The 57,415-nt window shown below is 52.2% G+C and carries 58 protein-coding genes and 2 pseudogenes (2 of these 60 only partly in view); 16 read left to right on the top strand and 44 right to left on the bottom strand.

All coding sequences use genetic code 11. The annotated features are described in order from the left end of the window. The 3 genes in view from BZG72_RS06490 to BZG72_RS06480 are tightly spaced (at most 46 nt apart) and all read right to left on the bottom strand, a layout consistent with a single transcriptional unit that may run on beyond the window. Positions 1-891 carry the beginning of an extracellular solute-binding protein gene (locus tag BZG72_RS06490; RefSeq protein WP_077666399.1) on the bottom strand. It extends 936 nt beyond the left edge of the window, so 891 of the gene's 1,827 nt are visible here — the first part of the coding sequence; its start codon is at positions 889-891; its stop codon lies off the left edge, out of view. Positions 892-937: 46 nt separating this feature from the next. Beyond that, entirely contained in the window at positions 938-1,981 is a 1,044-nt protein-coding gene (locus BZG72_RS06485) for an ABC transporter permease (protein WP_046074668.1), read from the bottom strand. A gap of 1 nt (position 1,982) precedes the next feature. Beyond that, entirely contained in the window at positions 1,983-3,008 is a 1,026-nt protein-coding gene (locus tag BZG72_RS06480) for an ABC transporter permease subunit (protein ID WP_046074667.1), read from the bottom strand. Between the two features lie 678 nt (positions 3,009-3,686). Here BZG72_RS06480 and BZG72_RS06475 point away from each other — a divergent pair. Further along, a complete protein-coding gene (locus tag BZG72_RS06475; protein ID WP_077666398.1) occupies positions 3,687-4,997 on the top strand; it encodes an MATE family efflux transporter in 1,311 nt (436 codons plus the stop codon). 211 nt (positions 4,998-5,208) lie between these two features. Here BZG72_RS06475 and BZG72_RS06470 read toward each other — a convergent pair whose 3' ends face one another. Both BZG72_RS06470 and BZG72_RS06465 read right to left on the bottom strand, forming a co-directional pair. Beyond that, positions 5,209-6,312 (bottom strand): glycerophosphodiester phosphodiesterase, encoded by a 1,104-nt coding sequence (locus BZG72_RS06470; RefSeq protein ID WP_241832529.1) that lies wholly within the window; start codon positions 6,310-6,312, stop codon positions 5,209-5,211. Positions 6,313-6,443: 131 nt separating this feature from the next. Continuing rightward, positions 6,444-7,361 carry a phytanoyl-CoA dioxygenase family protein gene (locus tag BZG72_RS06465; RefSeq protein WP_077666397.1) on the bottom strand — a complete coding sequence of 306 codons (918 nt, stop codon included), beginning with the start codon at positions 7,359-7,361 and terminating at the stop codon, positions 6,444-6,446. A gap of 379 nt (positions 7,362-7,740) precedes the next feature. On the opposite strand from BZG72_RS06465, the gene gmk reads away from it, so the two are divergent. From gmk to recG, 5 genes are all read left to right on the top strand, one after another. Next, a complete protein-coding gene (gmk, locus tag BZG72_RS06460) occupies positions 7,741-8,364 on the top strand; it encodes a guanylate kinase (protein ID WP_077666396.1) in 624 nt (207 codons plus the stop codon). A 114-nt stretch (positions 8,365-8,478) separates the two neighbouring features. Further along, positions 8,479-8,751 carry a DNA-directed RNA polymerase subunit omega gene (gene rpoZ, locus BZG72_RS06455; protein ID WP_046074663.1) on the top strand — a complete coding sequence of 91 codons (273 nt, stop codon included), beginning with the start codon at positions 8,479-8,481 and terminating at the stop codon, positions 8,749-8,751. 27 nt (positions 8,752-8,778) lie between these two features. Next, on the top strand, positions 8,779-10,878 hold the full coding sequence (gene spoT, locus BZG72_RS06450) for a bifunctional GTP diphosphokinase/guanosine-3',5'-bis pyrophosphate 3'-pyrophosphohydrolase (RefSeq protein ID WP_046074662.1): 2,100 nt from the start codon (positions 8,779-8,781) through the stop codon (positions 10,876-10,878). An 82-nt stretch (positions 10,879-10,960) separates the two neighbouring features. Further along, positions 10,961-11,662, top strand: a complete 702-nt coding sequence (gene trmH / locus BZG72_RS06445; protein WP_077666395.1) for a tRNA (guanosine(18)-2'-O)-methyltransferase TrmH — start codon at positions 10,961-10,963, stop codon at positions 11,660-11,662. A gap of 39 nt (positions 11,663-11,701) precedes the next feature. After that, positions 11,702-13,780: an ATP-dependent DNA helicase RecG gene (gene recG / locus BZG72_RS06440; protein WP_077666394.1), complete on the top strand. Its 2,079-nt coding sequence runs from the start codon at positions 11,702-11,704 to the stop codon at positions 13,778-13,780. Here recG and BZG72_RS06435 read toward each other — a convergent pair. The 3 genes from BZG72_RS06435 to ompR form a co-directional block, all read right to left on the bottom strand. Continuing rightward, the gene (locus BZG72_RS06435) at positions 13,765-14,160 is read right to left on the bottom strand and encodes a GntR family transcriptional regulator (protein WP_046074659.1); all 396 of its coding nucleotides are present in this window, start codon (positions 14,158-14,160) and stop codon (positions 13,765-13,767) included. The genes recG and BZG72_RS06435 overlap by 16 nt on opposite strands. 99 nt (positions 14,161-14,259) lie before the next feature. After that, on the bottom strand, positions 14,260-15,585 hold the full coding sequence (envZ, locus tag BZG72_RS06430) for a two-component system sensor histidine kinase EnvZ (RefSeq protein ID WP_077578188.1): 1,326 nt from the start codon (positions 15,583-15,585) through the stop codon (positions 14,260-14,262). 2 nt (positions 15,586-15,587) lie between these two features. Then, positions 15,588-16,304 carry an osmolarity response regulator transcription factor OmpR gene (ompR, locus tag BZG72_RS06425; protein ID WP_046074657.1) on the bottom strand — a complete coding sequence of 239 codons (717 nt, stop codon included), beginning with the start codon at positions 16,302-16,304 and terminating at the stop codon, positions 15,588-15,590. Between the two features lie 221 nt (positions 16,305-16,525). Between ompR and greB the strand changes: the two genes are divergently transcribed. Further along, positions 16,526-17,020 (top strand): transcription elongation factor GreB, encoded by a 495-nt coding sequence (greB, locus tag BZG72_RS06420; RefSeq protein WP_046074656.1) that lies wholly within the window; start codon positions 16,526-16,528, stop codon positions 17,018-17,020. A 90-nt stretch (positions 17,021-17,110) separates the two neighbouring features. Then, positions 17,111-19,408, top strand: coding sequence for a Tex family protein (locus tag BZG72_RS06415; protein WP_077666393.1), 2,298 nt, complete (start codon positions 17,111-17,113; stop codon positions 19,406-19,408). Between the two features lie 63 nt (positions 19,409-19,471). On the opposite strand, the gene BZG72_RS06410 is transcribed toward BZG72_RS06415, so the two are convergent. The 3 genes from BZG72_RS06410 to bioH all read right to left on the bottom strand — a co-directional run bounded on the left by BZG72_RS06410 (position 19,472) and on the right by bioH (position 21,247). Next, positions 19,472-19,945 (bottom strand): hypothetical protein, encoded by a 474-nt coding sequence (locus BZG72_RS06410; RefSeq protein WP_046074654.1) that lies wholly within the window; start codon positions 19,943-19,945, stop codon positions 19,472-19,474. 64 nt (positions 19,946-20,009) lie between these two features. Beyond that, complete coding sequence (locus BZG72_RS06405) at positions 20,010-20,369, bottom strand: hypothetical protein (protein ID WP_046074653.1); 360 nt, start codon at positions 20,367-20,369, stop codon at positions 20,010-20,012. Positions 20,370-20,467: 98 nt separating this feature from the next. Then, positions 20,468-21,247 carry a pimeloyl-ACP methyl ester esterase BioH gene (gene bioH, locus BZG72_RS06400; RefSeq protein ID WP_077666392.1) on the bottom strand — a complete coding sequence of 260 codons (780 nt, stop codon included), beginning with the start codon at positions 21,245-21,247 and terminating at the stop codon, positions 20,468-20,470. Positions 21,248-21,286: 39 nt separating this feature from the next. On the opposite strand from bioH, the gene BZG72_RS06395 reads away from it, so the two are divergent. Both BZG72_RS06395 and nfuA read left to right on the top strand, forming a co-directional pair. Then, positions 21,287-22,018: a ComF family protein gene (locus BZG72_RS06395; RefSeq protein ID WP_077666391.1), complete on the top strand. Its 732-nt coding sequence runs from the start codon at positions 21,287-21,289 to the stop codon at positions 22,016-22,018. Positions 22,019-22,054: 36 nt separating this feature from the next. Then, complete coding sequence (gene nfuA / locus BZG72_RS06390) at positions 22,055-22,714, top strand: Fe-S biogenesis protein NfuA (protein ID WP_152795962.1); 660 nt, start codon at positions 22,055-22,057, stop codon at positions 22,712-22,714. Between the two features lie 59 nt (positions 22,715-22,773). On the opposite strand, the gene dinF is transcribed toward nfuA, so the two are convergent. Beyond that, positions 22,774-24,114 (bottom strand): MATE family efflux transporter DinF, encoded by a 1,341-nt coding sequence (dinF, locus tag BZG72_RS06385; RefSeq protein ID WP_077666390.1) that lies wholly within the window; start codon positions 24,112-24,114, stop codon positions 22,774-22,776. A gap of 248 nt (positions 24,115-24,362) precedes the next feature. On the opposite strand from dinF, the gene BZG72_RS06380 reads away from it, so the two are divergent. Beyond that, a complete protein-coding gene (locus tag BZG72_RS06380; protein ID WP_046074648.1) occupies positions 24,363-24,611 on the top strand; it encodes a lipoprotein in 249 nt (82 codons plus the stop codon). Between the two features lie 4 nt (positions 24,612-24,615). Here BZG72_RS06380 and cyoE read toward each other — a convergent pair whose 3' ends face one another. Genes cyoE through BZG72_RS06360 form a run of 4 tightly spaced genes read right to left on the bottom strand, consistent with a single transcriptional unit; the run spans position 24,616 to position 27,743 of the window. Beyond that, complete coding sequence (cyoE, locus tag BZG72_RS06375) at positions 24,616-25,518, bottom strand: heme o synthase (protein ID WP_077666389.1); 903 nt, start codon at positions 25,516-25,518, stop codon at positions 24,616-24,618. Beyond that, the gene (locus BZG72_RS06370) at positions 25,493-26,515 is read right to left on the bottom strand and encodes a COX15/CtaA family protein (RefSeq protein ID WP_077666388.1); all 1,023 of its coding nucleotides are present in this window, start codon (positions 26,513-26,515) and stop codon (positions 25,493-25,495) included. Before BZG72_RS06370 ends, cyoE begins: the two co-directional genes overlap by 26 nt. Positions 26,516-26,517: 2 nt before the next feature. Next, positions 26,518-27,039 (bottom strand): hypothetical protein, encoded by a 522-nt coding sequence (locus tag BZG72_RS06365; protein WP_046074645.1) that lies wholly within the window; start codon positions 27,037-27,039, stop codon positions 26,518-26,520. Beyond that, the gene (locus BZG72_RS06360) at positions 27,036-27,743 is read right to left on the bottom strand and encodes an SURF1 family protein (RefSeq protein ID WP_158075258.1); all 708 of its coding nucleotides are present in this window, start codon (positions 27,741-27,743) and stop codon (positions 27,036-27,038) included. The genes BZG72_RS06365 and BZG72_RS06360 overlap by 4 nt, the downstream gene beginning before the upstream one ends. 45 nt (positions 27,744-27,788) lie before the next feature. Between BZG72_RS06360 and BZG72_RS06355 the strand changes: the two genes are divergently transcribed. Then, entirely contained in the window at positions 27,789-27,995 is a 207-nt protein-coding gene (locus BZG72_RS06355) for a DUF2909 family protein (protein ID WP_074213800.1), read from the top strand. Position 27,996: 1 nt separating this feature from the next. Here the strand turns inward: BZG72_RS06355 and BZG72_RS06350 are convergent, their stop codons facing one another. The 6 genes from BZG72_RS06350 to lexA all read right to left on the bottom strand — a co-directional run bounded on the left by BZG72_RS06350 (position 27,997) and on the right by lexA (position 33,963). Continuing rightward, positions 27,997-28,863, bottom strand: coding sequence for a cytochrome c oxidase subunit 3 (locus BZG72_RS06350; protein WP_046074643.1), 867 nt, complete (start codon positions 28,861-28,863; stop codon positions 27,997-27,999). Positions 28,864-28,873: 10 nt separating this feature from the next. Beyond that, positions 28,874-29,401, bottom strand: coding sequence for a cytochrome c oxidase assembly protein (locus BZG72_RS06345; protein WP_077666386.1), 528 nt, complete (start codon positions 29,399-29,401; stop codon positions 28,874-28,876). Beyond that, positions 29,391-30,992 (bottom strand): cytochrome c oxidase subunit I, encoded by a 1,602-nt coding sequence (gene ctaD, locus BZG72_RS06340; protein WP_077578180.1) that lies wholly within the window; start codon positions 30,990-30,992, stop codon positions 29,391-29,393. The genes BZG72_RS06345 and ctaD overlap by 11 nt, the downstream gene beginning before the upstream one ends. Positions 30,993-31,001: 9 nt before the next feature. Further along, a complete protein-coding gene (gene coxB / locus BZG72_RS06335) occupies positions 31,002-32,111 on the bottom strand; it encodes a cytochrome c oxidase subunit II (RefSeq protein WP_077666385.1) in 1,110 nt (369 codons plus the stop codon). 310 nt (positions 32,112-32,421) lie between these two features. Next, positions 32,422-33,216, bottom strand: a complete 795-nt coding sequence (locus tag BZG72_RS06330) for a class I SAM-dependent methyltransferase (protein WP_327294138.1) — start codon at positions 33,214-33,216, stop codon at positions 32,422-32,424. A 120-nt stretch (positions 33,217-33,336) separates the two neighbouring features. Further along, positions 33,337-33,963 (bottom strand): transcriptional repressor LexA, encoded by a 627-nt coding sequence (lexA, locus tag BZG72_RS06325; RefSeq protein WP_077456800.1) that lies wholly within the window; start codon positions 33,961-33,963, stop codon positions 33,337-33,339. Positions 33,964-34,176: 213 nt separating this feature from the next. Between lexA and plsB the strand changes: the two genes are divergently transcribed. After that, on the top strand, positions 34,177-36,612 hold the full coding sequence (gene plsB, locus BZG72_RS06320; protein WP_077666384.1) for a glycerol-3-phosphate 1-O-acyltransferase PlsB: 2,436 nt from the start codon (positions 34,177-34,179) through the stop codon (positions 36,610-36,612). Positions 36,613-36,625: 13 nt separating this feature from the next. Here plsB and BZG72_RS16225 read toward each other — a convergent pair whose 3' ends face one another. From BZG72_RS16225 to BZG72_RS06260, 12 genes and pseudogenes are all read right to left on the bottom strand, one after another. Then, complete coding sequence (locus tag BZG72_RS16225) at positions 36,626-36,766, bottom strand: hypothetical protein (RefSeq protein ID WP_158075451.1); 141 nt, start codon at positions 36,764-36,766, stop codon at positions 36,626-36,628. Positions 36,767-38,046: 1,280 nt separating this feature from the next. After that, positions 38,047-38,271 (bottom strand): annotated as a pseudogene (locus BZG72_RS06305) (PAAR domain-containing protein); the annotation flags it as partial. A gap of 163 nt (positions 38,272-38,434) precedes the next feature. Then, positions 38,435-39,604 carry a TMEM43 family protein gene (locus BZG72_RS06300; RefSeq protein WP_158075450.1) on the bottom strand — a complete coding sequence of 390 codons (1,170 nt, stop codon included), beginning with the start codon at positions 39,602-39,604 and terminating at the stop codon, positions 38,435-38,437. Between the two features lie 60 nt (positions 39,605-39,664). Next, on the bottom strand, positions 39,665-39,964 hold the full coding sequence (locus tag BZG72_RS06295) for a PAAR domain-containing protein (protein WP_077666380.1): 300 nt from the start codon (positions 39,962-39,964) through the stop codon (positions 39,665-39,667). A gap of 9 nt (positions 39,965-39,973) precedes the next feature. Further along, a complete protein-coding gene (locus tag BZG72_RS16590) occupies positions 39,974-40,441 on the bottom strand; it encodes a hypothetical protein (RefSeq protein ID WP_443508078.1) in 468 nt (155 codons plus the stop codon). A 307-nt stretch (positions 40,442-40,748) separates the two neighbouring features. Further along, a pseudogene (locus BZG72_RS16585) lies at positions 40,749-40,839 on the bottom strand (glycosyl hydrolase family 26); the annotation flags it as partial. Positions 40,840-41,042: 203 nt separating this feature from the next. Then, complete coding sequence (locus tag BZG72_RS06285) at positions 41,043-42,668, bottom strand: hypothetical protein (RefSeq protein WP_077666379.1); 1,626 nt, start codon at positions 42,666-42,668, stop codon at positions 41,043-41,045. Further along, positions 42,658-43,455: a DUF4123 domain-containing protein gene (locus tag BZG72_RS06280; protein WP_077666378.1), complete on the bottom strand. Its 798-nt coding sequence runs from the start codon at positions 43,453-43,455 to the stop codon at positions 42,658-42,660. The genes BZG72_RS06285 and BZG72_RS06280 overlap by 11 nt, the downstream gene beginning before the upstream one ends. Before the next feature lie 3 nt (positions 43,456-43,458). Continuing rightward, positions 43,459-45,438: a type VI secretion system Vgr family protein gene (locus BZG72_RS06275; protein ID WP_077666377.1), complete on the bottom strand. Its 1,980-nt coding sequence runs from the start codon at positions 45,436-45,438 to the stop codon at positions 43,459-43,461. 110 nt (positions 45,439-45,548) lie between these two features. Next, complete coding sequence (locus BZG72_RS06270) at positions 45,549-46,067, bottom strand: Hcp family type VI secretion system effector (RefSeq protein WP_077455008.1); 519 nt, start codon at positions 46,065-46,067, stop codon at positions 45,549-45,551. A gap of 227 nt (positions 46,068-46,294) precedes the next feature. Continuing rightward, a complete protein-coding gene (gene ubiA, locus BZG72_RS06265; RefSeq protein ID WP_077666376.1) occupies positions 46,295-47,149 on the bottom strand; it encodes a 4-hydroxybenzoate octaprenyltransferase in 855 nt (284 codons plus the stop codon). Further along, on the bottom strand, positions 47,146-47,688 hold the full coding sequence (locus BZG72_RS06260) for a chorismate lyase (protein ID WP_046074636.1): 543 nt from the start codon (positions 47,686-47,688) through the stop codon (positions 47,146-47,148). Before BZG72_RS06260 ends, ubiA begins: the two co-directional genes overlap by 4 nt. Positions 47,689-47,845: 157 nt before the next feature. Here BZG72_RS06260 and BZG72_RS06255 point away from each other — a divergent pair, with 157 nt between their 5' ends. After that, on the top strand, positions 47,846-48,262 hold the full coding sequence (locus tag BZG72_RS06255) for a flagellar basal body-associated protein FliL (RefSeq protein WP_046074635.1): 417 nt from the start codon (positions 47,846-47,848) through the stop codon (positions 48,260-48,262). On the opposite strand, the gene BZG72_RS06250 is transcribed toward BZG72_RS06255, so the two are convergent. From BZG72_RS06250 to ftsY, 8 genes are all read right to left on the bottom strand, one after another. After that, complete coding sequence (locus BZG72_RS06250; protein ID WP_046074811.1) at positions 48,263-49,057, bottom strand: DeoR/GlpR family transcriptional regulator; 795 nt, start codon at positions 49,055-49,057, stop codon at positions 48,263-48,265. Positions 49,058-49,144: 87 nt separating this feature from the next. After that, a complete protein-coding gene (glpT, locus tag BZG72_RS06245) occupies positions 49,145-50,506 on the bottom strand; it encodes a glycerol-3-phosphate transporter (protein WP_046074634.1) in 1,362 nt (453 codons plus the stop codon). A gap of 252 nt (positions 50,507-50,758) precedes the next feature. Then, positions 50,759-51,589, bottom strand: a complete 831-nt coding sequence (gene glpG / locus BZG72_RS06240) for a rhomboid family intramembrane serine protease GlpG (RefSeq protein ID WP_046074633.1) — start codon at positions 51,587-51,589, stop codon at positions 50,759-50,761. 20 nt (positions 51,590-51,609) lie between these two features. Then, entirely contained in the window at positions 51,610-51,948 is a 339-nt protein-coding gene (gene glpE, locus BZG72_RS06235) for a thiosulfate sulfurtransferase GlpE (RefSeq protein WP_046074632.1), read from the bottom strand. A 319-nt stretch (positions 51,949-52,267) separates the two neighbouring features. After that, the gene (gene rpoH / locus BZG72_RS06230; RefSeq protein WP_369795704.1) at positions 52,268-53,119 is read right to left on the bottom strand and encodes an RNA polymerase sigma factor RpoH; all 852 of its coding nucleotides are present in this window, start codon (positions 53,117-53,119) and stop codon (positions 52,268-52,270) included. 133 nt (positions 53,120-53,252) lie between these two features. Further along, positions 53,253-54,191, bottom strand: a complete 939-nt coding sequence (gene ftsX / locus BZG72_RS06225) for a permease-like cell division protein FtsX (protein WP_077456812.1) — start codon at positions 54,189-54,191, stop codon at positions 53,253-53,255. Further along, the gene (gene ftsE, locus BZG72_RS06220) at positions 54,184-54,852 is read right to left on the bottom strand and encodes a cell division ATP-binding protein FtsE (protein WP_077666375.1); all 669 of its coding nucleotides are present in this window, start codon (positions 54,850-54,852) and stop codon (positions 54,184-54,186) included. Before ftsE ends, ftsX begins: the two co-directional genes overlap by 8 nt. Before the next feature lie 2 nt (positions 54,853-54,854). Further along, complete coding sequence (gene ftsY, locus BZG72_RS06215) at positions 54,855-56,030, bottom strand: signal recognition particle-docking protein FtsY (protein ID WP_077666374.1); 1,176 nt, start codon at positions 56,028-56,030, stop codon at positions 54,855-54,857. Positions 56,031-56,117: 87 nt separating this feature from the next. On the opposite strand from ftsY, the gene rsmD reads away from it, so the two are divergent. After that, positions 56,118-56,729, top strand: coding sequence for a 16S rRNA (guanine(966)-N(2))-methyltransferase RsmD (gene rsmD / locus BZG72_RS06210; RefSeq protein WP_077606772.1), 612 nt, complete (start codon positions 56,118-56,120; stop codon positions 56,727-56,729). A 10-nt stretch (positions 56,730-56,739) separates the two neighbouring features. Beyond that, positions 56,740-57,006: a DUF1145 domain-containing protein gene (locus BZG72_RS06205; RefSeq protein WP_077666373.1), complete on the top strand. Its 267-nt coding sequence runs from the start codon at positions 56,740-56,742 to the stop codon at positions 57,004-57,006. 3 nt (positions 57,007-57,009) lie between these two features. On the opposite strand, the gene BZG72_RS06200 is transcribed toward BZG72_RS06205, so the two are convergent. Together BZG72_RS06200 and BZG72_RS06195 are read right to left on the bottom strand one after the other, a co-directional pair. Continuing rightward, positions 57,010-57,309, bottom strand: coding sequence for a putative signal transducing protein (locus BZG72_RS06200; RefSeq protein WP_077606773.1), 300 nt, complete (start codon positions 57,307-57,309; stop codon positions 57,010-57,012). Between the two features lies 1 nt (position 57,310). Beyond that, positions 57,311-57,415, bottom strand: the final stretch of a protein-coding gene (locus BZG72_RS06195) for a lysoplasmalogenase (protein ID WP_077666372.1). Its footprint extends 531 nt past the window's final position; only the last 105 of its 636 coding nucleotides appear in the window; its start codon lies beyond the right edge, outside the window; it ends in the stop codon at positions 57,311-57,313.

Below are 57,415 nucleotides of genomic sequence, written 5' to 3'. Positions count from 1 at the left end.
AGATTGGGTTTTGTCGTGCCACACATCCGGTAAGAGCAAGTCGAACACATCCAAGTTGCCTTTCTCAAAGTGCTTCATGGCGATGTCGTTATCCCGGATCACACGCAGGCGAATTTTGTCGACGTTATAGCGGTGCTGATAATAGGGGTTGGTGTAGCCCCACCAGTCATCGACATGCTCAAAGGTGACGCTGCGGCCTTTTTGCACCCGCGCTAATTCGTACGGACCCAGGGTGGGCGTCGCTTTGAAGTTATAACGGCGCACAAAGTCGTCGGCAATGCCGTCTTGGTTTTCATCTTTACGCGGATTGGCGTAAAAATGCGCGGGACGTGGGACCAAACTACCCAAGGTATACATCAGATCTTCGTCACTTTTCTCTATCGCGGTCGAGATCGCAATGGTGTGTTGGTCAATTTTCTCTACCCCACCAATGGTGTTGGTGTAGTAGTCGTTGTACCAAGGGGCAACAATGTCTTTCGAGCGGTAGAACTGCATCATAAAGACAAAATCATCAGCGGTGACGGGCTCGCCATCCGACCAGGTCGCCTCTGGGTTCAGTTTAAAGTAGATGGTTTTATGGTCGTCGCCATAGGCCCACTCGTTGGCCAAATCCGGGATCCATTCCAGCGTGTCAGGGTGGCGCTTTACCAATGAGGGCATTTCATCGAGAAAATAGCTGCGCAGGCCTGAGTTGGAGTCTGGGCCAACCGTGCGCAGCGTCTGGGGAAAGGAGCTTAAGTGTGAGCGCAGAACGCCGCCGCGCTTGGCGTCGGGAGAGCCGATTTTAGGCGCATCCCAGTTGGTTTGCCAATTGAGGTTTTCAGGCAAATCCGCCGCCCAGCCAGTCAGGCTAAACATTGAGATTGAGGTCGCAAGGATCAGTTTTTTCATCGTGATTTCCTTATCGTGATTCAAACATTGCACATTGTGTTTAACGTTAGTCGTAACGGGTGAATTTTTTCGGGTCGAACGCGGCGCGCACCGCTTCACCAATGAAGGTCACCATCACCAATACCACCACCAGTGAGGTCACCACGGACGCAACAATCCATGGCGCGTCCAAATTTGATTTGCCTTGCTGCAACAGCTCGCCCCAACTTGGCGTCGGCGGCATCAGTCCTAGGCCGAGATAATCCAGCGCCGTTAGCGCGGTAATATTGAGTGCGATGGTAAAGGGCGCCAAGGTCACAATCATCACCATGGTATTGGGCAAAATGTGACGGAATAAGATCCGGCTGGTCGAGGCACCGAGTGCACGCGCGGCCATCACATAATCACGCGCTGACTCTTTATAGGTCATGGTGCGCATATACCAGGTAATCGCCATCCAGCCAAACAACACGTTAATCCCCACAAACAGAGCAAACGTGGGCTGGAGAATCGAGACCAAAATCATGATCACGTACAAAAACGGCACCATCGACCAGATTTCGATAAAGCGTTGGAAGAAGAGGTCAAACTTGCCGCCCCAAAAGCCCATCGCACAGCCGACAGCCGTGCCAATCGCATAGGAAGCGGCCATGGTGAGCAACGCAAAGCCCATGGCGATACGAAAGCCGTACACCAAGCGGGCGAGGATGTCGCGACCAATCTCATCAGTGCCAAGGTAATGCTGATGCTCAGCGCTGGGCGCTGTCGGCGGGAAGTCACCGCTAAAGTCTTGCTCAAGCGGGTTCCACGGCACTAGGGGCATCACCACATAATTGTCACCGCCTTGCGCGGCAAAGGCTTTCGCGAGCTGACGATAGTTGGCCTCACTGGTTCCTACCTGCCCAAAATCGCTCGCCAAGTACACATCACTCAGTACCGGGAAATAATACTCGCCGTCGTATTTGACCATTAACGCTTTACTGTTGATAAAAAGCTCGGCAAACAGCGACAACACCAGCATGGTGGTCAAGATGATAAACGACCAGTAACCGCGTTTAATTTGCTTAAAACTGCGGATTTTCTTTTGAGTTAAAGGGCTAAACGTCAACATATCAAGATCCAAACTTCACGCGAGGGTCAACCAAGGCAACACAGATATCGGAGATAATGTTGCCGGCCAGCAGTAAAAGCGCATTGATGGCGACAATGCCCATTACCACCGGATAATCGCGCTCCATAATTGACTCATAGCCAAGTAAGCCAATGCCGTTGATGTTGAAAATCACTTCAATCAAAAACGCACCAGTCATAAAGAACAACAAGGAGTTGCCAAAATGGCTGGCTATCGGAATTAAGCTGTTGCGCAGCGCGTGTTTGCGTACTGCCGAGCGGAACGGTAACCCTTTGGCGATAGCAGTACGGATATAGTCCGCCGACAAGTTTTCCATCAGGTTGTTTTTCATCGTCATGGTCAGAGTGGCAAAGTCACCAATCAGATAACAAATCAGCGGCAGCACCGCATGCCACATCACATCTTTGGCGCGTTCCCAAAAACTGGTGGCATCGTAGTAAGCGTCCCCCACAAAGCCCCCCATCGGAAACCATTCGAGGTGATAGCTAAATAAGGTGATCAGCAATACCCCCACCACATAGCCGGGTAAGGCAAAACCAATAAATATCAGCACAGAGGAAGACGAATCAAACACCGAGCCGTGTTTGAGGGCTTTGTAATAACCAAGCGGAAGAGAAATGAAATAACTGATGAAGAAGGTCATCCCGCCATAAAACAAAGAGACGGGCAGACGCTCGGCAATCATGTCGGTGACCGGCTCGTAGTAGCGGGTCGACTCGCCCAAGTCCAAATTGGCCAGTTTGCCGAGCCAATCCACGTAGGCCTCGAGCACGGGTTTATCGAGGCCGTAAAATGCCTTGAGTTCGGCAATCTGATCGTCTGATAACGCTGAGCTATCGCCAGCACGCTGCAAGCTCGAGCCACCATCGGCTTGAGCCTGCATTTGCGTCATCATCCGTTCGACCGGTCCACCTGGTACTAGGCGGGTAATACCGAAAATCAAAATGGTAATGCCGAGAAACGTCGGGATCACCAACAGTAACCGGCGTAAAAAGTACGACAGCATAGTCCACTACTCCCTGTCCACTGTCTGATATTTTTGCAGAGCACTGCGCCTGCCGTTGCGTTCTCTTGGCCATCCTAAGCACTGAAAGCAACAATACGTATTACACACTTATATAAAGTGGTCTATATTTATCTTGAATTTTGGTCACGATCAACGATAACACGCTGTCAAAAGTCATTTTTTGCGACAAAACAATGACGTTATTCCGGCACTAATTACTGTGTTGTGCTAGCTTGCTTATCGCTAAAAGCAATAAATATTTCAATCAATAGTTAAAAAGGTTTGGTTTAAAATGCAATAAAAATGACATTTCATCGAAACCTTGTATCTTCTCGTGATTGCACGCACCGAAAACCCACCACTGTGCCTGCCTTGATAAACAGACAACCATCCTCCCGCTCCATCCTCAATCTCATATTCATTCATCAGGATCAGTGCAACAGTGATAGTGACTTGTTTCACTATAAACCAGAGCTACCAGCATGAATCACTAACCCCAATGATTGTGTGCAGTCGTCCCCTGAACGTCCATCGCATCGCTAGGGTCAGACTCTCTGACACTGAATAACCGTATTTATTAGGGGTTGGTAATTTTTAGCAATCCTCTACAATTGGTTGAGTGATGCCGAGCCTCTTCCTGCTCGGCTTTTTTTCATCCAATTAAGCAAAGAGTGCCTGATGGAGTCTGCTTCTCGCGCAAAGCGCTTGTTCTCGACCACCCTACCCATGCTGTTTGGCGTACTGTCACTGATGAGTTTTCAGCTCGTTGACAGTGCTTTCATTGGTCAGCTGGGCGTGTTGCCCCTCGCCGCGCAAGGCTTCACCTTGCCGATTCAGATGATCATTATCGGCATTCAAGTCGGACTCGGGATTGCGACCACGGCGGTGATCTCGCGCGCGCTCGGTGCCGATCAGTGCCGTTACGCCAAACAACTCGGCGGTTTAATTTTATTTATCGGCACCACAGGGGTCGCCTTATTCGCCGGTTTACTCTATGCATTACGCCACCCCATCTTGCAGCTGCTGGATGCACCGGATAATGTGTTTCCGGTAATTGATAGCTATTGGCAAATTTGGTTAGTCAGTGCCTGGACAGGCGCGGTACTCTACTTCTTTTATAGCCTAGCACGCGCCAATGGAAACACCATGTTGCCCGGCTCCATGATGGTGGTGACCAGCTTATTAAACCTCGCGCTCGATCCGGTGTTTATCTTTTGGCTCGATTGGGGCATTAATGGCGCGGCCGTCGCCACCTTAATTGCGTTTGGCTCAGGCATCGCCATTGTCGCGCCCCGCGTGTTTGGTAAAGGTTGGGTTTCGTTTGACTGGCAAGACTTAGACATCAAACACAGTGTGGGTTCGATTGGGCATATTATGGGGCCGGCAATGATAAGCCAACTGCTGCCGCCGGTGTCATCTATGCTGGCCACCAAGCTGCTCGCCAGCTTTGGCTCAGCGGCAGTGGCCGCTTGGGCGCTGGGTTCACGCTTTGAGTTTTTCGCCATTGTCTCGGTGCTGGCGCTGACCATGTCGATGCCCCCTATGGTGGGTCGTTTGCTGGGTAAAGGCGATCTGACCGAAGTGCGGCATCTGGTCAAGTTAGCCTGTCAGTTTATTCTCGGCTTTCAATTGCTGATAGCACTGGTCACCTGGCTTGCCGCCGCTCCCTTGGCAGACTTGATGACCAGCGATCAACAAGTCACCGATATCTTGTACACCCACCTCACGCTAGTGCCATTTAGTCTTGGCGCTCTGGGGGTGTGTATGTTGATGGTGTCGATTACCAATGCATTAGGTCGCTCATACACCGCCCTAACCATTTCTGCGCTCCGCCTATTTGCGTTTTTCCTGCCCTGCCTCTGGCTAGGCGCACAAATTGGCGAGCTGTTTGGCCTGTTTGCCGGTGCCTTAATCGGTAACCTACTCGCAGGCGCCGTGGCTTATGCCATGTACCAACGTACGCTGGCTAAACTGATGACGAGCGAATAGAGAGCCAAAACGTCAACCTTGGGGCATCGGCTCAGTTCGCACACAGACACGCCGTCAACCCTTCCCTGGAGGCTCCGCCGCGCCATCCATGGCGCGGAGGGTCTGCTTAGCGAACTAAGCCGATCATCAAACCCTCCAGCGTTCGCCCCCAACTAAAAAGCCCACCAAATATAAGGCGGGCTCAAAGGATAAAAGCGGTTAACGCGCGGGGTTAATAACCCAGTTGCGTTAAGGTCGCTTCAATGTCTTTACCGTCACTGTCGGTTAAGGCTTTAACCGCCACGTTAGGACGGTTGGTAAAGAAGCCATCCACGCCACGCTCACGGTAACGAATCAAATCTTCGCGATCGTCCAAGGTGTACATGTGCATCAATAAGCCTTTTTCATGGATCATGTCCACCATCCAGGTCTTCGCCAGGTCCATATAGCTAAATTGGCTTGACCAGGCATCATCGAAGTTGGCTTGCGTGCCCGACGGGCCTACACCGATGGCACCGTGCTCCTTGGCATAATCCAACCACTCTGCGTAGCCGGCTTTCGAGGCCACTTCTTGGCGCGCATAGTACTGAGCGTAGGACTCATCATCCGCTTTCGGCGCGCTGTCTTTGGTCGGAATGTAGCCATCGCCTGCCCATAGCAGCAAGATTTTTGGCACGTTTGGCATCACATCTTGCAATGCTTCAAGGCTCGATTTATTAAAAGTCTGCAGGATCACTTTGCCTTTGGCGTCGTCATCTAACCAACCATGCTCGGTCAAGTCTTGCTTCAAATCCTGCTCAATCCCTGGGAAGAACGCCGGCACCTTGGTTTCAATATAAAGCCCAGGCTGATGGGCACAGTCTTCAGCGATTTCACGTACCTGATCCAGCGTCACTAGCTTCAAGCCGCGGAAGCTCTCACGCGCACGCTCTGGGTATGACTGATTAAACCAGCTGCCCGCATCCAGCTTTTCCAGCTCTGCCCAAGTAAAGGTATTGACCGGGTCGTCGGCACGCTCAGGATAAACTGTCTCAATATTAGTGTTGCGCTTAAGGTTGTCGTCATGCACCGCAATCAGTTTGCCGTCTTGAGTGCGTTGCAGATCAAGCTCGAGATAATCGGCCCCCACTTCACACGCAAGTTGGTAGGCCGGCAAGGTTGATTCTGGTGCATTGTAAGAATCACCACGGTGGGCAATCACGGCGTGATCAGCAATGCCAAGTTGTTCGCTAAGCGCACTGTCACTGGCTTGGGCAAAAGAAGGATAAGATAAGGCACTGGCCACACTCAGGGCAGTAGCCGTCACGCTCAAGGTCGCTTTTAATGATGTGTTCAACGGAAACTCCTTAATGTCGTTGAAATTGGCGAGATAATTAAACGCTTGTTCAATTATCGAGACAGCATAGCAAAACCCTGATTTAAAGAGAAAAAATAAAAACGCCCACAACAACGTGGGCGTTAGTCGGGCTAAGAAGCTAGCGGCCAGAGTGACTCAACCGCCTGCAGGGGGCGTTGGTCGGGATTGGATAAATAGTGGGGGCGCGGTGACAACCCACTAAAGGGCGTCACCGGTTTATTCTCCAAACTGTTATAGACAAACATTAAAATTGAGCGTGGGTCGTTGGCGATATTATCGGGTGAACCATGCATCAAGTTACAATCATGGAACACCAAGGTACCGGCTTGTCCCGTTACCGAGGCAATGCCATTGTCTTCTAACAATGCCTCCATGGTCTCTGGCTTGGGCACACCCAGCATTTGTTTTTTCAGCGATTGCTGATAGTTTTTTTCGCCGGTGTTGCCTTCACAAGACGCATAGTGATGGTGTGAGCCGGGGATCACATACAAAGGCCCATTGTGCTCGGTGTTGTCGGTTAGCATCAGCCATACGGTCACGGCTCGCATCCGTGGCATTCCATCCTCAACGTGCCAAGTCTCGAAGTCAGAATGCCAAGGAAACGACTTGCCTTTAAACGCAGGCTTAATATTGACGCGCGATTGCATCAAATATGCGTCCGAGCCCAAAATTTGCCGCACTTTATTGAGAATGCGCGGATCGCGTGAGAAGCGATCAATCAAATCACTGTAGGCAAAAGGTTTGAAAATGGTGCGCAGCTCGTCACTATCCGGCTCGGTGTATAGCTCTTCATAGCCGGCCATATCATCGCGTAAACGGGTTATTTCACGTTTAAGCGGTGCCACCATTTCCGGCATGTAATTATCCATCACCAGAAAGCCTTGGCGCTCGAACGTATCCATCTCGTGCGAGCTTAAGCTATGCGGTACCTCTGGCTGCACACTGCCGTACACAACAGGGTCTAGACGTGGGGAAAGCGTTTCTTGTCCATTGACGCGTGAGGGATACAAATCGGGAGTACCTTCCATTATTGACACCTCCTTCATGTCGTTCGTTTTTTGGTGATATCTTCTCGCTGTTTAAGGCCCTAAAGGGCGTGAATTGAACACAACACAGGTGTGGGCGGCCAATCTAAAATCAACCCCCACACGCGTGCGATGCATCTTCTCGGATAACTGCGAGCTACCCTATCAGCTCAGCATCGAACAGTGAACCTTTGTCACCACAACGTCATTATGCCTCGTGAGCGATCCAGCGGATCGCTTTCACACCGATCCCGTTCAAATCCTCATTGGTTCGTGCTACCCTGCGCGCCTCCCACGGGGAACAACTATCTATTCGTCGATCGACGCCTGTACGTGTACGCTATACTGCGGATGGGCATCAGCCAGTGAAAGTGATCAATCCATGAGCCAAGGTACGCTTTACATTGTTTCCGCCCCAAGTGGTGCGGGTAAATCCAGTCTGATTTCAGCGTTGCTGAATGATAATCCTCGCTATGACATGAAAGTGTCAGTCTCTCACACAACGCGCGCCATGCGTCCGGGTGAAGAAAATGGCGTACACTATCATTTCGTCTCGGTGGAAGAATTTCAGTCACTGATTGCACAGGAAGCGTTCTTAGAGTACGCGCAAGTGTTTGGCAATTATTACGGCACCTCGCGCGTATGGATTGAAAAAATGCTTAATAATGGTGTCGATATTTTTCTCGATATCGATTGGCAAGGCGCTGAACAAATTCGTCAGCAAATGCCGAACAGCAAGAGTATTTTCATTTTGCCACCAAGCCGTGAAGAGTTAGAAAGACGCCTCACGACACGTGGCCAAGACAGTGAGGAAGTGATTGCGCAACGCATGCAGGAAGCACGCTCCGAGATCTCTCACTATGCTGATTATGATTACCTGATTATTAATGATGACTTTGATGTCGCATTGATGGATATTAAGGCCATCATCCGTGCCGAGCGGATGGCACAAGCCAAACAAGCCAGCAAGTATCATGCAATGATCGACGAACTGTTGGCTGACTAACCACCACATTGAGACGTGGCCATTGCCCCAGCCAACGCTGGCAATAGGTCGCGGCCTTTTGTATACTTTTCGGTCATTTTGAATGACCTATTGATGACATAGCTGGAGTCCTTCATGGCACGCGTAACTGTTCAAGACGCCGTTGAAAAAATTGGTAACCGCTTCGATCTCGTTCTGGTTGCGGCTCGCCGCGCCCGTCAAATGCAAACGGGTGGCAAAGATGCCCTCGTCGCAGAAGAAAACGACAAGTACACAGTGATCTCTTTGCGTGAAGTTGAAGAAGGACTGATCAACAAAGAAGTCCTCGACGCGCGTGAGCGTCAGGAAAAGCAAGAGCAAGAAGCCGCTGAAATGGCCGCGGTAAGCACCATTTCGGGTCAACGTTAAACGCTGCATTTATCAGGGACAGGCCGTTTGTATCTATTTGATAGCCTGAAAGAAGTTGCTAGCCAGTATTTGCCGGAGTCACAGCTTGAAGCGCTTCGGCAAGCCTACCTAGTAGCCAGAGATGCCCACGACGGGCAAACTCGCTCAACCGGCGAACCTTATATCATTCACCCCATCGCGGTGGCACGGATCTTGGCGGAAATGCGCTTGGACTGTGAAACCCTGATGGCGGCATTGCTGCATGATGTCATTGAGGACACTGAGGTGACCAAAGACGATCTGCAGCAACGCTTTGGTGATGTGGTGGCTGACTTGGTCGACGGCGTCTCTAAGCTTGATAAGCTTAAATTTCGCGACCGTAAAGAAGCCCAAGCCGAGAACTTTCGCAAAATGGTCATGGCGATGGCCCATGACATTCGCGTGATCCTGATAAAACTGAGTGACCGCACCCACAATATGCGTACCTTGGGCGCCCTCCGCCCAGACAAAAAACGCCGTATTGCCCGTGAAACGCTAGAAATCTTCGCCCCTCTCGCCCACCGCTTGGGTATCCATAATATAAAAGTGGAGCTTGAAGAGCTCGGCTTTGAGGCCTTGTACCCCAATCGCTACCGCGTCCTTAAAAAGGTGATCGCGCAAGCGCGGGGCAATCGCAAAGAGATGATCCAAAAAATCCATGCGGAAATTGAAGGTCGTTTGGAAGATGCCGGGATTAACGCCCGTGTGCTGGGCCGAGAGAAAAACCTCTACTCCATCTATAACAAGATGAAGAATAAAGAGCAGCGTTTCCATACCATCATGGATTTATACGCGTTTCGAGTGATTGTGGGTGATCTTGATACCTGCTATCGCGTGCTAGGGCAAATGCATAACTTGTATAAGCCACGCCCAGGCCGGCTCAAAGACTATATCGCGGTGCCTAAAGCCAACGGGTATCAATCACTGCACACCTCTATGATTGGTCCACATGGTGTCCCGGTGGAAGTACAAATTCGTACCGAAGACATGGATCAAATGGCCGACAAAGGGGTCGCGGCACACTGGGCGTATAAAAGCGGTGCCGACAGGCCCTCTGGCACCACCGCACAGAAACGGGCGCAGCGCTGGATGCAAAACATTATTGAGCTCCAACAAAGCGCCGGTAGCTCGTTTGAATTTATTGAGAGCGTCAAGTCGGATCTCTTCCCCGATGAGCTGTACGTCTTTACCCCCAAAGGGCGGATTGTCGAGCTCCCTGTCGATGCCACCGCGGTCGACTTTGCCTATGCCGTCCATACCGATGTGGGCAATACCTGTGTCGGGGCGCGGGTTAACCGTCAACCTTACCCGCTAAGTCAGCCGCTCAAAAATGGTCAAACAGTAGAGATTATCACCGCACCCGGCGCGCGCCCCAACGCGGCTTGGCTTAACTATGTGGTGACTGCACGGGCCCGGACGAAAATTCGTCAAGTGCTGAAAACCATGCGCCGTGAAGAGTCGGTGACCTTAGGGCGTCGCCTGCTCAATCATGCGCTTGGAGAGCAAAACCTGCCAGATATCAACCCTGAGCGGGTTGAGGCAGTACTGAGTGACTTAAAGCTGAAAACCAGCGACGACTTACTCGCGTCGATTGGCCTTGGCGAACTCATGAGCGTAGTGATCGCACGTCGCTTGCTAGATCAAGACCCGGCGGCCCCCACCGAGGGCAAAATGCCTATCCGTGGTGCCGATGGTATCTTGGTCACCTATGCCAATTGCTGTCGTCCAATCCCAGGTGACCCGATCATTGCCCATGTCAGCCCAGGTAAAGGCTTGGTTATCCACCGTGAGACCTGTGCCAACATCCGTGGTCACCGCCAAGAGCCGGACAAATATATGCCTGTCGAATGGGCGGATGATTTTGAACAAGAGTTCAGCACACGGGTGCGTGTGGATATGCAAAACCATCAAGGGGCGCTGGCAGATTTAACCAATACCATTGCATCAACCGGCTCCAATATCCAAGGGCTAACCACCGAAGAGCGCGATGGCCGCTTGTACACTATCTTTGTTCGCCTAACGACCAAAGACAGAGTGCACCTAGCCAATATCATGCGCCGCCTGCGGGTGATGCCTAACGTGGTGAAGGTTAGCCGCCAGAAAAACTGATCGCCTCAATACACTATTGCCCGTCACCCGTCCTTTTTGGCGGGCGCATTTGTTTTTCGTCTGCCATTTACGGAATTGAATCATGACCCCTGAACGCTTTGAACGCATTCATCAGGTCTTGGCCCAACGCCAGCCTGATCTCACTGTCTGCATGGAGCAAGTTCATAAACCCAATAATATTTCCGCTATCATTCGCACTGCCGACGCTGTGGGGATTCATCGCATGCATGCCGTGTGGCCAGAAGGCACCAAGATGCGCACCCTCGGGGGCACATCGGCCGGTTCACGCAACTGGATAGATGTGGTGACTCACAACACCACGGAAGAAGCGTTTGATACCATGCAAGCCCAAGGGATGCAGGTGTTAGTCACCAACTTATCGGATACCGCGGTCGATTTTCGCGAGATTGACTACACCCGTCCGACTGCCATCGTGCTGGGGCAAGAAAAACAAGGCATCAGTCGCGAAGCACTGGATAAAGCAGACCAAGACATCCTCATTCCTATGGTGGGTATGGTACAGTCACTTAATGTGTCAGTCGCCAGTGCCTTGATTTTGTACGAAGCACAGCGCCAGCGCCAAGCGGCTGGCATGTATCAACAGGATAAAACCCGCTTACCCGAACACGAGGTCCACCACATTTTGTTCGAGCGCGGCCATCCGGTACTTGCCCGGGTGGCAAAACAAAAAGGTTTGCCTTATCCGCCTTTAGATGAACATGGTCAAATCGTGGCGGATGAGGCGTGGTGGGCACAGATGCAAGCGGCTAAACACGCACGTTAGTCATGTACAATAGCCAGCGCTAACCAAATAGAGAAACGGATGCGATCTTCCATGCTGAGTGCCGTTACTGTCGATACCTTAAGCGGTGTTGGCAATAAGATGGCAGAAAAACTGGCAAAAGTTGGCCTGCATACAGTGCAGGACGTGTTGTTTCACCTGCCTTATCGCTATGAAGATCGTACCCGTGTCTGGCCGGTCGCTAGCCTCTTACCTGGCCAACATGCGACTATCGAAGGTGAGATCACCCACAACGATACCGTATTTGGTCGCCGCCGGATGCTCACCGTCCGGGTGCAAGATGGCAGCGGCGCGTTAACACTACGGTTTTTCAATTTTAATGCCGCGATGAAAAACAGTTTAGCGGTCGGCAAGCAAGTGAAAGCCTACGGCGAACTCAAACGCGGAAAGCACGGGCTGGAGATCATTCACCCCGAGTATCAGGTGTTTTCTGAGCCCACCGAATTGGTGATGGAAGAAACCCTGACCCCCGTGTATCCCACCACGGAGGGGCTGCGCCAAGCGACCCTGCGCAGCCTGACCGATCAAGCGCTGGCGTTGCTGGATAAAAGTGGCGTCGACGAGCTGCTGCCCGAAGGCTTGTACGATCGGGAACTCTCATTGCGCGAGGCGTTGCACCTATTACATCGCCCGCCGCCAGATACCGCGCTAGAGGATCTATTAACCGGTCAACATCCCGCCCAGCGGCGCTTAATCATTGAAGAGCTCCTTGCCCAGCACCTGTCGATGCTGTCTGTGCGCCACCAGGCACAGCAAGTGAAAGGGTTTGCACTCGCGCCCAGTCAGTCACTGGGACAGCGTCTTTTAGATAACCTACCTTTCACTCCCACCGGCGCACAAACCCGAGTGGTGAGCGAGATCAGTGCCGATTTAGCCAAACCATTTCCAATGATGCGCCTCGTGCAAGGGGATGTCGGCGCGGGTAAGACCTTGGTGGCCGTCCTCGCCGCCTTGCAAGCGATTGAGCAAGGCCATCAAGTGGCATTGATGGCACCGACCGAGCTCTTGGCCGAGCAACACGCCACCAACTTTTCCCAGTGGCTTGAGCCATTGGGGATTCGGGTTGGTTGGCTGGCTGGCAAGTTAAAAGGAAAAGCACGCGAAGACACCCTGGCACAAGTTGCCGATGGCAAAACACAAATGGTGGTCGGTACTCATGCGTTATTTCAAGCCAGTGTCCGGTTCCACCGCTTAGCACTGGTGATTATTGATGAGCAACACCGCTTTGGCGTTCATCAGCGTCTTGCGCTGCGTGAAAAAGGCGAGCAACAAGGTGCGCATCCACACCAGTTGATCATGACCGCGACCCCCATTCCTCGTACCTTGGCGATGACCGCCTATGCCGATTTAGAAACCTCAGTGATTGATGAGTTACCCCCAGGTCGTACCCCCATTCAAACCGTTGCCGTCCCCGACACCCGCCGTGACGATATCATCGCCCGCGTCAGTGCCGCCTGTGCCGCCGGTCGACAAGCGTATTGGGTATGCACCTTGATTGAAGAGTCCGACGCCTTAGAAGCGCAAGCCGCCGAAGACACGGCCACCGCACTCAAAGACGCCCTACCCAACCTGGAAATTGGTTTGGTTCACGGGCGAATGAAAGCGACGGACAAGCAAGCGGTGATGGACGCTTTTAAGCAAGGCGAACTGCAGTTATTGGTAGCGACCACTGTGATTGAAGTGGGGGTCGATGTGCCCAATGCCAGTTTAATGATCATTGAAAACCCGGAACGGCTGGGGCTCGCACAGTTGCACCAGTTACGTGGCCGTGTCGGCCGAGGCGCAGTCGCCAGTCATTGTGTACTGCTTTACCATGCGCCCTTATCTAAAACCGCGAGTCAGCGGCTTGGGGTACTGCGCGACAGTAATGATGGCTTTGTTATCGCCCAGCGCGATCTCGAAATCCGCGGGCCGGGTGAACTATTGGGGACTCGGCAAACGGGCTTGGCCGAATTTAAAATCGCCGACTTGGTGAGAGACCAAGCGCTGATCCCTGAAGTACAAAAACTGGCGACCCATATCCATCAACATTACCCACAACATGCGGATGCGATTATTCGCCGCTGGCTGGGGCATAAAACCCATTACTCCAACGCCTGATCACCGCTATAACGCTCCCAATGGGTCATGATCAGCGCCATGGCTTCTGACTTACTGTAGCCTGCTTCGCTGGTCGCATGAATAAATTGCGCCAGCGTTGCTTCAACATATTGCAGACGTTGCTCTGGCTCAGCAGGACGCATGGCATCACTGACCTGCATGCCCACGCCGGGCAAGCGCTCTAGCCACCCGTCTTCAACCAATTGCTGATAGCTGCGCGATACCGTCATTGGGTTCATCGCCAGTGTTTTGGCCAATTGCCGCACCGAGGGGAGACGCGCCCCCGGATAAAGTGTACCACTGGCAATTTGCCGTTGAATTTGGTCAATAAGCTGCTGAAATTTAGGCGTCGGATCCTGACTGTCTAGCGATAAACGCATAGCCTTTTCCCAGTGTATTGAATCTCTATGACAGTATGGCCTAACGCCCGCATTCCGCGACTTCCGCCGCTAAAAACGTGGTCACACGCACACGAGGGGTTATTTTTTATTACCCACGGGAAACGTCATTTGAATTCTCAGCCCGCCTTCGGTTCGTGAAGAAAGACGAATATCACCATGGAGCTGTTCCACAATGCGTTTGACGATAGCCAGCCCTAAGCCTGTCCCTTCACTACCGCGTGCAGTGTCGCCGCGTGTAAAGGGTTGAAATAGCGAGTTTTCTAAGTTGGCATCGATCCCCGGGCCATTGTCTTCCACTTCCACCCACTGATAGGTGTGATCGGCATTGCTGCCACAGCCGAGACGGACCCAACCGTGTCCATAACGCACCGCATTGACCACCAGGTTGGTCACCGCACGCTTTAAGGCCACCGAGTTGGCAAATAACTCTCCGTGCAACGCCCCTAAATCGAGCTCAATATCGACACCGACTTGCTGCTGATTACTCGCCACATCTCGGCAAATACTGGCTAAATCAACCGGATCAGGGTCTTGTTGCTGCACGGCGCGCAAGTAGTCCATAAATTGGTTGATGATTTCATTACACTCTTCGGTATCTTCGGTAATGCTATCGGCCAAGTAGGCATCATCTGATGACATCATTTCAGTCGCAAGGCGAATGCGCGTCAGTGGCGTGCGCAAATCATGGCTCACCCCGGCCATCAGCAAAGCGCGGTCTTCTTCGAGTTTGCGTATGCCGGCCGACATCTTATTAAACGCCACCGTCACCGCCTGAATTTCCGACGCCCCTCGCGGGGGGACAGGATCGGGAAAACGACCATCCGCCACATCTAACGCCGCCCGCTCAAGAGCCACGAGTGGACGGTTTTGCATCTTGATAAATAGCCACCCGCCCGCAATCACCAACAGGGCAATCACCAAGCTGTATTGAAACAAAGGCGCGAAGTCGTCTTGATGCAGTTCCGATAGCGGGATCCGCATTAAAAAGTCGTCAATCTGGTCAAACTTCAGCCATAGCACATAACTGTCTTCGCCACTGACCAAGCGTACTTCGGTTTGCGTGCCCAGTTCTTTGCTGATGTGCTCGCTTAAGTAATCAATCTCCATCGCGTCTTTAAACGCCGCCGCTTGGTCACTGTTGGGCGCATGCAAGGTGACACCAATCTGCTCCAATAGCTGCCGCCGCACAGGTTCACCAAGGTGAAGGACTTCACCATCCTTAAGATACCAGTCTTCCTCCAGCATCAGGCGTACTTCGAACGCCAAGATTTTGTTGAACTGCTGCAAGCTGGGCAGTAAGGCATAATTGACGATGGTCAGATAAGAAAAAACTTGGCTGGCAATTAATAAGCCAGCCAAGATAAACAAGGTACGCGCAAAGTTAGTCCGCGGTGACATCCGCATCGCTACACCTCTCCATCCGGAACGAACACGTAGCCGAGCCCCCATACGGTTTGAATGTAACGCGGTTTGCTCGGGTCTTCCTCTATCATGCGGCGCAACCGCGAAATTTGCACATCAATCGAGCGCTCCATTGCCGAATACTCACGGCCACGCGCCATGTTCATCAGCTTATCACGTGACAAAGGCTCTCGCGCATTGGTCACCAAGGCTTTAAGCACCGCGAACTCGCCAGATGTAAGCGTCATGGGCTCATCATTGCGAAACATTTCTCGCGTGCCCAAGTTGAGGCGAAACTCGCCAAAGGTCACCGTGGTTGAGTCTGCACTCGGCGCGCCTGGCGCTTCAATGGTCTGCCGGCGCAATACCGCCCGTACCCGCGCCAATAGTTCACGCGGGTTAAAAGGCTTGGGCAAGTAATCATCGGCACCCACTTCTAAGCCAACAATGCGGTCAATCTCATCGCCCTTGGCGGTCAGCATCAAAATCGGCAACTGGTTATTCGCTTGACGCAAACGGCGACACACAGACAGGCCATCTTCCCCCGGCAGCATCAGATCCAGCACCATCAGGTGAAAGGCTTCACGCGCGAGTAAGCGATCCATTTGCTCGGCATTGGCCACACTACGTACCTGAAAACCTTGCTCGGTCAGGTAGCGTTCCAGTAGCGAGCGCAGACGCATATCATCATCCACCACTAGAATTTTATAGTTCTCTTGCATGCTAAGCCCTCAATGCTGATCGTTGCCCGGCCATGGATTGACCGTCACTTATATCATACTGAATTTTGCCACAATTGAATGTCAGACCGCGTGTTTGTCTGTCACCACATGCGGAGTAAATTGTTACCGAGTGTTGCCTCGACAAGCTTGTCCGCTTCTTGTAGTTTCCTGAACAAGGTTATATCGCGCGACGCCGAATGGCTAGCGAAAGGAGAGGTAACGTGAAAACCAAATTGGTGACCCGAGAGGGGTTTAACGCGCTCAAAGCCGAGCACGATTACCTGTGGCACGAACGACGCCCAGAAGTGACCAAAATTGTCAGCTGGGCCGCCAGTTTAGGTGATCGCTCAGAAAACGCTGACTACACCTACAATAAGCGGCTGTTACGTCAAATTGACCGTCGCGTCCGTTATCTGCGCAAACGCCTCAATGACTTAACCATTGTTGATTACGCGCCAGAACAAGAAGGGCGGGTCTTTTTTGGCGCCTGGGTGGAAATAGAAAACGAGGCCGGCGACACCAAGCAATTTCGAATCGTTGGCCCTGATGAGATTTATGAACGCAAAGATTACATTTCTATCGATGCCCCTATGGCGCGGGCGCTATTAAAAAAAGCCGTTGATGACGAAGTGGTGGTCTCAACCCCTGAAGGTGAAAAGCAGTGGTTTGTGAATACCATTACCTACCCAAAGCCCAATGACACCGACGCTCAGTAATCACGGAGGGAACCTTCGCCTCCATCGCGGTCAAAAATGCTATCCCTTGGCAGGGTATCCCCTGCCGTGCTTGTAGAGAAAAGGAAACACATGCACACATCCATTACACAAACCCTGGCGCACGAACTCAATGTCGCACCAGGTCAAGTTAAGACAGCGGTTGAGCTGCTTGACGATGGTAACACTGTCCCTTTTATCGCTCGCTATCGTAAAGAAGCGACCCAGGGCCTGGATGACTCGCAGTTGCGTACCCTAGAAACGCGATTGGTCTATCTGCGCGAATTGGATGCCCGGCGCGACACCATCCTCAAATCGATTGACGAACAAGGCAAACTCACCGAGAGCCTGCGCCGCGATATTCTCGCCGCGGAGAGTAAAAACCGCCTAGAAGATCTCTATCTGCCTTACAAACCCAAGCGCCGAACCAAAGGACAGATCGCGATTGAAGCCGGCCTCGCCCCCTTGGCCGACACCTTATGGCAAGATGCCTCGCACGACCCTGACACGCTTGCCGAGCAATACATCAATGCTGAAAAGGGCGTCGCCGATACCAAAGCGGCACTCGAGGGGGCCCGCGCCATCATGATGGAACGCCTCGCTGAGGATGCGAGCTTACTTGAGGCGCTGCGCCAATACCTTAAGCAATATGCGGTGCTACGCGCCACTGTGATTGCGGGTCAGGAAGAGAAAGGGGCAAAGTTCAAAGACTACTTTGCCCACCAAGAGCCGATTGCCAAAGTGCCCTCTCACCGCGCACTGGCGATGCTACGTGGTCGCAATGAAGGCGTACTGCAGCTGGCGCTGGTTGCCGACCCCGACCAAGCACCAGACAGCAAGCAAAGCGTATGCGAAACCATGATTGCTCAGCATTACCAGCTGTCTTTAGGCACCGCACCGGCTGACCGTTGGCGCAAGCAGGTGATTGCCTTTGCGTGGCGGGTAAAAATCTTGATGCACCTCGAGACCGAGTTCATGGCCAATCTGAAAGAGCGCGCGGAAAATGATGCCATTGATGTGTTTGCGGCGAACTTAAAAGATGTATTGATGGCTGCACCGGCTGGCCCTCGCTGCACCATGGGGATAGACCCAGGCCTACGTACCGGCTGTAAAGTGGCGGTGGTGGATGGCACGGGCAAACTGCTCGACACCGCCACGATTTATCCCACCGCGCCTAAACACGATATTGAAGGGGCAAGCAAAACCCTGCGCCGTTTTATTGATCGCCATGGCGTGAACTTGATTGCCGTCGGCAATGGCACCGCCTCGCGTGAAACGGAACACTTTGTCACCACCATGCTCAAGCAAGCCGACTTAAGCATTCAAACCGTGATGGTCAGTGAAGCCGGTGCCTCGGTTTATTCGGCGTCAGAGCTGGCAGCCAATGAGTTTCCCGATCTCGATGTCTCGCTACGTGGCGCGGTTTCCATTGCCCGTCGCTTGCAAGACCCCCTCGCCGAGCTGGTTAAAATTGATCCTAAATCGATTGGCGTCGGTCAGTATCAGCACGATGTCTCTCAAAGTCAGCTTGCCAAAAAGCTCGATGCCGTGGTGGAAGACTGTGTGAACGCCGTGGGGGTTGATTTAAATATCGCGTCCGCACCACTGCTCACCCGAGTGGCAGGCCTTAGCCAAACCATGGCACAAAACATTGTTGCCTTTCGCGACGAAAATGGCCGATTTGGCGATCGTAAAACCCTGCTGAAAGTGCCGCGCCTTGGCCCGAAAGCCTATGAGCAATGCGCTGGCTTTTTACGGGTGATGGATGGCGCTAACCCGCTGGATCGCTCAGGTGTCCACCCAGAAACCTACCCTTTAGTTAAACAAATCGCCCAAAAGACTGGCAAAGCCATCGATGCCTTGGTGGGCAATGCGGGTATGCTACAAAGCTTAAACGCAAGCGATTATGCCACCGAGACCTTTGGACAGATCACGGTCACCGACGTACTGAACGAGCTGGCCAAGCCGGGCCGCGATCCGCGTCCTGAGTTTAAAACCGCCACCTTTGCCGAGGGCGTGAATCAGATCAGTGACTTAAAACCAGGTATGCAACTCGAAGGCGTGGTCACTAACGTCACTCACTTTGGCGCATTCGTCGATATCGGCGTCCACCAAGATGGCCTCGTGCACATCTCCGCCCTATCAAACCGCTTTATTAGCGATCCCCGCGACGTGGTGAAAGCCGGTGATGTGGTGAAAGTGAAAGTCATGGAGGTGGATGCGCCGCGCAAACGCATTGGGTTATCGATGCGCCTCGACGATACCCCAGCCGCCAGCGAAACCACAGTTGCCGCCCCAAAGCAACGTGATAAAGGCCCGAAAAAGCGCCAGGACAAACCCGCCGCAATGGGCAGCATGGCGGATGCCTTTGCCCGCGCCAAGCGTTCTTAGCCAAGCACAAAGCCCCGCGATAATACGCGGGGCTTTGACGTCAATCGGCTCAACGGAAAGCGCTTAAATCACGATCAGCACTTCTGAGGGCATATTCGCCACGGTCGCTTGCTGATAGCGCATGGCGACGACTGCACGCGTTTGCTCGAACCTTTTCAGCTCTTCCACTTTTTCAAGCACTTCTTCCGGCATTTTCAACCCTAGCGGATAGCCGTTGTCTTTACGTGCTTGCTCTCCAGGCTCGGTACGTGCCATGGCGTCGACACGACCAGCAATGTTCGCCCCATCGTAATCAGCGTCAGACAAAGACTCGCGGCTGTAGTCGAGCGAATAGTTAGGGTGCTGTGACGGATCCCAAGATGAGCGGCCGAGCTGCTTGCCTTGATCGGTGGCCGCTTTGCCGTGTTCTGGCTCTGGGGCTTGCTTGGTGGGGACGATTTTTTCGCGCATGCGATTGTCCCGCGCAACTTGCTCGGTTGGCGGGTTCACCGATGGCGCGACAGTTGGGATACTGACGCTTGCTGGCGATATATTCATCTGATGCTACCTCCCAACATCAGCTGAAGGCCTAATTGTCAGTGCGGCCTCGTCTCCTTATAGTTTAGACGACAACCGCGAGTATGGTGCCTATTGTGCCCAACGCAGACAAAAATTGTCCCGCACTATAGGCCGTATCATCGTTTTCTTTCACTTTTTCCGGGTGGTCCATGCCCAACGCACCATAGGTAAAGGATTCAACCGATGATTTCTCTTCTGGCTTTTTAACACCTTCAGCGTTTTTCGCTGCTTTCACATCTTTGCTTTCTTTTGCTGCCTCAGCAGCAGAAAGCTTTTCAACAGGCTTCGCTTCTTTCGTATCTTTGGCCGCGTTGTCCGCATTTTGTTGCGGCTGTGTCGGCGCTTTTGGCTTCATCGTTTGTTGATGATACGCCTGAGACTGCCCAACGTTACCTACGTTCATTATGGTCTCTCCTAATGTCAGAGCAAGTGACATAGTTAACTTATCGGCAGAACCATGACAGGATTTAGTCAATTCTACCAAAAAACGATCCGCGCACACTATTTGGGCGGCAAGTTTTTGCCTAAAAAGGCAAGTAGCTTGTCCACCACTTCGTCAGGCTCCGTCACAAAGGGGGCATGAGCACTGTGTGCTAATACCTCGCATTGTGAATGAGGCGCCAACGCAGACACCGCTTCCGCCACCGACGCAGGCACCAAACCGTCTAGCCGCCCGTATAACCGCAACCAAGGCACAGTGATCGCCTCACAATGATGGCGAAGATCTGTGGTTGCCAACATCGACAATCCATCTGCCAAAGCACGAGGGTCGGGCGCCGGCCGCGAAAACACCGCTTGTTTGAGCGCTTTCACATCTTTTCTCGCCGTGGGTGATCCCATGGCTTGCAGCGCCATGAAGCGCTCCACCGTTTGCGAAAAATCACGCTCAAGTTGGTCGGCAAAGTCGGTCAATACTGCCGGCTTGATTCCGCGCCATCCTGGCTCTGCAACAAACTTGGGTGAACTGGCCACGGTGACTAAACCACTCATACGCTGTGGCGATAAGTATGCCGCCTGTGTGGCGACTAACCCGCCCAGCGACCAACCGATCCAAGTTGCATGCGCTGGTGATTCTTTAAGCAACAGTTGTGCCAGTTTCTCTATATTAAGATCCGGTTGGTGGGCGCTGTGGCCGAAACCTGGTAGGTCAACACAGTGAACACGGTAATGCGCGGTCAGGTAAGGCAGCAACAGCGACCAAACAGCACTGTTCATCCCCCAGCCGTGAATGAGAACCAGATCGGGGCCTTGACCATAAGATTGCCAATCACATAACGCCATGCTTTACACTGCCTTGGTTGCTTTTCAATCAAGGTGCCTATGATACCAGCAATCAACCCACGGCGCTTGACGCGTTGGCTGACCCATTGGAGAGGCAAGATCTTGCCCTTGCAATGCCCTGTTTGCCACTTATCACTGGCGACCACGTCGGTGGGGGCCACACAGGCTTTGTGTTGCGACGCATGCTGGGACGCCCACTACCAATATCATCTTTGCCAGTGTTGCGGTTTGCCGGTGACCGACTCCCAAGCGCGATGCGGTGCCTGCCTGAGCCACCCACCGGCGTGGGATCACTTGTTTGCCATCAGCGCTTACCATGATCCCTTGCCGCAACTTGTCCACGCATTCAAATACCAGCAGGCCTTCGAGTTGGCCTTGCCCTTTGCACGCCAGTTAAGCGAGCGTATCCTTCACCCCGCTCCCGTGCTGCTTCCTGTCCCTCTCCATTGGCGGCGTCGCTGGCAACGCGGCTTTAATCAAAGTGTGCATTTAGCTTGGGCGCTGGCCGACCACCTTGATACTCAAGTTGTCGATAACGTTTTAGTCCGACATCGTCATACTGCGCCACAACAGGGTTTAAGCCGACAGGCGCGGCTCTCTAATCTGAAACATGCGTTTGCGATCAGGGGCGAGCTGCCAAGTTCTCATGTGGCGATTGTTGATGATGTGGTCACGACTGGACAAACGGTGTCACAACTGTGCCGGTTATTACGCCGTGCGGGAGCAGAAACGATCGATATTTACTGTTTGGCACGTACCGATCTACCCTAACGGAAAGCGTGCTATCCATGCTCATAAAGTAGCCACATGCTTCAAGGGGTGATAGCCAACGCAAACCGGAGTACACTGTATAAAACACACTGGATTAGTCAGGTATTTGTCGTGTCAGAAGTCAATATTTCAGAAAATGCACAAAGCCACTTTGTGAAGCTGCTTGAGCAGCAGCCCGAGGGCACCAATATTCGCGTGTTTGTGGTTAACCCAGGCACGCCAAACGCCGAGTGCGGTGTTTCTTATTGCCCACCCGAAGCGATAGAAAGCAGCGATACCGAACTTAAGTTCAACGGCTTTTCTGCCTTTATCGATGAGATGAGCCTGCCATTTTTAGACGAAGCGGAAATCGACTTTGTCACCGATAAAATGGGTTCACAGCTGACGCTGAAAGCACCGAATGCGAAAATGCGTAAAGTCGCCTCCGATGCCCCCTTGATGGAGCGGGTTGATTACGTGATTCAAAGCCAAGTTAACCCACAGCTTGCCAGCCATGGCGGCCATGTGAACTTGATAGAAATCACCGATGACGCGGTGGCGATTTTGCAATTCGGTGGCGGCTGTAATGGCTGCTCGATGGTGGACGTTACCCTAAAAGAAGGAATCGAAAAGCAGTTGCTGGCTGAGTTTAGCGGCGAGTTAAACGGCGTGCGTGATGTGACTGAGCATGCCCGTGGCGATCATTCTTACTACTAATAAACGCCGTCTCCTATCGCAAAAACAGGCCAAGTGGCCTGTTTTTTTGTTCATTAGCCTCAGTGCGTGACGTGAAAAAAGCTATCTCGTCGCCAATGGTAAACAAAGCACACCGCAAGACTGAGCCCTCTTAGCGCCATAAAAGTAAGCATCGCTAACCACAGTGCATGATTGCCCCACCCTTGCGCTAACCACCATGCCGCAAAAAAACCTGCGGTGGCGACAAACATCCCATTGCGCATGTCTTTACCCCGCGTGGCACCAATAAAAATACCATCCAGCAAAAAGCACCACATCGATACCAAAGGCATAGCCACCAACCAAGGTAAATAACGCGCCGCTTGGTCACGCACCGCCTCGATATCGGAAATCAGCGCAATGATGTGATGGCCTGCCACGCCAAACGCCAACGTGATCGCCAAGCAAATCACCAACGACCAAAACGTGCTGCCTATCAGTGACACTAACAGCTCAGACTTGCTCTGCGCGCCAATCGCTCTACCGACCATTGCCTCCATCGCATAAGCAAAACCGTCCATTGCAAAAGAAATCAGCATCAGAAAGCTCATCAACACCGCATTGGCGGCCACAATGTCATCGCCGAGTGTCGCTCCTTGGAAGGTCATGAAGGTAAACGCCAACTGCAAGCTAAGGCTACGTAAAAAGATGTCTCGATTAAGCTTTAGCAAGCGGCTCATCCCAGTCAGCCCGCGCTCAAACACCGACCGAACGGTCGGTAACTGACGCGACTGCCAGATACCTTTGACAAAATAGAGCCCCAGGATGAGGCCGAGATAATCGGCAACCACACTCGCCGCTGCGGCCCCTTCGACTTTCATATCGAGGCCCACCACAAACAGCAGATCAAGGATAATATTGGCACTGTTAACCACAATCAGTAGCCACATCGGCTGGCGCGCATTTTGGGCCCCCAGTAGCCAGCCCATGATCACCAAGTTCATCAAGGTCGCCGGTGCACTAAAGATCCGAATGGAGAAATACTGGCTCGCATAGTGTTTCACCTCAGCACTGGCATCACTAAAGTGCATCACCCCCTCTAAAATAGGCACATGCAGTGCGATTAACAGTACAGCCAGCAAGCACGCTAAGGTCGCCCCACGCACAAAGGTCGCCGCCAGCTCACGGTTATCACTCGCGCCATAGGCTTGCGCGGTAAATCCGGTGGTCGCCATACGCAAAAAGCCCAACAGCCAAAAGGTGACATTTATCATGGTGCTGCCAACCGCCACACCACCTAAATACCATGCATGGTCTAAATGGCCGATCACCGCGGCATCCACTAACCCTAACAAGGGAACAGTGATATTGGAGATCACCATAGGTAAAGCCAGCGATAAGACCCGCCAGTGAAGCTCACGCTGGGTTAAAGACTGCCACATACTTCCTCGATTTGAATTTTAAATGATCTGCACTGCGTTAGAGAGATAGTCTATTTTTGATAAAGAACACGATTGCATCGACAAGCGATAACATCCTTGGGTAGCCCTTATGGGTGCAGCAGTGTACCATTGCGACAATCTCATCGACGAGCGGCCATTGTATTGCGCCAGTGACACGACGTCAGTTGCACTGCGCCAGTTGCACTGCGCTAACTAGCGCTCATCACCTCTGTGAATAAGGAAAGGTTATGCGTGTATTTTTTGCCTGTGTGTTGGTGGTATTGCTAGCGGGTTGCTCGAAAGTGACCAAGCAAAACTACGATCAGCTCGAAGTGGGCATGAGTTATGACGTGGTTGTGAGCCACATTGGCGAGCCTAGCCAATGCGACGACACCATGGGCTTAACACACTGTGTATGGGGCGGCGATGGTAAACATATCAAAGTCTCGTTTGTCGCCGACAAAGCCACCGTGTTGTCGGCGCAAGGGCTAAAGTAGCCTCTCAATAGCGCAACGCGTGGTCGGCAAGCAGCACCACAAAGGTCGCGAAGATATGCCATATCGAGAACTTAAAGGTCTGCCACGCGATGCCTTTTTGCGACTGGATTTTCAGTCGCCAAGCGTAGCCGACAAAGACCAGATTTAAGGTGGTCGCCCCCACCAGATACAGCCAACCACTCATCCCGGTCAGCCAAGGTAAAATGCCCACGATGACCAGCAGTAGGGTGTAAAGCAAGACCATGGTTTGGGTAAACCCTACCCCGTGAGTGACAGGCAGCATCGGTACATCGGCTTTGGCATAGTCATGGCGGCGATGTATTGCTAACGCCCAAAAGTGAGGCGGCGTCCAAGTAAATATGATCATCACCAGCAGTAGCGCATGGGCGTGAAGCTCTCCGGTCACCGCGGTCCAGCCTAACAAAGGCGGCATCGCTCCCGCCAAACCGCCAATCACGATATTTTGCGGGGTCGCAGGTTTAAGCCACTGGGTATACACCAACGCATACCCGACCAGACTGGCAAACGTTAACCAGGCGGTGAGCGGGTTCAGCCACCAGCAAGCAATAAAACCGCTCACCATCAGCACCACGGCAAAGGCCAACGCGGCACCTTGACTCACTCGCCCCTCAGCAACGGGACGATGGCGGGTGCGCTGCATTTTCGTATCAATTTTCCAATCGATAACGTGATTAAACACCGCCGCCGCACTGGCTTGCGCACCAATGCCAAATAATCCCACCAGCACCGCCGACCAAGGTGGCCAACCTGGGGTTGCCAAACACATGCCCACCAACGCGGTGAGAAGCAACATGGCAACCACACGCGGTTTGGTCAGCTCGTAATAATCACGCCAATTGGCGCCAGCAGGTGTCGAAACACTAGCGGTACGTTGAAACTGTGCCATCACGGGCTCCTTGTCGGGTCGACGGAGAAAGACATAAAAATCGGGTGAGGAGTAATGTGGCCAACAGCGACAATCCACCGAGATTATGCGCCACCGCCACACTCAGCGGCAGTAGCGCAACCACATTGGTCACCCCCAGCGTAATTTGAATCGCCAACACACCACTCACCGTCATTGCCAGCGCGCGCGCCCCAACACGCCACAGCATCCATGCCCAAGCGAGCACTAATGCGGTAACCACCATGGCGCCAAGACGGTGGGTGGCATGGATGGTCACCCGCTCGGCATGGTTCAGCACGCCAAACTGATAGGTGTCGCTAAGCGGACTGACAGGATGAAAGGCGGAAGGGGTGAAAAGCTGCCACCAAGGGCTTTCGCAGATAGGTAGCTGGGTGCACACAGTGGCGGCATAGTTGGCGGAGGTCCAACCGCCGAGCCCGATTTGAACAATCACCGCCACCAAAGCTAAAGTGCCCACTCGGCGCGCGGATGACGACATTGCAATCACCGGCAACCGGCATGCGCCTGTCGCCACCGTCAGCCAAACCAGCAAGCATACGGTAGTAAAACCACCGAGTAAGTGCGCCATCACCACCACCGGCATTAAACTTAGGGTCACCGTCCACATCCCTAGGGCCGCTTGCGCGACGACCACCACACTGAGCAAGGTAGTTAGAGCGCGGAACGCCCGATAGTCAGGACGTCGCCAGCTGATCCAGGCCAACGCAAAAATCGCCAGCCCGAGGGTGCCGGCCACGTAGCGGTGCAGCATTTCATTCCATGCTTTATTGATATCGATGGGCGCATCTGGGAAACGCGACATGGCGACCGATTGCGCGCTTTCACTGGCGGGCACGGCCAAATGGCCATAGCATCCGGGCCAGTCTGGACAGCCAAGCCCCGCTTCAGTGAGGCGGGTAAACGCGCCGAGGCCGACCACCAGCACAGCCAGTATCAGTGTCGATAAAACGGCGAGTTGGTAGCGACGCGTTGCCATAATCAGCCTACCTTTGACAATTTAAGGAGCCGTTTGAGGTCGCGTAACAAGCCTTTGCCTTGCGCGACCCACTTCGTTTTATCATCACTGACCGGATAGGCCAGCACCACATTATTCATCGGATCGCTAAGATAGATGGTATTTTTATCAAACGCTTGCTGCTGCCATGCCCGCGCTTGCTCTGTGGTCAGGGTTTGCCATGTCAGTACCTCCGGCGCTTTCGGGGCGGAGCTCGTCAGTGCCACGCTACTGACCCGATCGCGCTCTTTGCCGACCGCAATCGGAATTTGTGTTAACTGAAACAGCGCTTGCTCGCACACAGAGTCACATTGCTCTGGCACCCGATAAATCAACCGCCACTGGCCTTGCTCAGGTAACCAATTCAAGGTCGCCGGCTCAGTGAGAAACTGTCCGTAATTGGTGACCCCTTTTTCATACCAACTTTGCTCCAACACCAATTTCGCCACCACCACGGGCAAGACAAAGATGCCAATCAAAGCCACGAGCGTCATGCGTCCTTTCACACCGCTTCCCTCTGTTTAGTTTTGTACCACCAGATGCCCGCGCCAATACTGACCGCGAGCGCCATTAACGCCCACTGCAAGGCATAGCCATAATGTTTTACTGGCGGCATCACCACCGGCTGCCACACCGGTGTCACCCCCGCTTGCGCCAAGGCATCTGTGCTCGGCGTGGTCACATCCACCAGTTTTTCTGCCCGTATCAACCACTGCGCCTCCAGCGCGGGCATTTGAGCCTTAAGTGCTTGTAAGTCAATGCGCTGCACCCGAGCGGGCCACTTATGCGATGCCGTTTCTTTCTTGAGCACCACCCGCCTGGACGGTGTATCAATAAAGCCAGACAGCTGATAGCGCGATGCCAACGCGGGCACCGCCGGCAAGGCACGCACAGCAGGCGCGGCCACCCAACCCAGTTCCACTAGCCACCATCGCGATGGCTGCTGGTTTGGAATGAAGGGAAGAAAAAGGCGATAGCCTACGCGACCTTGGTGGGTCTGATTATCGAGCCACACGGCAAACTCGGGGCGAAACTGGCCATCGATCGCCAGAAATTGCCCTTTTTGCACCGCGCTTGCGAGTGAACCTGGTGCTTGATTGGCCTCAAACTGTGCCAGATGTTGGGCTTTTTGCTCGCCACGCGTCCATTGCCAATGGCTTAACTTGACGAGCAGCAAGACCACAACCACAGTCAATATCAGAAACCCCATTCGCCGTCCTTGTTTCATGATTACCTATTGCGCTAAGGAGCGCTTATGTTGGTCAAAGCCATTCTGATTTGTTTACTGATTTTTATTCTGTTTAATCTCTTCCGTGCATTGCCGGTGCTACTAAAAGGCGATAGCGCTGTGCCTTTGTCACGTTATCTCGGTCGGCGTGTGCTGTTTTCCGTGGTTGTCTTCGTGTTATTGCTGATTGCGCTATCCATGGGCTGGATTGCCCCCAACCCGCGCCCTTACTGAGCTACAAGATATACACAAAGACAAACAGGCATAGCCAGACCACATCGACAAAGTGCCAATACCAGGCACTGGCTTGAAAGCCAAAGTGATGTTCAGGGCTAAAATGCCCACGCATCACACGCAGCCACACCACCAACAGCATAATGGTACCCAAGGTTACGTGTAGGCCATGAAAGCCGGTTAATAAATAGAAGGTGTTGCCATACACCCCGGAGTCGAGCCGCAGATTCATTTCTTGATAGGCGTGCACATACTCTTCGCCTTGAAAGAACATAAACAGCGCCCCAAGCAGCACTGTCACCAGTAAAAAGCCTTTCAATCGCTCACGTTGATTTTTTTCAATCGCGGTATGGGCAATATGGAGCGTGACCGATGAGGTAAGTAGGATCAGCGTGTTAAGTAAGGGCAGTCCCATTGCCGGCATCGCAGTGGTTTCAATCCCTCCAGGCGTGAGGGTCAACGGCCACTGGGCGACAAAATCTGGCCACAGCACCGCCGCGGTCATCGCGTTATTGCTCGCACCACCCAGCCAAGGGACGGCGATAAAGCGGGCATAAAAGAGCGCGCCGAAGAAGGCACCAAAAAACATTACCTCAGAGAAAATAAACCAGCTCATTCCTTGGCGAAAAGAACGGTCCATTTGCGCCGAGTAAAGCCCTTGCATGGATTCGCGGATCACGTCGCGAAACCAGCCGGTGAGCATAATCAAAATAAGCACAGTGCCTGCCAGCAACAACCAAGGGCCGTTGCCACCAAATAAGCCACCCACGGTCGCACCCGCACCAGCGGCAATCAAAAACAGCGCCACCGCACCCACGATCGGCCAAATACTCGCGGCAGGGACATAATAACGTTCAGGCGTCGCCATGAGCGCCTCCTTATTCCTTGGCGCTGGCAGTCACATCAAACAAGGTGTAAGCCAGCGTTAAGTGGTTAATATCGTCCGGCAACTCAGGATCCACGTAAAAGATCAGCGGTAAAGAGGCATCCTCGCCACGCGGCAATGGCTGACGGTTAAAACAAAAGCATTCAATTTTGTTTAAGTACTGTGCGGCTAAACCCGGCGAGACCGAAGGCACGGCTTGGCCAATGGTGTCATAGCGTGCGTTGTTCGTTGCGAGATAATTAATCGTGTGGGTCTCACCCGGGTGCACTTTCATCTGGTTGACTTGGGGCTCGAACGTCCAGCGCATCCCCGGGTTGATATAGGCGATAAACTCAATGGTCACCAAGCGGTCTTGGTCAATACCCGCACTGGATGCGGCCGACTCGTTATCGGTTTTGCCGTTGATCCCTGTCACCTCACAGAACACGTCGTACAAAGGCACTAAGGCAAACGCAAAGCCAAACATGGCCACCGCTAACAACAATAATCGACGAGCGGAGCGGGTTGATTTAGTGGCCATCTCGCACCTCCTTGAGATCAGGCGGTGTCTCAAAGGTGTGATACGGTGCGGGCGATGGCACGGTCCATTCTAGCCCTTCAGCGCCATCCCAAGGCTTGGCAGCCGCTGGGGCGCCACCACGCGCGCACTTAACCACGACGACCAAGAAGATGAGTTGCGATAAACCAAAGGCAAAGCCACCGATGCTGACAATGGCGTTTACGTCAGCAAACTGCAGGGCATAATCGGGGATCCGGCGCGGCATCCCCGCCAGCCCCAGAAAGTGCATGGGGAAGAAAAGCACATTGACCGAAATCACCGAACACCAAAAGTGCCACTTGGCCAAGGTTTCATTAAACATATGGCCCGTCCACTTAGGGAGCCAGTAGTAAGCCGCGGCCATAATCGAGAACACCGCGCCCGAAACCAGCACATAGTGGAAATGTGCGACCACAAAATAGGTGTCGTGATACTGAAAATCGACCGGGGTGATCGCCAGCATCAAGCCAGAAAAACCGCCGATGGTGAACAAGACGATAAAGGCAATCGCAAACAACATGGGCACTTCAAAGGTCAAGGAGCCCCGCCACATGGTGGCGACCCAGTTAAAGACCTTCACCCCAGTGGGCACAGAGATCAGCATGGTACAGAACATGAAAAATAATTCGGCAAACACCGGCATCCCGGTGGTGAACATATGGTGCGCCCATACTAAAAAGCTTAACCCCGCAATCGAGGCGGTGGCGTATACCATCGAGCTATAGCCGAACAGGCGCTTGCGCGAGAACGCAGGGACGATTGCCGAGATAATGCCAAAGCTTGGCAAAATCATGATGTAGACCTCGGGGTGACCAAAGAACCAGAAAATATGCTGGAACAAAACCGGGTCGCCGCCCCCCGCGGCATCAAAAAAGCTGGTGCCAAAGTATTTATCGGTAAGCACCATGGTGGCGGCCCCTGCCAATACCGGCATCACCGCAATCAACAAAAAGGCCGTGATCAACCAAGTCCAAACAAACAGCGGCATTTTCATGTAGGTCATGCCCGGCGCGCGCATATTGGTGATGGTGACAATCACATTGATAGCGCCCATGATTGAGCTTATCCCCATAATATGCAGGGCAAACACAAACAAGCCGGTACTGTCTGGGCTATAAGTGGTCGACAGCGGCGCGTAAAACGTCCAGCCAAAGTTAGGGCCGCCACCTTCCATAAACAAGGAGCCAATCAGCAGTAAGAACGCAAACGGCAGGATCCAAAAGCTCCAGTTATTCATCCGTGGCAGCGCCATGTCCGGCGCCCCTATCATCATCGGCACCATCCAGTTAGCCAAACCGGTAAACGCAGGCATCACCGCGCCAAACACCATGATCAGCCCATGTACTGTGGTCATTTGGTTGAAAAAGTTAGGCTCAACCAGTTGCAGGCCGGGCTGAAAAAGCTCAGCGCGGATCACCATCGCCATCGCCCCACCCAGTAAAAACATGGTGAAGCTGAAAATCAGATACATGGAGCCAATATCTTTGTGGTTGGTGGTCAACACCCAACGCATGATCCCACGCGGTTTATGGTGATGATCGTCATGCAAGGTATCTGGGGTAGTATCTGTCATCACGCGCTCCTAAAGATCTTCACCTGACTTCACCGCGTTGATTTGCGCAGCTTGTACGGTATCACCGGTGTCATTGCCCCACGCATTGCGCTCGTAGGTCACCACCGCCGCCAATTCTTTGAGCGACAGTTGCGGACCAAACGCTTGCATGGCGGTGCCTGCCTTGCCGTTGACGACGATATCGATATGGTCGACCAATCTATCTGGCTGAATGGCAATCTCAGCGCCGGCCAACGCAGGGAACACGCCCGGCATCCCTTGTCCTTCGCTTTGGTGACACATGCCACAGCGGCTGTCGTACACTTGTTTGCCTAGCGCCATCAGTTCATCCATCGGCATTTCCATGTCCAGCAAGCGTTGCTCCTCTTCGCGCGCTTTTTGCTGTGCTAGCGCCGTTTCTTGCACCCAAGCATCAAATTCCTCTTGAGGCTTGGCGATCACCACAATCGGCATAAAGCCGTGGTCTTTACCGCACAGCTCTGCACATTGGCCGCGATAAATGCCGGGCTTATCAATTTTGGTCCACGCCTCATTGATAAAGCCGGGGTTAGCATCTTTTTTCACCGCAAAGGCAGGCACCCACCACGAATGAATCACATCTTGCGAAGTAATCAAAAAGCGCACCTTACGCCCAACTGGCAACACCAGCGGCTGGTCGACCTCGAGCAAATAAGTGTCCCGCTTTTGTCTCTCATTGCGGATTTGTTCAGGACTTGAGGCAAGCAGTGAAAAGAAGGCAACGTCATGGTCAAAATAGCGGTAATGCCACTTCCATTGTGATCCCGTTACCTGCACCGTGAGTTCCGGCTCGGTAGTGTCTTCCATATCGAGTAACACCTGGGTGGCCGGAATCGCCATGCCCACCAAAATTAAAAACGGCACGAGCGTCCACGCAATTTCTACCTTGGTACTTTCATGAAATGAGGCAGGCTTCGCGCCTTTGGATTTACGGTGACGGATGATGGCCCAAAACATCACCCCAAACACCAGTACGCCAATCGCGACACAGATGTAGAAAATGGTCATATGCAGGTCATACACCTGCTGGCTGATGGCCGTCACCCCTTGGGTGAGATTCCAGCCTTCGCGCTCTGTGGCTACTGCACCGCCACTGAACATTGTTAAACTCAGCGCTAGGATTCGTCTTTGGTGCCTCAGCACGGCTCCCTCCTGCCTCACGGCATCAATGCAAAGCCTTACTGCTTGTCGCCACATATCAACGTCGCACGCTGTTATAGCGGTCAGAGTAGCGATATCAGCAAGCCGTCGTTAAGGAAAAACCTCGATACAGCTGGTCACAACCATTAACGTTTTATTTACATTCAATTTAGGAGAGGTTTGCCCAAAGGACAAAAAAACAGAGGGAAAAAGATTGTGATGCCAAGCACATACTGATGCTCAACACAGTAAGCAGGGGGCCGCCATGGCATCAGATTTCGATATGTAGCACCACCGGCGTAAAGCGGAGGCGATAGCGAGGCATCGCGGCCAGTGCACGCTGCCATAGACGCCACCGGGGGCACGGCTTATCGAGCGGAGATTTTTCTTCCACACGACACGCCCAAGGTAACGCATTAATAATCGCCATTCTGGGGTCGGTGAACCCATGTTGATAGTGCTCACAGCCGAGTTTTTGACCCATTCGGGTATGACATTTATCCCCCGCTAAGACCAAGCAAGCCTCCAGTTGAGGAAAATAACGGCTAATGTGGTGGCAAAAGGCAGAAATTTCTTGGTTAGTGCACTCTAACAAGGCTTGATCGCAAATCAGCATGGTGGGATGACCTGCCGGCACCGCCAACTGCGCCAGCCAATCAAGCTGCTTGACCGAGCCTTGCACCATGCGAAAACGCTCACTGGTATGAAACAAGCGCTCTCGCCAGAGCAGGGTTTCGTCTACGTCCACTTCCAACCAGCGACAGCGGCCGTTATCTAGTCGATAAAAACGGGTATCGAGTCCGCCACCCACGTTAATAATCCACGCAGTGGGATGCTGGGCTAAGAATTGTTTTACAATCGCGTCACATTGACTGGTCAGCGTGGCATAGAGAAGCTGGGTTTGATCTAGGTTGTGCCAATCGCATTCAGGCTGCAACACGCACCCCTGGCAGGCAGCCGCCGCCATGGGATCATAGATCACGCCGTCGTCAGTCAGGCTCTCACGACTGCGCAGCCACATTGGCTTAAATAGCTTACTGGGAACAGAATGCTGTTGTGTACGCACGGACACCTCCACACACGATAATCACTGATGATAATAATTATCGTTTAACTGAGCAAGAATGCAAAGGTGTTTTTTTAACCGCGTTCCAATGGCGGACGCTATCGCCCGCCACGGTCAAGATCACATCCAGTCGGTATTGCGGATCACCCCCACAGCAACGCCTTCAATCGTCAGCGATTGTGCGGTCAAATCCACCGAAATTGGCATAAATTCATCGTTTTCAGCATGAAGTACCACTTGTGCGCCTTTCTTCTCAAGCCGTTTAACCGTCACATCATCATCGACACGGGCAACCACCACCTGGCCGTTATGCACATCTTGCGTTTTGTGGACGGCGAGCAAATCACCGTCGAGAATACCAATGTCTTTCATGCTCATGCCATTGACACGAAGTAGGAAGTCCGCATTGGGCTTGAACAGAGCAGGATCGACCTGATAGTGGCTTTCGACGTGCTCTTGCGCCAGTATCGGCTCACCGGCAGCAACACGCCCAATTAAAGGCAGCCCTTGCTCTTCCGGCGTCACCACCTCTTCTTCACTGATCAAACGAATACCACGTGATGCCCCTGGAATGATTTCCAACACACCTTTACGGGCCAAGGCTTTTAAATGCTCCTCTGCGGCATTCGCCGAACGAAAACCCAATTGACGGGCGATTTCGGCACGGGTCGGGGGCATTCCTGTTTCTTCAATGTGGGCTTTAATCAAATCGAAGATTTGTTGCTGTCTCGCGGTTAACGGCTTCATGCTCTTACCTGTCTTTTTATACAGTTAACTGTGAGTATATCCAGTAAAATGCAGCTTGAAAAGCACTAATTAACGCCACGAGAAGCCGATCTCATTATCGCGAATATCGTCGATTACGCGCAGGCTAATGGCAAATCTCGACCTTTGTTTGCAAGTTCGCGGCACTTTTCTGCTATCCTTGGCGCGCATTTTGAATTTGAGGCACTGACAATCATGGCTCTCTGGCAAAAGATTTATTACAAGCTATTGAATTTGCCGCTTTCTGCCTGGGTAAACACCCAATGTATTCCCTCTGAACCGGTCGAACAGCTTAATCTGTCACTCGCACGCCCTATTGTGTATGTGTTGCCGTTTCAGTCTCACACCGATTTATTAACCTTACGGCGCACCTGCTTACGCCAGGGGTTGCCCGATCCGTTAACGCCCTTGACCATTGGCGATGTCACTTTGCCGCGCTACGTGTTTATTAGCCACGGACGCAAGGTGTTTTCTGGGGATGACGATCTGCCTGCGCGCTCGCTCGCGCATTTTAAAGACTTACTTCACTTACACCGCCAAGATAGCGAATTAGATATCCAGCTCGTCCCAGCCTCCGTGCTATGGCAGCGCGATCCGGGCAATGAGACCCAGCGCCACCAAGCGATTCTGCGGGCGATGAATGGACCAGAAAAACTGTGGACCATCCTCACCCGTGGCCGCGATGGCATGGTGCGACTTAGCCAAGCGGTATCGCTACGCTATATGGCCGATAAGCACGGCACCGACCAGGCTATCGCCCATAAACTGGCGCGCGTGGCGATGATCCATTTCTCACGCCAAAAGCTCGCCGCTTCAGGACCACGCTTGCCCAATCGCGGCTTACTGTTTAAGCGGCTGCTTGCGTCGAAAGCCATCGACAAGGTGGTGCACGATGAAGCGCAAACGCGCGATGTGTCAGTAGATAAAGTGCGCAAAGAAGCGGTCGATATGATGGAGGAGATCGCCGCCAACTTTTCCTATCGCTTGATCCGTTACAGTGACCGCATTCTTACTTGGCTGTGGAATAAGCTCTATCAAGGCATTCATGTCAACAACGCCGAGCGTGTGCGTCAACTCGCGCAAGATGGCCACGAGATTGTCTACGTGCCCTGCCATCGCTCGCACATGGATTACCTGCTACTTTCATACGTGTTATACAAAGAGGGCTTGGTGCCACCGCATATCGCCGCCGGTGTGAACCTCAACTTCTTCCCGGCCGGCCCCTTATTCCGCCGTGGTGGTGCCTTCTTTATTCGCCGCAGCTTTAAAGGCAATCGCCTGTATTCCACCGTATTCCGTGAGTATCTCGCAGAACTGTTTGCCCGTGGTTACTCGGTCGAGTACTTTGCCGAAGGCGGCCGTTCTCGTACAGGCCGCCTACTGCCAGCGAAAACCGGGATGCTCGCCATGACCCTACAGGCGATGCTTCGCGGCCAACAACGCCCTATTACCTTGGTGCCTGTCTATATCGGCTATGAGCACGTGATGGAGGTCAACACTTACGCCAAAGAGCTCCAAGGCCAGCGCAAAGAGAAAGAAAGCGTCGGCCAAGTATTAGGGATCGTGCGTAAGCTGCGTAACTACGGCTTGGGTTACGTGAACTTTGGTGAACCCATTGCGCTCAACCAACATCTCAATGAGCAAGTGCCTGACTGGCACGATTACATTAACCCGATGGAGCCGCAAAAACCGGCGTGGATGAATCCGGTCGTCAGTGATTTGGCGACCAAGGTAATGACCCATATCAACGATGCCGCCGCGACCAATGCTCTCAACTTGTGCGCCACCGCGTTGCTAGCCTCACGTCAGCGCGCCTTAAGCCGTGAAGCGCTCGAGGCCCAGTTAGGGGTGTATCAAGCCCTGCTGACACAGGCTCCCTACTCGGCGAGCAGCAGTGTGCCTCAAGATTCACCGGCGGATCTGGTCGATCACGCGTTATCACTCAACAAATTGGTGGTCGAAAAAGACACCATGGGTGAAGTCATTTCTCTGGATCGCCAGCAAGCGATCTTGATGACCTACTATCGCAACAATGTCATTCATCTGGTGGCGCTGCCGTCGCTGATCGCGCAAATATTGGTGACCCACAAATCGATTAGCCGATCCGGCTTGCGCGCCTGCGTGCAGCAATTGTACCCCTTGCTCAAAGCGGAACTCTTTATGAGCTTTGACCAAGCCGGCCTTGAAAGCTACTTCGAAGCCTTACTGCACGCAATGCACGACCAGTCGCTGCTGTGCTGTGACGATGGCAAAGTGACCATGAATAATGCCAAGCTCGGTGAGCTGCAATTACTCGGCCGCACCATTGCCGAAACGCTACAGCGCTACGCGATTACGCTTACCTTATTCAGCCACCAGCCGCATATTGATAAGCGTGATTTGGAAAAACACAGCCAGATGCTGGCGCAGCGACTCAGCCGTTTGCATGGGATCAACGCCCCTGAGTTCTTTGACAAGCGAGTGTTCTCCATTTTTGTCGACACCTTGCGCGAGCAAGGCTATTTGGACGATGATGCCAAGGCCAATGCAGAGCGTATCGCCGCGCTCAACGATCTGGTATGTGAGTTGATTTCCCCCGAGGTGCAATTGACCATTCAAGCAGTGCTTAATCAGCCATTGAACAAGTCATAACTGAAGATAGTTTTCAATACTGTGTTAGAAGACCTAGAGGCGTTGCCGCCGGCTTGCCATTAATCATCACCCCAGCGCTGGCGCTGGTCACTGCGGTGGGCGGAAAGCACCCATGTCCGCCGGCGGTATCGCCTAATCGTGCTGCCCCTGGCATAGCGCCTCCTTAACGTGCAATCACCATACGTCCATCAATGATGGCGAAAAACGGATTCGTGTAATAAACCCAATCCAGTTTCTTTGAATTAATCCTTAGCGGTGACATTCCTCGCTCGTCTTCTAACTTTACTAGCTTCCCGCCCATATAACTTTTCACCGTGTACTCATGCCACTCACGTCTTGGTTTTACATCAGCATCATCAGCGTGTTCAAACTTACTCGGCAAGTCCATCACATCAAAAAATTCATCCGACTCAGTCATATAGGCTTCGGCTTTCGCTTTCTCTCGGCTCGAGAGTGACCACGCCATTTTTAACCCTTCAAAGTCACGCTTTTCGAGCAAGGTGATAAGGTGGCTGTAAGCGCGGTGCAGCATTTTCATGTGCTTGGGGTTGTTTTCATCGAACGGGGTGGCATCCACCCAGCGCCAACGCGGTAAGGTTTTGATATGAATGGGGCGTGCAAACTCATTCAAATACCCACGCACACTGCCATCCACATTCACCAGTGGTGACTGGTGATTGGCCGGATAGGTAGTAGAGTCTTTAATCGTCGGTTTGCCGTCTTCTACGGTGGCCGTCAGGTTGGAGATTTCTTTTTTGGTGCCGTCTGGAAACGCGCCATACAGGGTGACCTGGCAGGTATCATCCGCACGATAAGTAAAATCGTCCTCGTACGCCCCCGAAGGTAAAACTCGCATGTTTATTTGATTTTCACCCGGCTGTAAGTAGGCGGTAGCGTTAAACCCCGAAGAGAAGGTGGCCGCGGTCGAACTTAGGTTGTCTATGGCATCAATACCATTAACCAACCCATTGCAATACATGGTCTGTGAGCTGATATTGGCGGTGTACAACACGGGNGCCATACAGGGTGACCTGGCAGGTATCATCCGCACGATAAGTAAAATCGTCCTCGTACGCCCCCGAAGGTAAAACTCGCATGTTTATTTGATTTTCACCCGGCTGTAAGTAGGCGGTAGCGTTAAACCCCGAAGAGAAGGTGGCCGCGGTCGAACTTAGGTTGTCTATGGCATCAATACCATTAACCAACCCATTGCAGTACATGGTCTGTGAGCTGATATTAGCGGTGTACAACACCGGCGGGTTCTCGCCTTCTTTATCAATCTCGATATCAACGGTTGAAACCTGCTCTCTCGCTTGCATCATGTCTGCATCACTCCAGCAGCCGGTCAATAAAAACAGGCAGAGTACAGCAGCAATCTTTTTCATCTCGACTCGCTTGTATCTCATAATGAAGTAGCTAGAGGCGTTGCCGCCTCTAACCAATAATGACATCCCCGGAGCCTGATATCAGCACGCCGCCACAGTTGAGCGCATCGCCAATGCGGGCGGCGGGTTTACCATCAATCACTACCCCAGTTGAGCCCGCGGCAATCTGGCGGCCATGAAAGCCATGTGGCGTYTTGGGGCATGGGCAACCGTGTGGGGCGGCTGCATCCCCCACTCTTGCCGCCGGCTTGCCATTAATCATCACCCCAGCGCTAGCGCAGTGGTCCAGAAAAACTGGCTACCGGTTTATTGTTAATTCAGTATTCTTCCCCTGCCTGATTCGGACTCATACCGCTGTTATGCTTATACGGCCTAAGCTGTCCAACTTATTAATATTGAAGGATATTACTGAAAATAATTAACTAGTCTCAAAGAACTCAAGCAGACGCTGAGCGCTCTATTTCCATATCTTTAGACAAAGACTTAAACCGGACTCGCAATAGTACAACACATGCCAGCGCGCCTATTATCAAGGTTGCAGCAAGTATCGGGCGGTAGTACAGCCAAGCGATCGCAATAGTTATCATTGATATCATAAACGCTGATAAAACCGCCACTAATACAGCGCCGACACCAAGGATAGTCCCGATAAAAGGGATCACGTCAGCGAAGACTGATATCGGCCATAATATCAGTCCGATTCCTAACGCCATTATTAAAATCCCCACCAAGCGGATTATCCATGTAAATATCTGATTATCGCTTTGTGCTTTATCAAACATCACATCCGCAGAGAGGTTGCCTAGCCGCAGCATTTGAATATCGCCACCACTCTCAGTGTGGTATGGCTGAAAGCTGCTGCCATACTGGGCAGCAATCAGACTCACTTGAGCTGGCAACGCCACGTAATATTCGATGCGTAAGTCACCTATTTCTGGAGATGCGGGTGTATTACCAACATAAATTCCTCCATTATATACGCGCGCCAGTGGATATTGAGACAGATCGGCACTATCAATTCGATAGCGCGTGTAGTTGTTCAGCTTATTCACTAAAGATGAAGATAACGTAAATGCACCAACAGTAATCGGCTGTGCTGCATAAGTTTGAGACTTGAATGGCATTACTCCAGGGTTTTGGTGACCTTCTGACTCTACAAAGTTAGACGACGATACCGTATCACTGGACCAACCTTTACTGTAAGAGTATTCAGTGACTGTTTCTGTCCCACCACCTAGCTTCTTCCGCGTGTTAGAAGTAGAGCTTTCCTGCCATTGATACATTTCTACTCTGCGCTGCAGCTTCAGAGCAGGCGTTTGAATTCCAAACATACTGTCTTTTACGGTATCGTCCGTGATGGCTCTTCCCGTCAGATGCACCAGATCCCCTTGGTGAGCAGCATTCACTCGGTCATTCGGGATAGATTGCACTAATCCGCTTCCCTCTTTCAGAGTCTTATATCTTTCTACTGCTCGGCCTTCGTTCCAAAATAACAATGAAATCGAAATAGCAAAAAGTGAAAAGCCAAAAAAAACACCCTTAATCGCGCCACCTAAACGGCTTAACCAAGATTGCGACGATATCTCAGTAATATGGTCATCACTCATGTTTACCATGATCCTATTTATCAGTTTTTTTGAATGAAGTAGCTAGGGGCGTTGCCGCCTCTAGCCAATAATGACATCCCCGGAGCCTGACACCAATACGCCGCCACAGTTGAGCGCATCGCCAATGCGGGCGGCGGGTTTACCATCAATCACTACCCCAGTTGAGCCCGCGGCAATCTGGCGGCCATGAAAGCCATGTGGCGTTTTTGGGCATGGGCAACCGTGTGGGGCGGCTGCATCCCCCACTCTTGCCGCCGGCTTGCCATTAATCACCACCCCAGCACTGGCGCTGGTCACTGCGGTGGGCGGAAAGCACCCATGTCCGCCGGCGGTATCGCCTAATCGTGCTGCCCCTGGCATAGCGCCTCCTTAGCGTGCAATGACCATACGCCCATCAATGATGGCGAAGAACGGATCCAGACTCGTAATTAAATCTAATTCATCCGAGCCATATCTGATTGGAGACATACCACGTTGATCCTCTAATCTGACTAAACGTCCATCCATAAGGCTCTTTAATGAGTACTCATGCCATTCGCGCCTTGGTTCTGCTTGGACATCAGAAGCCCGTTCAAAATCTCCAGGCAAATCCATTACATCAAAAAATTCATCCGGCTCGGTCATATAGGCTTCGGCTTTCGCTTTCTCTCGGTTCGAGAGTGACCAGGCCATTTTTAACCCTTCAAAGTCACGCTTTTCGAGCAAGGTGATAAGGTGGCTGTAAGCGCGGTGCAGCATTTTCATATGCCGTGGGTTGTTTTTATCAAACGGTGTCGCATCCACCCAGCGCCAACGCGGTAAGGTTTTGATATGAATAGGACGAGAAAACTTAGTCACAGGGCCACGAACTGAGCCATCGACATTCACCAGTGGTGACTGGTGATTGGCCGGATAGGTAGTAGAGTCTTTAATCGTCGGTTTGCCGTCTTCTACGGTGGCCGTCAGGTTGGAGATTTCTTTTTTGGTGCCGTCTGGAAACGCGCCATACAGGGTGACCTGGCAGGTATCATCCGCACGATAAGTAAAATCGTCCTCGTACGCCCCCGAAGGTAAAACTNGCCATACAGGGTGACCTGGCAGGTATCATCCGCACGATAAGTAAAATCGTCCTCGTACGCCCCCGAAGGTAAAACTCGCATGTTTATTTGATTTTCACCCGGCTGTAAGTAGGCGGTAGCGTTAAACCCCGAAGAGAAGGTGGCCGCGGTCGAACTTAGGTTGTCTATGGCATCAATACCATTAACCAACCCATTGCAATACATGGTCTGTGAGCTGATATTGGCGGTGTACAACACGGGGGGATTCTCGCCTTCGTTATCAATCTCGATATCAACGGTTGAAACCTGCTCTCTCGCTTGCCTCATTTCTTTATCTCCAAAGCATCCGGCTAATAAAATGACAGTTAAAATTAACGTTATGGCTCTCATGGTATCCTCTGCTAGTCGCCACCAAATAGTGTGGTGCGGTATGGAGAGTCATCGGCACTTAAAGGCTCAACCCACACCCACTCTTGTGTTTCTTCTTCGCTTGTGGCCGCGGAGTTCTCACTCTCCCAGCCATCAAAGCCGCCTTGGCTGTTTGAACTCTTCTCGTTGGGATTTTTCGTGCTAAACGTGACCTTCATTTTGACATAAGCCTTAATGCCTTCATGGCAGAAGATAAGCTCGGTTTTATCCTCTCCGCCTTTAAGTACGCACTTGGCATTGGCGACAATACCGCCTGTCAATTCAAACAGCCCCTCTAATACCCAGACGTTAACGCCACTTCGTATCCCTATCTCGGTGGTCATTGTGACGGCCTGCTCGGCATCAAAGGCATACGTCGGCGACTTATTAGGCACACATTCAATGCTGCCCTCGGTTTTGATACTGGTGGCGGCCATGACAAAAAACTCAGCGCCAAAGTAGGCGCCTTGCTGACCGGCTTTCACCTTGTCTTCCAGCTTTTGCGCCTCTTCGCGAAGCTTTTGCACCAGGTTTTTGATTTTAAAATACGCGGCTGCCGCAAGTATCAAGTCTAAGGTGATGGAAAAATCAAATAAGGGGTCGAGGCTCAATGTGGTTTTACCCACGGTCATGAGCTGGCCTTTATCACTGAGTGTGGTGGTTTGACTGCCCCCCAATTTGAGCACCGGCGGTTTAAATTCCCAACTCACCAGCTTAATGTCTTCTTCGCCCGTGTCTCGATACATACCTGACTTGATCATACCGACGGTGTCGATAATGCTAGAAATCAGTTCTAATTGGTCGCGTATATTTTCAAATTCATCTTGCACGTCACGCGTATGTAAGTAGTTGCTATTTTCGTACGTTAACCCCGTGCCAAACTTCGTTTCCGTGCTGCCTTCTTTGATCGAGAGACTGCCCTCCAGCGAAAACTTCTTTTTGATTTCATGCTTGGGGATCTCGGTGCGATGATGCGTTTCCGCGCCGCCGTTTCTGAGATATTCCTCGTACCGCGCGGTGCGCTCGTCATAACGCTCTTCATCCGATTTTTCTTCTGTCTCTTTTTTGTAGGACAGCGTTAGTTCACTTTTTAGTACGACTTTGGGGTAAACCTTAAAAGACAGGCTATCGTCAAGTAGCTTGCCTAAGATAGCGGACACGATGCTATCAAACCAGGCGGGCGTGTAGAGGATTTGGCTTTCCTCCTGCGGCTCCCCTGCGCACTGTGTCACACAAATTTGATATTCCTTGCAAGGCAACGCATCCTGGGTGTCTTCCGCCAACATCAGCATGAAGGCATCCCACAACCCAAAGGCGCCCGTCTGTGGGGAGCGCACAGTAATACCACTGTTCTGCCCAACCGATAAATCTTTCGCAAAGCCTTCATTATCAGTCACATAGCCGTTCGGGCAGGTCGGTTTTGCGTCTTGGCAACTCCCTTCAAGGGTAATGTCAACCTCTGCGCCCTCGCCTTCATCAATCACAACAACTGGCTCGCCTATCACTTCGCCACCACGATATTGTTGTGTGCTATCGCCTGCGGTCACCGCATAACCAATCAGGCAAGGCTCGGTGCGATTACAATGACACGCCTCGCCGGGGGGATGATTACAGCTCATGTTGGCCTCCTAATTTGGCTACCAATGTTTTCACGCGGTAGCTGCCAGGTAGTTGGGAATGAGAGAGCTCGGCATGCCATGCGGCGGGCAAGGCCTCCCAATCGGAAACATTGTGTGAGACACACAAGGACGCGATGGTTTTGATATCGGTCACGACGGTGACGCCCCATTGGGTTAATTGCGTCACTAGGGTATCGGCGAATACGCCTCTGTCTGGGTCACCGTCTGAGGCAGGTGTGGGCAGCGCCTGTAATATCGCTTGCACATCTTGCTTGAGGTTAACCATGCACTGGTCGAGCACTGCTTGATATTGCGTGTCAGATAACACCAATTCGGTCAGCGGGCGATGTACTTTAATGGGCGTGAGCGCCATCTCACGCGCCTGTGGGTACCCGGTTTGTATCGCTGTCATGGGGCCAAACACATAGTACTGTTGCGGCACCTTGCAGGCATCTAACAGCGCCCAGATGATACGCGGATCGTAATAGCGACAGAAAATGGGGGCCGGGTTACCTTCTTTGTACACCGAGAGCAAGGCTCTTAGGTGATTGAGCACAACCTTCGCCGGTTGCTCGGTGGTAAAGGCAAATCCCCACGGCTCACGGCGCGCTTGCAAGTAGTCCTCAAGCGCGGGAGGAAGCTCGACCAAATAAGGGGCAACCTGAGCAAAGTCGTCATCCACTGGAGGYAAAAAGACACACCACGACGCTGCCTCATGGTCGTCGGCTAAGGAGAGGATATGGGGCACCACCGCACGGTCTACCACCGCATACCGGTATTCGCTCATGGCTTAGCCCTCACTTGGCGGACAATTCGCAACAAACGCACTGCCTTCTGCGGCTGCGGCGCTGAGGGTAGCCGGACTGGAAGGCAGAGGGATCCCGCCTGGTGAGCCGCCTGACTTAATCAGGATTTTGGCCCCATCAATGGCCACGCCACTGCTATCAATCACCACAAAACTGCCGCCCACTTGCAGGGTGATTTTAGCGCCGCTTTTAATGGTGATGTCGCCGTCGGCATTAAAGCCAATCGCACTCGCGACTTTGGCCGCCCAGTCGCCATCGACTTTTTGGTGCTTATCGCCGTTGACCTCGCTCACATGACTCCCTTTCGTGGCATGCGATTGTGACCCTTCTACGGTTAACGTGCGATCGTTGGCGACCACGTGGTTTTCATCATGACCAATGTCGAGCTTGTGATCATAATTAACACGGATCTGCTGTGAGTTGCCGACATCGACTTGATTGTCTTTTTGTGCTTTTAGGTACACACGCTCACTGTCGGCTTGGTCTTCAAAACTGAGCTCGTTGTAGCCTTCACCTTGATGGCTGTCACTGCGCCATACCGTTTTGGTTTTAAACTCAGGGAGTGGATATGGCGGGGTGTTGGTGGCGTGATAAGTCCGCCCGGTAATAATGGGCTGGTCGGGATCGCCATTTAAGAACGACACAATCACTTCATGGCCAATACGCGGGATAGCCATAAAGCCGTACTGCGCCCCGGCCCAGCCTTGCGACACGCGCACCCAGCACGAGCTATGTTCGTCTCTTTCTGACTCTCTGTCCCAGGGGAAATGTACCTTCACTCGACCATGTTCATCACAGAAGATTTCTTCACCTTCAGGGCCCACGACCGTGGCCATCATTGGTCCATCCACCTGAGGTTTAGGCTGTGGCGTTGCCCGCCAAGGCGTGGCGGCAGGTACGACTTTAAATTGATTAGAGTAGGTGGTTTGCCCTGTGCTGCCGGCCTCTTCTAGTGCCTGGGGTTGCTCCCCCTTACGCGTGATAGAGACCACCAACCAATCGGCGTTCATCTCATCGGCGAGGTGCTCACTGAGTGTGAACTTAGTACCTGCACGCAGCAACGGTTGATTGCTTTGCCCGGTTGCCAGGCGCGCATCGCGGCGTAAATAATCGAGCCTTGCTTGGCTAAAGGCGCGACCATTGGCATCATCTTTATAACGGCCTGGCGCATCAAAGTGTTGATAGGTTTGCCGTTGGTAAGCCATATCATCACCGACCTGTTGTTGCATAAAGCTATAGGCAGGCTTTTTGAAGCTATAGTCTTTAAGGTACACATCAGAGACCGCGGTTTGAGTTTGCTTGGCGAAAGACCAAACATAAGGCGTATCGGCTTCGCCTCCCGCGGTACTGTTATAAATGATCGGGGCTTCGAGGGCGGTCAGTGCGCTGTTGTCATCACAAAAGATGAGCATGTGCTTGTCTTGGCTATGCGCAAAGTAGTAAACCAAGCCTTCTTCGGCGGCAAGACGCTCAATAAAGGCTAAATCCGTCTCACGATACTGGACACAGAACTCACGCTCTTCAAGCTTGCGAGACAGAGAGAATTGGTGGTCTTCCACCCCCATTTCCAGCAGCAGCTCAGCAATAATGTCTTGCACCGTCTTATGCTGAAAAATACGGCTGTTATGACGAAGTGCAAGTCGCTCGAGGGCTGGGACCAAGGTGAGCGAGTAAAAGGTATGGTGATGACCAATATCGCCTTGAGTAAAGCGCTTGACAACACCATGAAAGCGCTGCGCCACCTCACCATTGCGGTACATAGTGAGTACTGCCGTTGCATCAATCACTTGCTCCGGTTTTAGGTCGGTATGTCGGCTTGCCAACTCAATATCGTAGCGAAAGCCATGGCACCCTCCATCAACGCGGTTATCATCAGAGAGGACTTCTTGGCCCTCAAACCCTCTCACGACAAAGCATTCATCCGCTAAGCCTTTAATACTGAATGTATAATGAAGTGTTGCCATCACTTACCTTCCTTTCTGTCGAAACAAGTCAATGCTCTCAATGAACACAAGACTGAACGCGATGCAGCCCGCCCAATAGGCAGGCTGCGGTTTCCTCATCAAGGCGAGGATTAAGCTTCGATAGGCTTGCGCCAGTCGTCTGAGCCAGATGTGCCCGCGTTAACGTGCTCCCAGATAACTTTACGGTATGACATAGAGACCGTAAGATTCTGAGTGAAATCAGACTTGGCAGGATCTTGGCAGTGTGGCATTTCGCAATGGATGTCTACGATAGAGGCGCTTTCCAGCTTAGTGGTAAAGAAGTTTTCTTGTTTGCCTTCAATCGAGGTGCGGTACCACTTCAGCTCAACGGTAGACATTTTTTCACCTGAAGACAGCGCGTTATAAAGCAGCGGCACCGCTTTGTTGAGCGCGACAGTGAATTTGAATGGCTTGTGAACACGTTGGCCAGAAGGCTGGCCTGACTGCGGGTCAGTGGGCACCGTCACATTATGGTCAAACTGCTGAACCAGCATTTCATCTTCGTGACCTTCAACAAACGCATCACCGATGGAGTCTGCGGTACACGCACCGGCAGTAATCAGTCCCTGGGTTTCACCTTCAATCGAGATATAACATGGCGTTGGCATAATCGCTCCTATAAACGTTTAATTATTCAGCACAGCCTATTCACTGTGGTAAACGTTACATTGCGAAAAGCATGCCAGTTTTTATTTTCTTATTTTACAGGCACTTAATAATCCCCAAGCAACTTTTTGCTCGGCTACAAGCAAGAAGTTGCCAAGCTGAGCAAAAAGTTGCTTGGGAATAAAAGTTGACTCACCCAACCTGCACGTTTGTTGTCAGACCCACGAAACTACCCGTATACACCCAACAATACACCAATAAAAATCACTAGGCCGACATAGTTATTGTTCAAAAAGGCTTTAAAGCACGCCATCCGCTCGCGCTCTCTGGCGAGGTATTGCTGATAGACAAACAATGCAAAGGCGGCCAATAAGCTCCACTGATAGGCTGGCGACAGCGCCAACCACTGCCCAGCGAGCATCAGCAGCCCGAGGGTTAATAATTGTAAGCCACCCACCGTCGCTTTATCCCAGCGGCCAAATAGAATCGCCGTCGATTTGATACCAATTTTCACGTCATCGTCTCTGTCGACCATGGCATACAAGGTGTCGTAAGCGATGGTCCAACAAATGTTGGCGAAAAACAGCAACCAAACCACTGGTGGCAGCGCATTTTGCGCCGCCGCAAACGCCATGGGGATCGCCCAGCTAAACGCCAGCCCTAATATTAACTGAGGCAGATGGGTGTAGCGCTTCATAAAAGGATAAATAAACGCCAGCGCGACGCCGACAAAAGAAAGCTGAATGGTCAAACGATTTTGGGTGAGCACCAGCAAAAACGCACCGAATACCAACATAATAAAAAAGCCGAGCGCTTCTTTTTCGCTGATCCGTCCGGCCGGTAAGGGCCTATCTTTGGTGCGCTTAACATGGCCATCGAAATGGCGATCCGCATAATCGTTAATCACACACCCGGCGGCACGCATCATATATACCCCGAGCACAAAGACCACCAGGGTTAACAGTGACGGCATGCCATCGGCGGCGAGAAACAAGGCCCATAAGGTTGGCCATAACAGCAATAGCGTGCCTATGGGCCGGTCTAGACGGGCTAGCTGTCCGAAGGCGGCCAGTTTTGCGCTCATGCAGGGATCTCCTTTCCATACACAGGTGAGCTAGGCAGAAATAATTCCGCCACTAGCATGGGGCGATTGTGGAGCCAAAGCCGAGAGCGACGCGCATGCAACTGATGAGACAAGCACGCCACATTAGCGGTTTCAATCGCATCTCGCCGTGAGGCGCGCTGCTTAAAGACATGTTGGCCTAATGGCTCTGTTCCCAAGGCATGCAAGTGTCCCCCTTGTCCTTCTAAGGTGGAGGCTGGCATCAAGGTACGCGCGCACAACCAAGGAAGTCCATCGCCTTTTAATACCACTTCACGCACCACACAAGCCTCTTGGCCAATCAGCGCCACTTCGCTGTCAGTCAGTTTGTCTGGGGTTAATTGATAAACGGCAATCACATCCACGTCAAAGTCATGACAGTGCTGCTTCAACCTTGCTGTCATCGAATGTGATTCGAGTAACCAACTGCCTTCTGCGGTGCGCTTTAGCGCCGCAATATCTGGTCGCTCCCAGCGTGCCGTTTGCAGCGCTTCTAAATAGGTATGATTTAATTCCGACATTGTTTCCTGTGCCACATCGCGCAAAATTCGCCTGTCCTTACCGCTAAGGGGGGGACAATGTTGCTATACTCGGCTGGTAATTGTATCAGGCTGGTTGCGTTTGGAGAATGCGCTCAGCCTATCCCTGTCACACCATGAACGGAATAACTGGGTCACTATGAGTAAAAAACAACCCCTATTAATGGTCGTACTGAGCGTGTTGTTCTGGCTTAGTGCCGCCGTCCATGCACAAGAAGAGGGTGAGGGTAACCCCAAATACAGTTACTTTTCCTTAGAGCCTGAGATTACCACCAACTATGTCACCGAAGGTCGTCGATTAGGTTTTATCAAGGTGAAAGTCGAGTTGATGGTCGATAACCCCAAACTCGTCAGTGAGCTGGAGTATCACTCTCCCCTGATCCGCGATGTGATTATTGAAACCCTAAACCAGCAAACCGCCACCCAGATAAAGTCGTTGTCTGGCCGAGAAACGATTCGCAAAACCTGTTTAGAGAAAGTCAACGAGCACCTACTCGCCGAAACCAATCGCCGCATGCTCACCGACCTGTTATTCACAAAATACTTATATCAATAATCACTCAGCCGTGACGTTAGCGACGGGCTCAGGGTGGCTAATCACCTCAAGGTGGCTTCCCTGTGCGCTCAGCATGTCACGGATCTGAGCTGGTGGCGTTGCGTCAGTAAAGACCATATCCAGCTGGGTGATATTGCCCAAATTCACCATGGCATTGCGGCCAAACTTGGTATGGTCTGCTGCCAGCATCACACAACGACTGTTATCAAGAATGGCTTTTTTGACGCGCACTTCATGGTAGTCAAAGTCGAGTAATGAGCCATCATCATCAATACCACTGATGCCAAGAATGCCAAAGTCGAGCCGAAACTGAGAGACAAAATCGAGCGTTGCCTCACCGACAATCCCCCCATCGCGATTCCGTACCTCGCCGCCCGCAATAATCACCGTAAAGTCCTGCTTTGGCATTAAGATCGCGGCCGCATTCAAGTTGTTGGTCACCACGCGCAGGTTATGATGGTCTAGTAGCGCACGTGCCACCGCTTCAGGTGTGGTACCAATATCGATAAACAAGGTCGCCCCATCAGGAATATGTTTGACCAAGGCCTGTGCGATGGTGTCTTTTTCTTGCTGCTGAAGCACCTTGCGGGTCGCATACGCGGTATTTTCTGAGCTGGACGGCACCGTCGCGCCACCATGATGACGACGAATGTGGTTCTCTGCCGCCAATTCATTGAGATCGCGTCGAATCGTTTGCGGGCTGACATTGAAGCGCTCAACCAAGTCTTCCGTGCTCACGTATCCTTGTGACTTAACCAGATCAATGATTTGCTGATGACGTTTGTTTTGCTTCACTGCTTCTCCCCTTACAAAAAAAGCCCCCGCGATCACGAGGGCTTCCTAGTTTACGCATAGCCACTAGGCGATGCCAAGACAGATCACTTAGACAGCGTGCACAGCTGTGTCACGACGCACACGATGCTCCCCGACCCATGCCAAACACAGGAAGAAGATAGCCAACCCACACCCGCCGGTGAGCAGCATAAAGCCACCATCCCAGCCAAAGTGGTCGACGGTATAGCCAAGCGCAATGTTCGCGACAACCGCGCCACCCAGATAGCCGAATAAACCGGTCAGGCCGGCCGCGGTGCCCGCCGCTTTTTTCGGTGCCAGCTCCAATGCATACAGGCCAATCAGCATCACCGGCCCGTAAATCAAGAAACCAATCGCCACCAACGCTACCATATCGATGCCCGGGTTGCCGGCTGGGTTAAACCAGTACACCAACACTGCCACGGTCACCAGCACCATAAACAACACACCGGCAGGTGCTCGCGCCCCTTTGAAGAATTTATCAGACATCCAGCCACATAATAAGGTGCCTGGGATCCCCGCCCATTCATAGAGGAAGTAGGCCCAAGAGGATTTATCCACGGTAAAGCCTTTCGCTTCATCAAGATAAACCGGTGCCCAATCGAGTACGCCATAGCGAATCAAATAGACAAAGGCATTGGCAATCGCGATATACCACAGCAAACGGTTCTTCATCACGTAGGTGACGAAGATATCTTTGGCGGTCATCTCTTTTTCAAACGCTTCCTCGTCATAGTTCTCTGGATAATCGTCTTTATACTCCTCAATCGGTGGCAAGCCACACGATTGTGGGGTGTCACGTAGCGTTAACCAGATAAACACCGCGACCAATGCGGCAAAAAATGCAGGTACATAAAAAGACGCACGCCAGTCATCATTAAACAGCCACAAGCCGAGCAAGAATAGCGGCCCAATTAAGCCACCCCCGACGTTATGCGCCACGTTCCAAACCGACACCAGCTCACCACGCTCTTTCCGTGACCACCAGTGCACCATGGTGCGTCCACAGGCAGGCCAGCCCATACCTTGTACCCAACCATTAATAAACAGCAGGATAAACATGATGGTAATGCTGCTGGTTGTCCAAGGAAGGAAACCAAAGCTGAACATCACCAACGATGACATTAACAGCCCAGCACTTAGGAAATAACGTGGGTTTGAGCGGTCAGAGACACTGCCCATTAAGAATTTTGATAAGCCGTAAGCGATGGACACAGCGGCGAGCGCTACCCCCAAATCACCACGACTAAAGCCATATTCATCAATCAAATACGGCATGGCCAAGCTAAAGTTTTTACGCACGAGATAGTAGCCGGCATAGCCGATAAAAATCCCGATAAACAGTTGCCAGCGCAGTCGAGTGTAGGTGTCACCGATCTGCGCTTGAGGCAATCTTTGCCGGTGAGCAGCCGGACGGAAGATTCCAAACATGAGAGGGTCCTCAGTAAGATGTACGCGATGGATTTATAAAAGGATAAAAATCAAAGAAGTGAGCAATAAATTTTCGTATTCGCTCAACGGGTAGAATAATTACTCAAATTGAAAACAAAAACCGTGAAAGCGAACATAAAAACATAGATCTGACGCAATAAAATTGCGCTTACGAACAAAAAAAGAGCAGTTACCTGCTCTTTTTTCTTTACGCGATAGAGATAATGCGATGTAGACAGAGGTACCGATCCGCTAAGAATGGCGTTTCGCATCCCACAGAGCGAGCAAACAGCCAATGATCAGACCAAATAAATGCGCCATATTGGCGATGTTCATGCCCATCGGCTGGAAAAAGCCAATCACCAACCACGCCAGCATAAAGACAACATATGGCTTTTCGACCGTGAGGCCACGCGAGGGCGCCAGCCAAGTCATCCACCATAAATAGCCTAACAGCGCGTAAACCACGCCCGAGAGACCACCAAAGTAAGGCCCTTCCAACCAATACTGACCGAGTCCCGAGAACAGCGCGGCGAATAAAAAGATTTGAACCAGCTTACTGCTACTGCCGAGGCGTTCGATGCGACCACCAAGCACCCACCACCAGAGTAAGTTGAAGATAATATGCAAAGCGGAAAAATGCAGGAGCGCATGGCTGAATAGACGCCACAGCTGCCAGCGCTGACCACTATCAGCCGGAAACAGTAAGCTGCGTACGACAACCTCAAACCCGCCCAGCGTCATCAACGCAAACAACACCACACTGGCGCACATCACCGCCAAGGTCACCGGACCAGATTTATCTTTGACCGTTTGCCATAACCCTGAAGAGGGGTAGTGAAAACGGGCATGGCGGGTTTCTGCCACCTGCCAAGACGCCGCTTGATAACGGCTATGCATGGGGTCAGCGATAAACCGCTCCAGCTCGCTATCCACCCAGGCTTTATCGTTGTCGTTCACCAACCAAATCGCCACCTGCGTTTCCGGCTCAGGGGCGAGTTCAAGAGTGACGTGATGCGCTGCCGCATAATCGACAAACGCCTGAGCCAAGCGCGCATTTGGCAGTACCGCGATTTTTTGCATGAGCTGTCCTATTGAGGCTCCTATTTAAGATCGATACCCGACGCGGTGGGAAGGGCTTGACGTTGCCAGGCTTCAAACCCGCCATCGACACTATATACCGCATCGAAGCCTTGATTGATCAAGTACTGCGCCGCGCCTTGGCTGCTGATCCCGTGATAACACATCACCAGCACCGGCTGATCAAAGTCAACCTGATCCATAAACGCCACCAAGGTATCGTTCGTTAGGTGATACGCATCTTGAGGGTGCGCAACCTGAAACGTTTGTGGATCGCGAATATCCACTAATACTGCATTTTGCTGATCATCACGCAGCATTTCCCACGCATCGGTCACAGAGATGTGTGCAAACTGATCCATACCTTTTACCCCTTCACTCACAAAGTTATTCCCAGCTGACGTCACACGAGGATAACGTGCTCCTCGAAACAAGTCCGCATTGTACCTGAGTTTGATCTCACACGTCTGCTTCCCCCCGCCAACAGTGTTCGTTTTTTAGTCGACTGTGGAAAAAGGTGTGGATTGCGTTGATAAGCGATGATCGTTATACCGGATCCACTATATGTAGTAAGGATCCAGGATAAGCTGTGAATAACCTCTTCAACACTTTTCTTTTTCCCTGGCAACAGGCATAAAAAAACCGGCCTCATGGCCGGTTCAGCTTTGATCGAAGACGATCTTACAGCGCATCACCCATTGCTTGTTTAAGCTTTTTCATCGCGTTCTTCTCTAGCTGACGGATCCGCTCCGCCGACACTTGATAATGATCCGCGAGATCTTGCAGCGTGGCTTTGTTGTCGTCTAACCAACGAGAACGGACAATATGTTGGCTGCGCTCATCCAATGCGGATAGTGCACTGGCCAATCGGCGGTTTGCGTGCGACTCCCAGTTTTCCGCCTCTAGCGACGCGGCAATATCTGAGGTTTTGTCCTCCAGATAATAGACAGGGGCCATTGGACCGCTTTCGCGCTCATCGTCGGCATTCGCCGGCGCTTCAAAGGTCGCATCCTGTGCGGCCAACCGAGCTTCCATTTCGCGCACCTCAGACGCTTCCACGCCGAGTTGCTCTGCGACCATATTCACTTCGTCGTTATTAAACCAACCCAAGCGCTTTTTGTTTTTACGCAAGTTAAAGAAAAGCTTACGCTGCGCTTTGGTGGTTGCCACTTTAACGATACGCCAGTTACGCAATACGTACTCGTGAATTTCAGCTTTGATCCAATGGACAGCAAAGGACACGAGGCGCACGCCAACTTCTGGGTTGAAGCGCTTCACCGCCTTCATCAAACCAATGTTGCCTTCTTGTACCAAGTCTGCCATCGGGAGGCCGTATCCGGTGTATCCACGGGCGATATGAACAACAAAACGCAAGTGGGATAGGATCAGCGACTTCGCCGCCTCCAAATCACCATGATAATGGAGACGCTCGGCCAGCGAATGCTCCTCTTCAGCGCTGAGCATAGGGTGGCTGTTTACCGCTTGCAGATAACCGTCGATGTTATCTTGAACAATCGGTGCCAATGCGTTCATCTCTTTTGTCATTCAAACCTCGTTTCCGAATCGTCGAAGACCGAATTGCTGATTAAGCATGCAAAAATATACCCAAGCAGGGGCAAACTGCAAGCCTTTATCTGTCTGTTGTGAGTCTATGACCGTATTAACCCTACACAGGTTCAATTTCTTTTAAATGTCGGCGCGTCGCCAGCAACGCCGCCAACACTCCTAGTAGGATTGAGCCCATTAACAATAGCAAAGATTCATCCCAATTGAGTCCGCTAAGGGTAAAGGGACTGTCATAAAGCTGTGCAAATTGCCGCACCGCCCCATCCATCAACCAGGTGTTTAATCCGGTGAGTAACCACGCGACGATCGCCGCCAGTCCGCCCAACCATGCGCCCATATAAAGATAAGGCCGTAAGATAAAACGGTCGGTGGCTCCTACCATTTTCATCACTTGGATCCGTGCACGATGATGGAGTACCTGCAACCGCAAGGTATTCCCCACAAGTAGCACGACAGCTGCCAACATCAACCCGGAAAAAAGCCAAGCAAGTGTAATGGCCAGTGTTTTGATCGCGTCCAAACGTGCCAGCCAATCCGTATCTAACCGCACTTCCTCGACTTCAGCCAGTGCCGAAAGCTTGTCGGACAAGGCTTCCACACGCGCGGTCAAAGAGATGGCGTCTTCTCCATCTGCGGGGGTCACGTCAGGCACCACCACCAACACAGCAGGCAGTGGATTATTATCTAACAAGCTCACCGCTTGATTAAAGCCTCGCTGCTGTTTTAGCGACGCCATACCTTGGTCGGGCGAGATGTATTCAATGCTATCAATGGCGGGCCACTCCCTCAGCTGCTTAGCCAGTGCTTCACCTTGCTGCGACGATTGATCCGGCGTTAAGAACACATTGAGCTCTGCTGGGCTATGCCACTGCGCGCTCACTGCTACCACATTCTTGGCCAATAAGTAGAAGGTCGCGGGTAAGGAAAGTGCAACCGCTAACACCATCAAGGTGAGTAGATTCCCCATCGGGCGTTGAAACAGATCCCGCCAAGCAGTGGAGGCATGACGCTTTTGCGTCTGCATAAAAGATTCAGCCATGACTGACCTCCGCCAAACTGCCTTGCTGGAGATCAAACCGCCTAAGGTGGCGGTACTGCTCAAGCAAGCTGGTGTCATGGGTCGCCATAAGAATGGTCACGCCCACTTGGTTGAACAGACGAAAAAGCTCCATGATTTGCGCTGATAACGCGGCATCGAGATTCCCCGTTGGCTCGTCCGCCAACAGGACTTGCGGGCGATTGACCACCGCCCGGGCAATCCCAACGCGCTGCTGTTCGCCCCCTGATAGCTGAATCGGGAAACAACGCACTTTATCCAACAACCCCACTTTATCTAACGCCGCAGACACGCGTTTTTTGATTTCACCTTCTGGCTGCTGTTCAATACGCAGCGGTAACGCCACATTCTCGTAGACAGTCGCGTCCATCAGCAGGTTATGATCCTGAAAAATAATCCCTAAATGGCGCCGTAGAAACGGAATGTCTTGGCGCGGAATGCGGGAAATATCATGGCCATTGAAGTAAATCTGCCCATCACTGGGGCGTTCAATGGCGCAGATCAGTTTCAGCAGCGTACTTTTCCCGGCGCCAGAATGGCCGGTTAACAACGCCATATCCCCTTTGGGAAGCTCAAAGCTGACTTTTTGCAGCGCCTGACGGCCACCCCGATAGGCTTTGCTTACCTGCTGAAACTGAATCACGGTTATTCCTCCCGGCTAAAGAGCGCCTCGATAAAGTCGTTGGCGTTAAAGGTGCGTAAATCTTCAATGCCTTCACCGACACCAATATAGCGAATCGGAATATTAAATTGTTCTGCCACAGCAAAAATAACCCCGCCTTTGGCAGTGCCGTCTAATTTTGTCAGCGTAATCCCCGTTATCGGTGCAATTTCATTGAACAATTTCGCTTGGCTAATGGCGTTTTGCCCGGTACCGGCATCCAGTGTCAGCATCACTTCATGTGGCGCCCCCACATCCAGCTTTTGCATCACGCGCACAATCTTGCGCAGCTCTTCCATCAAGTTGGCTTTGTTCTGCAAGCGCCCGGCGGTATCCGCAATCACCACATCGACGTTACGCGCTTTGGCCGCTTCAATCGCGTCATACAGCACGGAGGCACTGTCTGCGCCGGTGTGTTGGGCAATCACAGGCACCTGATTGCGTTCGCCCCAAGCTTGCAGCTGCTCGACCGCGGCCGCACGGAAGGTATCACCGGCAGCCAGCATCACAGATTTACCTTGATCTTGGAACTGGCGTGCTAATTTGCCGATGGTGGTCGTCTTGCCCACCCCGTTGACCCCGACCATTAAGATCACGTAAGGCTTTTGGTCAGTCAGCACCAACGGTTGCTCGACCTTTTCCAGCATCTGCGCCATTTCTTGTTTAAGAATGCCATACAAGGCTTCGCCATCTTTTAGCTCGCGGCGACTGGCTTTATCGGTCAGGTTATCGATGATTTTAGTGGTCGCTTCCATCCCCACATCGGAGATAAGCAGCTGCTCTTCGAGCTCCTCGAATAAGTCATCATCGATTTTCTTACCGCTAAACAGGCCAAAAAATCCAGAACCTAAGTTGGTTTTGGTTTTTTGCAGGCCACGCTTTAGGCGGGCAAAAAAGCCTTCACGTTGCGGTCTTTCACGCTCGCGAACCGCAGCAGATTGTGGCTCTGGCTCTGGCTCTGGCTCTGGCTCTGGCTCTGGCTCTGGCTCTGGCTCTGGCTCTGGCTCTGGCTCTGGCTCTGGCTCTGGCTCTGGCTCTGGCTCTGGCTCTGGCTCTGGCTCTGGCTCTGGTGACGCTTGTTCTGGTTCAGGCTGTGTCTGGTCTTTTTTCCGACCCAGACCCAACCATGACATAAATCCACGTTTCTTTTTTTCTGCCATTGGCAAATCCTAAAGCATGCTTGATACAATCAGCGGCTCAATACCGAATCGGCATAGTCTATCACCTTCTTTACGGTCAAAAAATCTATGGTTAAACGCGCCAACCGCAAATCTTCATCAGCTCACGCTTCCCGTGGGGCTGGAGCTGTTCGTATCATTGCTGGCCGCTGGCGTGGCCGTAAGCTTGTCGTGCAAGACGCACAGGGGTTACGCCCGACGACCGACCGGGTGAAAGAAACCGTATTTAATTGGCTGGCGCCCCATCTTCCGGGAGCGCGCTGCTTGGATGTGTTTGCGGGCAGTGGTGGACTGGGCTTTGAGGCGCTCTCTCGCGGCGCGACTTGGACGCAGTTTTGCGAAAAAAACCCCGTAGCGGCCAAACAACTGCGAGATAACCTCGATCAGCTTGGCGCAGAGAATGCGCAAGTAGATAGCACAGATGCACTGACTCTACTCGCCGCGCCACCGCAAAACGGCCCATTCGATGTGGTCTTTGTCGATCCCCCGTTTCATCAAGGGTTGCTTAACGACACCTTGGCTGCGCTCGCAAACAACGGATGGCTCGCACCTGGGGCATGTATTTACGTTGAAGCGGAAAGTGAGCTGGATGACTATCACGTCCCAGGAAACTGGCACTGTCATCGTGAAAAACGTGCCGGACAAGTCAACTTCCGTTTATATTTCAACGACCAAACTTAAGAGACACACTATGAAAGGACTAATTGTACTCGCCAAAGCGGCCATCGCCTTTGTTTGGATCGTCTTACTGGCCAATATCGTTCACCCGTTTCCAGGGGTGGCCGCCATGGCGCTCTATATCATGACCGGCTTTTTGTTGGTGATGCATGGGCTACAAATGCTGATTTTCTTAGGAGCATTTGGCGACAAAATTACCATGACGCGCTGGGAAAAATGGTCAATCCTGATTTTTGGGATTTTTGCGCTGCTCGATATTCGCCGCAAGCATATGATGTAAGTGTCATTCGCGACTATGCTGGCATTGCCAGCATAGTTCAAAGCTGCCGGCGTTCTCTTCTCCACAGTACTGGCATACCCAGTGTGTCTCGCTTTGCTCTTCATACGCCTGCAGTAATTGCCTTGCTTGAGCGACATTTTCTGGGGCAACCCATAAGGTTACGCCTTGCACATCAGTGGGTAACTCGCCCACTGCCGCACTCAGCGCTTCGCCTTTCAATACACAATCAATACGATGGCTGGATAACAGGCCTTTTAAGCTGTGCGCCTCCAAGGTGTTCATCGCGTGATAGACTTTTTCCATCTCACCCTCCTTGGGCGATCACCACCGAGGCACTGATCAGCGCTTGCGCTAAAAAGTAACTCGACATCACCATCGCTTGTGCCGCACGAAATTCGCCCTTAAAACG

It is taken from the genome of Salinivibrio sp. PR6 (assembly GCF_001995955.1).
GTDB classification, from domain to species: Bacteria; Pseudomonadota; Gammaproteobacteria; order Enterobacterales; family Vibrionaceae; genus Salinivibrio; species Salinivibrio siamensis.
This window is presented reverse-complemented; position numbering and strand designations above follow the sequence as displayed.

Bases quoted from the DNA above. Each gene is read 5' to 3' on its own strand.
- BZG72_RS06485 (WP_046074668.1), bottom strand. From the start codon at position 1,981: ATGTTGACGTTTAGCCCTTTAACTCAAAAGAAAATCCGCAGTTTTAAG.
- BZG72_RS06480 (WP_046074667.1), bottom strand. From the start codon at position 3,008: ATGCTGTCGTACTTTTTACGCCGGTTACTGTTGGTGATCCCGACGTTT.
- BZG72_RS06475 (WP_077666398.1), top strand. From the start codon at position 3,687: ATGGAGTCTGCTTCTCGCGCAAAGCGCTTGTTCTCGACCACCCTACCC.
- BZG72_RS06465 (WP_077666397.1), bottom strand. From the start codon at position 7,361: ATGGAAGGTACTCCCGATTTGTATCCCTCACGCGTCAATGGACAAGAA.
- gmk (WP_077666396.1), top strand. From the start codon at position 7,741: ATGAGCCAAGGTACGCTTTACATTGTTTCCGCCCCAAGTGGTGCGGGT.
- rpoZ (WP_046074663.1), top strand. From the start codon at position 8,479: ATGGCACGCGTAACTGTTCAAGACGCCGTTGAAAAAATTGGTAACCGC.
- trmH (WP_077666395.1), top strand. From the start codon at position 10,961: ATGACCCCTGAACGCTTTGAACGCATTCATCAGGTCTTGGCCCAACGC.
- recG (WP_077666394.1), top strand. From the start codon at position 11,702: ATGCGATCTTCCATGCTGAGTGCCGTTACTGTCGATACCTTAAGCGGT.
- BZG72_RS06435 (WP_046074659.1), bottom strand. From the start codon at position 14,160: ATGCGTTTATCGCTAGACAGTCAGGATCCGACGCCTAAATTTCAGCAG.
- envZ (WP_077578188.1), bottom strand. From the start codon at position 15,585: ATGCGGATGTCACCGCGGACTAACTTTGCGCGTACCTTGTTTATCTTG.
- ompR (WP_046074657.1), bottom strand. From the start codon at position 16,304: ATGCAAGAGAACTATAAAATTCTAGTGGTGGATGATGATATGCGTCTG.
- BZG72_RS06415 (WP_077666393.1), top strand. From the start codon at position 17,111: ATGCACACATCCATTACACAAACCCTGGCGCACGAACTCAATGTCGCA.
- BZG72_RS06410 (WP_046074654.1), bottom strand. From the start codon at position 19,945: ATGAATATATCGCCAGCAAGCGTCAGTATCCCAACTGTCGCGCCATCG.
- BZG72_RS06405 (WP_046074653.1), bottom strand. From the start codon at position 20,369: ATGAACGTAGGTAACGTTGGGCAGTCTCAGGCGTATCATCAACAAACG.
- bioH (WP_077666392.1), bottom strand. From the start codon at position 21,247: ATGGCGTTATGTGATTGGCAATCTTATGGTCAAGGCCCCGATCTGGTT.
- BZG72_RS06395 (WP_077666391.1), top strand. From the start codon at position 21,287: ATGATACCAGCAATCAACCCACGGCGCTTGACGCGTTGGCTGACCCAT.
- nfuA (WP_152795962.1), top strand. From the start codon at position 22,055: ATGCTTCAAGGGGTGATAGCCAACGCAAACCGGAGTACACTGTATAAA.
- dinF (WP_077666390.1), bottom strand. From the start codon at position 24,114: ATGTGGCAGTCTTTAACCCAGCGTGAGCTTCACTGGCGGGTCTTATCG.
- BZG72_RS06380 (WP_046074648.1), top strand. From the start codon at position 24,363: ATGCGTGTATTTTTTGCCTGTGTGTTGGTGGTATTGCTAGCGGGTTGC.
- cyoE (WP_077666389.1), bottom strand. From the start codon at position 25,518: ATGGCACAGTTTCAACGTACCGCTAGTGTTTCGACACCTGCTGGCGCC.
- BZG72_RS06370 (WP_077666388.1), bottom strand. From the start codon at position 26,515: ATGGCAACGCGTCGCTACCAACTCGCCGTTTTATCGACACTGATACTG.
- BZG72_RS06360 (WP_158075258.1), bottom strand. From the start codon at position 27,743: ATGGGGTTTCTGATATTGACTGTGGTTGTGGTCTTGCTGCTCGTCAAG.
- BZG72_RS06355 (WP_074213800.1), top strand. From the start codon at position 27,789: ATGTTGGTCAAAGCCATTCTGATTTGTTTACTGATTTTTATTCTGTTT.
- BZG72_RS06350 (WP_046074643.1), bottom strand. From the start codon at position 28,863: ATGGCGACGCCTGAACGTTATTATGTCCCTGCCGCGAGTATTTGGCCG.
- BZG72_RS06345 (WP_077666386.1), bottom strand. From the start codon at position 29,401: ATGGCCACTAAATCAACCCGCTCCGCTCGTCGATTATTGTTGTTAGCG.
- ctaD (WP_077578180.1), bottom strand. From the start codon at position 30,992: ATGACAGATACTACCCCAGATACCTTGCATGACGATCATCACCATAAA.
- coxB (WP_077666385.1), bottom strand. From the start codon at position 32,111: ATGTTCAGTGGCGGTGCAGTAGCCACAGAGCGCGAAGGCTGGAATCTC.
- lexA (WP_077456800.1), bottom strand. From the start codon at position 33,963: ATGAAGCCGTTAACCGCGAGACAGCAACAAATCTTCGATTTGATTAAA.
- plsB (WP_077666384.1), top strand. From the start codon at position 34,177: ATGGCTCTCTGGCAAAAGATTTATTACAAGCTATTGAATTTGCCGCTT.
- BZG72_RS16225 (WP_158075451.1), bottom strand. From the start codon at position 36,766: ATGCCAGGGGCAGCACGATTAGGCGATACCGCCGGCGGACATGGGTGC.
- BZG72_RS06300 (WP_158075450.1), bottom strand. From the start codon at position 39,604: ATGAGTGATGACCATATTACTGAGATATCGTCGCAATCTTGGTTAAGC.
- BZG72_RS06295 (WP_077666380.1), bottom strand. From the start codon at position 39,964: ATGCCAGGGGCAGCACGATTAGGCGATACCGCCGGCGGACATGGGTGC.
- BZG72_RS06285 (WP_077666379.1), bottom strand. From the start codon at position 42,668: ATGAGCTGTAATCATCCCCCCGGCGAGGCGTGTCATTGTAATCGCACC.
- BZG72_RS06275 (WP_077666377.1), bottom strand. From the start codon at position 45,438: ATGGCAACACTTCATTATACATTCAGTATTAAAGGCTTAGCGGATGAA.
- BZG72_RS06270 (WP_077455008.1), bottom strand. From the start codon at position 46,067: ATGCCAACGCCATGTTATATCTCGATTGAAGGTGAAACCCAGGGACTG.
- ubiA (WP_077666376.1), bottom strand. From the start codon at position 47,149: ATGAGCGCAAAACTGGCCGCCTTCGGACAGCTAGCCCGTCTAGACCGG.
- BZG72_RS06260 (WP_046074636.1), bottom strand. From the start codon at position 47,688: ATGTCGGAATTAAATCATACCTATTTAGAAGCGCTGCAAACGGCACGC.
- BZG72_RS06255 (WP_046074635.1), top strand. From the start codon at position 47,846: ATGAGTAAAAAACAACCCCTATTAATGGTCGTACTGAGCGTGTTGTTC.
- glpT (WP_046074634.1), bottom strand. From the start codon at position 50,506: ATGTTTGGAATCTTCCGTCCGGCTGCTCACCGGCAAAGATTGCCTCAA.
- glpG (WP_046074633.1), bottom strand. From the start codon at position 51,589: ATGCAAAAAATCGCGGTACTGCCAAATGCGCGCTTGGCTCAGGCGTTT.
- glpE (WP_046074632.1), bottom strand. From the start codon at position 51,948: ATGGATCAGTTTGCACACATCTCTGTGACCGATGCGTGGGAAATGCTG.
- rpoH (WP_369795704.1), bottom strand. From the start codon at position 53,119: ATGAACGCATTGGCACCGATTGTTCAAGATAACATCGACGGTTATCTG.
- ftsX (WP_077456812.1), bottom strand. From the start codon at position 54,191: ATGGCTGAATCTTTTATGCAGACGCAAAAGCGTCATGCCTCCACTGCT.
- ftsY (WP_077666374.1), bottom strand. From the start codon at position 56,030: ATGGCAGAAAAAAAGAAACGTGGATTTATGTCATGGTTGGGTCTGGGT.
- rsmD (WP_077606772.1), top strand. From the start codon at position 56,118: ATGGTTAAACGCGCCAACCGCAAATCTTCATCAGCTCACGCTTCCCGT.
- BZG72_RS06205 (WP_077666373.1), top strand. From the start codon at position 56,740: ATGAAAGGACTAATTGTACTCGCCAAAGCGGCCATCGCCTTTGTTTGG.
- BZG72_RS06200 (WP_077606773.1), bottom strand. From the start codon at position 57,309: ATGGAAAAAGTCTATCACGCGATGAACACCTTGGAGGCGCACAGCTTA.